Consider the following 48,689-nt stretch of genomic DNA (forward strand, 5'->3'; position numbering starts at 1 on the left):
GGTAGTTCAGTCGGTTAGAATACCGGCCTGTCACGCCGGGGGTCGCGGGTTCGAGTCCCGTCCGCTGCGCCATATTTGCTTCCAATAAGGTGCTACTAAGCACCTGGAAGTCACGGAAACAGCGGCCTTGAGCCGCTTTTTTCGTTTTCAGGGTTCCATGAAGAGCCTCTCTAAGATACTTTCCTGCGTGACCTCGCTAGTTCGATGCAGTACAGCTTTTCGCTGACGGCAAATATCTCTGTACTCATTGGCCTGCACGCGGCTTCTGGGACAATCTTCGTTTCACTCCACTAAGGCTGGGATAACCACTGCCTTACGTTCCCTGCGCGCTTGTTCTATGTGTTGATGGTATGAACCATAGACGTCTGCACAACAAACTTTTCTCCAGTTATTGGCTACCTCATGATCGATCTCACAAAAAAGGAGGGCCTCAAAGCTGTTAGAAGGTGATGATCTGCGAGCGTGCATCCTTATAGTTCAATGAAAAGGAACGTTATTTCGTAATAAAGCTATAGATCGATAAATAAAATAAAAATAATCGAGAGATCCTCCATGCGTACGGAAAACAATAATAGACGCCAAATCGGCATGGCCGCCCCTTTACTTTTTATCCTTCCCTTATATGCTCCATTCGTGGATGCTTTTCCATTTAAGTTAAAAGATTCCGACATAAATGGGTATTTTGACAATACGTTGAAGTACAGTAGTGCGTTCCGAGTGTCGGATAAAGACCGTAGTCTTATAGCCGAGCCAAATGCCGATGATGGCAACCGAAATTTCGATAAAGGTCTTATCTCCAATAGGGTCGACCTATTCTCTGAACTGGGTTTGAGTTACCAAAACCTGGGTTTTCGCGTGAGCGGCGCGACTTGGTATGACGAGGCCTATAACCAAAGTAATGACAACGACTCTCCGGTGACCGTAAACCATAACGGCCAGTATGATGAGTTCAGCAGCGACACTAGAAAAATAGCCGGCCGAAAAGGCGAACTGCTTGACGCATTTGTATACGGCTCCACGGACATCGACGGCCACCGGGCCTCATTCAGGCTCGGCAAACATACCCTTCTGTGGGGGCAGAGCCTATTCTTTCCCACAAATGGTATTGCTTACGGACAGGCGCCAATCGATGTGGTGAAAGCTCTGTCGGTACCTAACACTCGAGCGGCAGAGTTGTTCAGGCCGATCAACCAACTCTCAGCCCAGTTTCAGTTCTCGGACACGGTCAGCATGGCTGCGTTCTACCAACTGGATTGGGAAAAGATTCGGCTTCCCCCTGTGGGTAGTTACTTCAGTGTGTCGGATGTTATTGGGGAAGGGAACGAGAAGATCATTGTTGGGCAGTCGCCCTTCATCGGTGATGCACAGGGAAACATCGCGCTGTACCGGGGCAAGAGTCGAGAGGCCAGTAAGTCCGGGCAGTTTGGGCTCTCATTGACTATGCGTCCAGGAGACGGCAATACAGAATATGGTTTCTATGCCTTGCGTTTTAACAATCGGTTGCCGCAGATATATGCCTATCAAGGGAGGGGGTTTTTACAGCAACCCGGGCAAGTGGGCGAATTTACTGAGGTATATTCTGAGGGTGTCAAAATGTTCGGCGCGAGCTTCAGCTCCAGCGTAGGCGAAGCCAATTTCGCCGGCGAGCTTTCCACGCGCTATGACATGCCGTTGCGAAAAAACACCCCCGTATTCGTTGCGTTGGATGATAACGACCGTAGCCGTCATGCCGAAGGCCGCACGCTACATGCGCAATTGTCAACCATTTATCTCGTCCCTCGAACCCCCATTTGGGAGTCGGCGACTTTCGTCGGCGAGTTAGCCTGGCATCGACTGCTGTCTGTGACGCGTAACAAAGAGCAGTTTGATAGTGAGGACTTCACCAATAGCGCCATCGGGATGCGCTTCGTATTAGAGCCGAGTTATTACCAAGCAGCGCCCGGTCTGGATTTGTTTGTCCCGGTCGGCATGGGGTATACCCATGGCAAATCACCTATTGATCCCGCATTTAACAACTACAACGCGGATGGCGGTGGTGATCTGAGCATTGGACTGCGCGGGGTTTATGAGAATAAATGGAACGGGCTGATTAACTACTCGCATTTTTATGGCAGCGCCAGTACGAAAAATAATGCCTATCGCGACCGTGATTTTATCTCTATTTCCATTCAGCGTGCCTTTTAACGTACGGCTTGATTCGGAGTATTTATATGAAATTTTCTCGTTTCCTATTTATGGCTGGCGCGGCATTGGTTTTTGCAAACACAGCGATTGCCTCGAACACGGTAGATGAAGCAAATAGATTAAAGTCTGAACTGACACCCTTCGGTGCAGAGCGGGCGGGCAATACTGATGGCACTATTCCAAAATGGGAAGGTGGCTACACCACGGTTGACCGCAACTATAGGCCCAACGGTAAGCGCAGTGACCCGTTTGCGGCTGAAAAACCAATTTTAAGTATTACAGCTAATAATTATAAAGAACATGCGAACCGGCTGATCGAGGGGCAGCAGGCAATGTTTGCCAAGTACCCTGATTATCGTATTGATGTTTACCCTACTCATCGAACCGCAGCCGCTCCGCAATGGGTGTATGACAATACCTATCGAAACGCTCAAGAAGCCAAAGTCTTGAAAGAGGGGGCGGCGGTGCAGGGTGCCTACGGCGGCGTCCCGTTTCCGATTCCAGCCAATGGTAACGAAGCAATGTGGAACCACATGCTCCGCTGGCAAGGTGAGGCCTATACGTCGGAATTTAGTGCTTATAACGGAACGTCTACCGGACGCACCTCGCTCACTTCAACAAACACCGCGTATTACCAGTTTCCGTACTATATAAAAGACGGCCGTGACACGTTTAATGGCATCTATCGGAAGATCAAGCTATTGCCGACAGCGCCTCCACTTCAGGCAGGACAATCGATTCTGGGGTTTGATCCACTGGATCCCCTGGCCAACGGGCGCCCGACTTGGCAATACCTGACCGGTCAGCGGCGGACGAGGAAACTACCGAATGCGGCTTATGACACTCCGTCATTTGTCACATCCGGGCAGATGAATTATGACGAGGTTTATATATTTGAAGGGCCGATGAACCGATACTCCTGGAAACTTATCGGTAAACAAGAGTTGTACGTTCCCTATAACAATAATAAAAACCTGCAACCCACTAAAGATTCGGATGTTCTCGGTGCCAACTTTCTGAATCCCGACTACGTACGATGGGAGCTACATCGCGTGTGGGTCGTAGAAGCAGAGCTTATCCCCGGCAACCGGCATGTGATGCCAAAGCGCAAGTTCTATCTCGACGAAGACACTTGGCAAGCTGTGCTTGCTGATAACTGGGATGCCAAGGGAAAACTTTGGAAAACAGCTTATATGCTGAATATCGTAGCCCCTGAGCTTCCCGGGGTCGTGAACTCAAGCTTTGGCGTCTACGACCTGCAGACGGGGAACTGGTTTGCTAACAATGTTTTTAACAGCTATGAAGACCAAATCACGTTCCATAAACCTTGGCCCGACTCGTTCTTCTCGCCTGACTCGCTCGCCAGTGAGGGTGTTCGCTGAACTTCAGCTGCGCCGGATAATTTGGCACGGTAACTTTCATGGTCGGAGAAGAAATGAATAAGTTGTTATGTGCCGTTGGGCTGCTAGGCCTCCTGTCGCTTTCCCAAAATGTCTTTGCCGTCAGATTTGAGGATGTCTCCACTTATCTCACTTCTGTTAGTAAAGCCGGTAATCGATTGGTTGCAGTCGGCGAACACGGAAAAGTGCTGCTATCCGAAGATAATGGCAAACATTGGCAATCTGTTGAGGGAGGTGTTACCAACACCCTTACAGCCGTTAGATTCTTCGATGACAGAGAAGGCTTCGCGCTCGGTCATGGCGGTACCATCCTCAAGACAAGTGATGGGGGGCAGACCTGGAGAACTGTACTGCAGGGCGCACAGGTTGCAGAACTGACCAGAGAAGCTGCGGCAAGGATCAGCTCTGATTCGCAGCTAGGCCACAAAGCATCTGAGCTTGAGCTATACGCGCAACGTCTCGATAAAAGTGAGGCAAGCGATCCGCTGTTTGACATTCTGTTTTTTGGGACCAACAAAATTCTAGTGGTGGGCGCCTATGGGATGGTATTGCGCTCAGACGACGGAGGGGACACTTGGCAGGTTTGGATGGCCCACGTCGAGAACCCTCAAGAGTCTCATCTCTATGCCATTGCTCAAGCCGGTGATGCCATCTACCTTGCCGGAGAACAAGGCTATCTTGCACGTTCGCTTGATCAAGGCAGGACATTTCTCAAGTTGAAAACCGACGTTGGCAGTAGTTTTTTTACTCTGCAGGTGGACAACCAGGGCAAGATTCTAGCGGCCGGACTACAAGGGATCCTTGTACTAACTGTTAATCAAGGGGGATCTTGGACCAGGCTCGATACTGGGCAGATTGGCACTCTGATTGACAGTGAGAAAGATGATCGTGGAAGAATCTACTTTGCCGATTTAAATGGCCGTCTTACAAGGCTGGTAGGGAATACGCTTACGCCAGTACAAAATGCGGATTTACCTCTTTCGGCATTTGTTATCGACTCTGAAGGCGCATTTGTAATTGTCGGTGCCTCGGGTATAAAAAGAATAACGGTCGATAAAGAAATATCCACTGGAGGGGCAGGCCATGAAGCTCTCTGAATCGACTGATCCGCTTGATTTTTCTGATCCACAGTCGTTTGACAAAAGATCCGGTAGTCTGGTGGAAAGACTGTTGTTCAATCGGCGAGGCTTAGTGTTGCTCCTCTGTTTTTTTGTCACCGTCATTCTGTCAGGGCAATTACGGCATCTTGAAATAAACGCAAATTTTGAAAAAATGATTCCTTATGATCATCCGTATGTTCAAAACTACCTGAGCAATAGGGATGAGTTGGGGGGACAAGGAAACTCTTTGCGAATTGCCGTTGAAAATACGCGCGGCTTTATATACGAATCGACTTACCTGGAGACCCTCAAGCAAATCAACGATGAAGTATTCCTGATACCTGGAATTGATCGCCCTTTCATGCGCTCCTTATGGACACCATCGACTCGGTGGATGGCCGTTACTGAAGACGGGCTTGACGGGGGAGCAGTGATTCCTGATGACTATAGTGGTGATGCCCAATCCTTGAATGTCGTAAAAAGTAACGTCGAACGTTCAGGTGAAATAGGTAAGTTGGTTGCTTTAGATGGCCGCTCAAGCGTTATCTATGTTCCTTTACTTAATCTGGATACCGAGACAGGACTTACCATCGATTACCAAGCCTTATCGCAAAGGCTCGAAACGCTACGTGATAAGTATTCCCAGCGGGGCGTCGAGCTACACATCATTGGATTTGCCAAGGTGGTGGGCGACCTCATCTCTGGATTACAGAAAATCATCATATTTTTTGTTCTGGCCGTATTTATTATCGGGGCGGTACTTCTTTGGTACACACGCTGCGCTAGAAGTACATTTCTGGTTTTGTTCTGCTCACTCATCGCTATTGTGTGGCAATTGGGGCTTCTCCCTCTCTTTGGACTAGGGCTCGACCCTTATTCGATTCTTGTGCCGTTCCTTGTTTTTGCTATTGGCATAAGTCATGGTGCACAAAAAATGAATGGCATCATGCAGGATATTGGGCGGGGTGCGCACAAACTAATAGCTGCACGCCTTACATTCCGCCGTCTGTTCCTTACCGGGCTGACAGCGCTTCTCTGTGACGCCGTCGGCTTCGCTGTTCTGTCGATTATCAAGATTGAAGTTATCCAAGATCTTGCTTTGGTGGCCAGTATTGGCGTGGGAATGTTGATCTTCACGAATTTGGTTTTGCTGCCGATTTTGTTGTCGTATGTCGGTGTTAGTCCTGCAGCCGCGGCCAAAAGTATGCAGAGCGGCGCAGTGGGGCTCGTGAAAGAAGATCGACATAGAGTTTGGCTTTTCTTGGATCGTTTTACCCAGCGTGGATGGGCAACGGCTACCGTGTGCGGCGCACTCGGTTTGGCGGTTTTCGGTTTTTACGTAAGTTTGCATGTGAAGATTGGTGACCTTGAACCCGGGGCCCCAGAGCTTCGGGCCAACTCACGCTACAACCTTGATAACGCGTATATAACGGAAAATTATGCGGCCAGTAGCGACGTAATGATCGTTATGGTGAAAACGCCAGAAAATCAATGCGCCCTTTATAAAACCCAGGCAAAGGTAGATGACCTGGTATGGAGGCTTCGTGATCTCCCAGGCGTGGAGTCGACGAGATCACTCGCTCAGCTCAGTCGGGCCGGGCTGGTTGGAATGAATGAAGGTAACCCCAAGTGGTTTGATCTGTCGCAGAATCAAGCGATGCTGAATTCAATTGCTACGAATGCCTCGCGCGATTTATTTAACCAACGCTGCAGCCTCCTTTCCGTATTTATCTATTTGTCTGACCATAAAGCGAATACGCTTGAAGGCGTTACCAATTTAGTAACGGATTTTTCGAGAGATAACGCCACAACTGAAGTGCAGTTTTTGCTGGCTGCAGGCAGTGCAGGGTTTGAGGCAGCCACGAATCAAGTTGTAAGGGACGCTAATCGTGAAATGCTGATCTGGGTATATGCGGCTGTTGCGCTACTCTGCCTGATAACCTTCCGAAGTTGGCGTGCAACACTATGTGCTATTTTGCCTTTGATGCTGACATCCGTGTTATGCGAAGCATTGATGGTATGGCTGGGTATCGGGATCAAGGTGGCCACTCTTCCAGTTATCGCGTTAGGTGTCGGTATCGGCGTTGACTATGCGCTATACGTTATGAGTGTGTTATTAAAGAATCATCGCGCTGGTCTGGGGCTTTCTGAATCTTACTACGGTGCTCTACTTTTTACCGGCAAGGTGGTGATGTTGACTGGTATCACTCTTTCTGCCGCTGTCTTTTTCTGGGTATTTTCCCCGATAAAATTTCAGGCAGATATGGGGGTTCTTCTCGCCTTCATGTTTCTTTTAAATATGCTGGGTGCGCTGATACTGCTGCCGGCTTTGGCATACTTCCTGTTGTCCGCGCCTCAAGTGAAAAATGAAAAATAGCATGCTGCTATCAGAGCGAAAATATGGTTTCCTGTTGCGAGTTCATTGTGTGAACCCTGAACGTTTGCGGAAAGAACTTTTCTCTGGTTTTTTACTCTTCCATAATCCGATATACAAAAATCGTCCTAGTCGATCAAGGTGGAAGTAACTGGAGGTTTATTTATGTCGATCATTGGGATTGAAAGTCTTGTGTATGGTGTCGATGATATTGCTCTGTGTACCCAATACTTGAAAGATTTTGGTTTGGCACTGAAGCGCAGCGATGAAACCGAAGCTGTTTTTGAGCTGGCTGAGGGTTCAAGTGTATATGTTAGATCAATTAATGACTCTCGTATTCCTAACTCCAAACAAGTAGGTTTTGGTGTGCGCGAAGTGATCTGGGGTGTTGATACGCAGCAAGCATTAACTGCACTGGTTCAGAGCCTGAGTCAAGATCGTGAAGTGAGCGTCGACAGTGACGGCACCGCTCGGTTTTTCACGGATGGTGGCCTTGCTTTTGGTCTTCGTCAGTTTACAAAGAAACCGATTGTGAACGCTCCAGCACCGACCAACGCCCCCGGGATGGTCTGTCGCTTAAATACTCCACGGCCTTGGCGAACTCAAGCTATACCAAAAACTATTAATCATATCGTTTTTGCGGTGCCTGATTTTTTGCAAGAAACTGCCTTCTTCCAAGAGCGTCTGGGTTTCAAGTTATCTGATTATCAACATAATGTCGGTGTCTACTTGCGAGCGGACGGCACTAATAACCATCATTCATTGCTTGCCATGAATGCCTCCATGCCAACGCCTGGAATGGATGGACAATTGCGTTTCCATCACGCCAATTTTGGTGTTTGCGATCTGGATGAATTAATGATCGGCGTGAATAACATGGAGCGCGCCGGCTGGCCTAAGTCTCACTTTGGATTGGGTCGTCACCGAATCGACTCGGCGTTGTTCTGTTACCTGCCGTGTCCGGCCGGTGGCGAGATCGAGTACGGCACCGATGCCGACTATGTGGATGACACATGGGTGCCGAGAGAGTGGCCGATACCACTCTTTGCTTATTCCCACTGGGTTCAAGACATTCCCCCCTTTTTAGTGGAAGCCCCGGCCTGGGAGTTCCGTTATTTGACCGATGGAAAGATCCCGAAGATAAAGTAGACACGTTCAGAAAATAATAATTCTAACAATAACAGGTGACTAAATTGGCAATTCGCAAAGTCCTGATTGTTGGCGGTGGCATCGGTGGTCTGACCGCTGCTATTGCACTTCGTCGAAAAGGGATTGAGGCCGACGTAATAGAACGTGATCCAAATTGGTCTGTTTATGGTGTCGGGATCATCCAACCCTCAAACGTGCTACGTGCTCTACACGAGATTGGATTGGGCGACGCCTGTATTCAGAACGGTCGTGGCTTTCAGGGGTGGCGCTTCTGTGACGCTCAAGGAAACCTGCTCGGCGAAGCCGGTAGTCATAATGTTCTTGGGCCGAACTACCCGCCTGTCAATGGGATTCGTCGGCCCGCCCTTCATAAGATCCTTACGGAAACGACCCTGGGACAAGGCACTTTAGTTCGCCTGGGGGTTACGCTCAGCTCATGGGTAGAAGATCTCGAAGGTGTTGACGCCATTTTCAGCGATGGAACCGAAGGGCGATACGACCTGATTATTGGGGCGGATGGGGCCTATTCAAAACTGCGTCAACAGATATTCGGGGATATGTCTAAGCCAAGCTTCACCGGCCAGGGCGTTTGGCGTCATAACTTTGAGCGCCCTCGCGATCTCGACTGGGGAATGCTCTTTTTTGGCGGGAAAAGCAAGGCAGGCCTTGTACCGATCTCTGAAACGCTCATGTACCTCTTTGTTGCCACACCTGAGCCCGGTAATCCGAAACACCCTACCGATCAGCTTCACACCTTGCTTAAAGAACGCCTTGCAGAGTACGGCGGCATCGTGAAGCAGCTGTCCGAGCAGATTGTCGATGCGAATGACGTGGTCTATCGCCCGATGGAAGTTGTGATGCTCCCTGAACCTTGGCACAAGGGGCGAGTCGTGCTGATTGGTGATGCGGCGCACTCAAGCACTCCACACCTTGCCGAAGGTGCGGGAATGGCGATCGAAGATTCGGTTCTTCTTGCCGAAGTATTAGCCACTAATGGCCAAAACGTCGAATTGGCTTTGACGATGTTTGAACAACGCCGGGCGCCAAGGGCAAAACTTGTCTATGACGTGAGTGTTCGCCTTGGAGAGTGGGAGATGGCTCAGTGGAATGGGCAACCTCATGGTGATGTCGGTGCACTTATGAACAGTACTTATACAACACTAATGCAACCGATCTGACTTCGTGAGTCAGTTAAAGCCACTAACTAAAAGGTAATTTATTAGATGAGTAAAGTCATTATTACTTGTGCGATTACTGGGTCGGCTCATGTACCGACTATGTCTCGTTACTTACCCATTACGCCAGATGAAATTGTAGAACATGCGATTGAAGCGGCAGAGGCTGGTGCTGCGATATTGCACCTGCATGCTCGTGACCCTCAGGATGGACGGCCGACACCGGATCCGAAAGTATTCTCTCAGTTCGTCCCGCGCATTGCACAAGCAACCAATGCCGTGATTAATATAACGACGGGCGGCAGTATGGGAATGTCGCTTGAAGAACGTCTTGCCTATGCTTTGCAAATCAAGCCTGAACTGTGTTCGTTGAACATGGGGTCGATGAATTTTTCATTACACCCTCTCGCAAAAAAAATAACAGATTTCCGCTTTAGCTGGGAAAAACCGTATCTCGAAGCTTTTGAAGATAAAGTTTTCAAAAATACGTTCAAAGATATCAAGCACATCATGTTGAAGTTGGGTGAGGAGTGTGGCACTCGATTCGAGTTTGAGTGCTATGACATTAGTCATCTTTACAACCTGGCTTTTTTCTTGAATGAGGGGTTGATCAAACCACCGTTCTTTATTCAGTCGATTTATGGCGTCCTGGGTGGAATGGGGCCTGATCCAGAAAACCTTTCGTTGATGCGCACCACGGCTGATCGACTGTTCGGGCGCGAGAACTATCGTTTTTCTGTCCTGGGAGCTGGCCGCCACCAAATGCCTCTCGCTGCGATGTCCGCAGTCATGGGGGGGAACGTGCGCGTAGGTCTTGAAGACAGTGTGTTTCTTGGTAAAGGCGAACTCGCCGTGAGCAATGCCGACCAGGTGCGCAAGGTACGCCGCATTCTGAGTGAACTGTCGCTCGAAGTAGCAACACCCGATGAAGCACGCACGATGCTTGCCCTCAAGGGGCGCGATGCCGTCAATTTGTGAGGAACTGAAATGGTCGAGTATTTTCCAACTAATTACGTCTGGAACTTATCAGTCAATATCGCTTTAGGTACGGGCGGGAATACGGGTGAGATTGATGAGGTCTGCCGACCTTTGATTGAGCCGTCCCAACGTACAGATGATAGTGGCGCAGAAGAGTTCTTCATGGCATGGCGCGACCTTGGGGACCGCCTTTATTCGCTTGCCGAGGACGACCTGGCCGCCGGGAGAAAGCTGAGTGCGGGGACCAAACTCGCTCGTGCCGCCGTGTATTACATCACGGGCGAGCGGGTGACTCACCCAACCTTTGAGCCGCGAAAAGAAGCCTACAAAAAAGGTCTGGACTGCTTCGCCCGGCATATTCAACTCAGCGGGGCCAACTGTCAGCGCGTTGATATTCCGTACCGTGGTAAGACACTGGCCGGGTTGTTAGTCAAGGCCAGGAACAGTCAGGGCCCGGCCCCCTGTGTGGTGCTTGCGAACGGCCTGGATAGCTTCAAGGAAATGATCTACGGCAGCGGCATCCAGGATGCGCTCGCCAACCGTGGAATTTCGAGCATTGCGATTGATCAACCGGGTACCGGCGAAGCCTTGCGTTTGAATGGTCTGACAGCGCTGATTGAAGCGGAAGTATGGGCCGGCGCAGTGATTGACTACCTTGAGCAGCAAAACGATGTCGACAGCGGCAATATTGGTATGTGCGCCTGGTCGCTTGGGGGGTACTACTCACCTCGCGCTGTCGCGATGGAAAAGCGTTTCAAGCTTTGTGTGGCGTGGGGCGCGAACTTTAACTGGGGGGAATTGCAAAAGCGCCGTCTGGCACGTGAGGGCGACCGGCCGGTACCGCATTATTGGGATCATGTGCAGTGGGTTTGGGGCAAGCCGAACCTTGATGAGTTCATAGCCTTTTCTGAAGGCATTACCTTGGCACCCGTCATCGACAAAATCACTGTGCCGTTCCTTGTCGTTCATGGTGAGGCGGACCGTCAGATCCCCAGCGAGTATGCCCATCGACAATATGACGGCGCGGTTAATAGTCCTAAACGGGAGCTCAAATTCTTCACTCGTCGTGAAGGCGGCATTGAACATTGCAGCGCAGACAATATGACGAACGTACGCGACTATATCGTTGATTGGATCGCGGAAACCTTCACTGAGCTAGGGGCTAGCGGGGTGAGAACATGACGCGTGGGAAAAACCCTCTTGACGGCTGGGTGCTTAACCGCGCCGACATCAAGCACGTTGGACATGACCTGAGAAGGCCGGAATGTATCCTCGCTGAGCCCGACGGCACGCTTTGGAGTGCCGACGCTCGGGGAGGTGTCATGCGCATTGATCCCAGCGGCGATCAACACCTGCTTGTTCAGCGGCAGAGTTCTCACTTTGACCTCAAGGCAGATATCAAGTCGAGCCTGCTTTCTGGAACGTTGCCCAACGGACTTGCCTTCACAAGCCATGGCGACTTTCTGATCGCAAACTTTGGTACTGACACCCTGGAACTCATGACCAGAGACGGGCGTTCGCGTGTACTGCACGACACGATCGATGGAAAGCCACTCGGTAAGGTCAACTATGTGATGCGTGACTCAAAAGATCGGATCTGGTTGACCGTTTCTACTCGTACCAATCCGTGGAGCGATGCGGTCCGTAAAGATCTTGCTGATGGATATATCGCCTTAATAGATGGCAATGGGCTGCGGGTTGTTGCTGAGGGTTTTGCCTTCACCAACGAAATCTGCCTGGATGCGAACGAAGAGTACCTTTATGTCGCTGAAACCACTGCGAATCACGTTAGCCGCTTAAAAGTTGCGCCTGACGGAACACTTTCCGGGAGGGAAGTATTTGGTCCGAGCGATTTAGGGCGAGGCTTGATTGACGGTATTACCTTTGATGCCTATGGAAACCTTTGGGGGGCGATGTGTCTCTCTGACAGGCTTATCGCAATTACACCCGAAGGGGATTTGAAGACCCTATTTGATGACGGCGAAGACCCTGCTGTCGAGCAGTTCGAGCGCGAATTCCAGTCTGGCCAGGCGCTATCTTTTGAAACGCTTGCGGCATGTGGAGGAACGGTCTCGCCTTGGATGGCCAGTATTACGTTTGGTGGGCCGGATCTCAAAACGGTTTATGTCGGTAGCCTTAAGGGGACGACTATCCCTACTTTCATCTCTCCTGTTGCCGGTTTGCCAATGGTTCACTGGCGCTGACTTGGGTCTGGTTGTGCGGGGCGGTTGAGACCTGAATATGTATACGGGGTAGTGAGCGTTCCGAACAGCCTTGCTCGATTTGCGGAATAACCATTGTTGCGCTAGTGTGAAATTGCCTACGAGGCGTATCAATGATCGAGCCCAATAAAAAATGCGTCTTAATAAATTCGATCTTAATAATCTGGTCTGTCTTGATGCGTTGTTAGCAGAGAAGAGCATAACGCGCGCTGGCGACCGACTGTTCTTAAGCCGCCCTGCCATGAGCAATGCGCTGGCACGGCTGCGTGAGTATTTCAACGATGAAATTTTGACGCAGGTGGGCAAAACAATGGTGCCTACACCCTTTGCCCTGTCATTGCAGGCTCCCGTGCGCGACCTGTTGTTACGCATGCAGGCTGTTATCTCTGCGTCGCCGTCCGATATAAACCTAGCAACGGTTGCCCGTCGGCTTTCGGTTACATGTTCGGACTATGTCGCTTCGATCTTTATGCCAGTGGTTTTAGCGCATATTTATGAACAAGCGCCCAGTATTGCATTTGATATACGTCCATTTTCATCCCGGTATTTAGAAGAAATCGACAGCGCAGAGATAGATTTTCTCATCACGTCTGATAAGGCGATCAGCGACGAGCATCCTTCGGAAATGCTCTTCACTGATACATTTTCTTGTGTCGTTTGGGATGAAAACCGGAAGCTCGGTGCAACTCTAAGTCTTGAAGAGTATTTGAGCCTGGGGCATGTAGTCGCTCAGTGGGGAGTAGGCCGTATCAAAGCTTTGGACGAGTCTTTTCTCCAGGAGCATAACCTGTCCCGGCGTATCGAGACCTGGGTTTCTACGTTCACGCAGATACCTCAATACGTAGTGGGTACCGGGCGAATCGGCACACTACCGACCCGGTTAGCACAATGGGCTGCCCAGCGCTGGCCGCTTCGTATTTTTGAATGTCCAGTCCCTATCCCTCCTCTTAACGAGATGATGCAGTGGCACGCCTATCAACAGTCAGACCCTATTCAATCCTGGGTCAGAGAGCAGTTTCGGTATGTCGGGGGCTTGCTCACAACCCCACCAACCGGTAGCCCACCTGCAACTCGGTAATAAAGTACTGCGGCTGCGCCGGGTCCACCTCCAGTTTTTGCCGCAGATGCGCCATATGCACCCGTAGATAGTGGGCGCGGTCGACGTAATCCAGGCCCCACACTTCCAACAGCAGTTGTCGGTGGGTCAGTACGCGGCTCTGGCCGCGAATCATCGCGCAGAGCAAGCGGTACTCGATGGGGGTCAGGTGTACCGGCAGGCCCGAGCGCCACACCTCATGGGTTGCCAGGTCGACGGCAATCTCGCCAAACGCCACCTTGCTGGTCGCCATCACGGTGCCGGTGTGCCCATGCCGGCGCAGTTGGGCGCGGATGCGGGCGAGCAACTCGGGCACGCCGAATGGCTTGGTCAGGTAGTCATCGGCGCCTGCGTCCAGGGCCGCGACTTTTTCTTCTTCACGGTCACGGGCCGACAGCACCAGGATTGGCACCGCGAGCCAACCGCGCAGTTCGCGGATCAATTGTTTGCCATCACTGTCCGGCAAGCCGAGGTCGACGATCACCAGGTCGGGCTGGCGGCTGGCGGCATGGATCAGCGCCCGTTTCACGCTGTCGGCCTCGAACACATGAAAGCCTTCATCTTGCAGGGCAATGCGCACAAAGCGGCGGATGTTGGCCTCGTCTTCAACGATCAGAATGCGTGCAGTGTTCATAAGGGTTCCATGGCCGGTGGGGTGCCTGCCGGTAGCGTGATGGTGAAATGCATGCCGCCCGCGCAGCCGGGGTTGGCTGCGATACGCCCGCCGTGGGCCTCGACGATGCGTTTGGCCAGCGCCAGGCCCAGGCCGATGCCGGCCACCGACGATTCCTGCTGGCCGCGGGTGAAGGGCTCGAACAGATTGGCCGGCGCGCTACCGGGGCCGGTGTCGCTGACCTCAAGCACAATGTGCTCGCCGACCAGGCTGGCGGCCACGCTGATGGTGGTGCCCGGCGGGGTGTACTTGGCGGCGTTGTCCAGCAGGTTGACCAGCACCCGCTCGATCAGCAGCGCGTCGACCTCCACCAACGGCAAGTGCGCGTCGAGCGTGGTCTGCACGCGGTGTTGCGCCAAGGGTTCGCGCAATTGACGCAGGGCGCTGCCGACGATTTCTTCCAGCGAGTGCCATTGGCGGTTCAGGCGCACGCCGCGCTCTTGCAGGCGTGCCATGTCCAACAGGTTTTCGATCAGGCGCTGCATGGACGTGGCCTGTTCGTGAATGCCCTGCAGCAGCTCGTTCAGTGGCCCCGGCTGGGCGTGGGGCAGGGCGGTCTCGGCGGCGCCGATCAGGGTGGTCAGCGGTGTGCGCAGGTCGTGGGAAATCGCCGCGAGCAGGGTGTTGCGCATTTTTTCGCCCTCCATCTGCACCAGGGTGCTTTGCGCCACTTCGACGAAATGCACGCGCTCCAGGGCAATCGCCAGCTGGCTCATGCAGGCTTCCAGCAGGCGGCGTTCCTGCGGATCGTTCAGGCGATCGCGCTGAGCCAGTTCCAGCACCAGCACGCCGCGCACGCGCATCGGCGCCTTGAGCGGCCAGTAGCAGCCCTTGGCCGCGGACAGGGTGTCGGTGCCGTGCCCGGCGGGGTGGCCGTGGTCGTAGGTCCATTGCGCGATGCTGTCGTCGATCGGCAGCCCACCGGCGCTCACACTGTGGACGCCATCGGCGGCGTCCGGCAGGGCCAGGCCCACCCGGGCCTCGAAGACGCCGCTGAAGGTGCGCAGCGCGACCTCGCTGATCTGCTCCACGGTCAGCGCCGCCGACAGGTCGCGGGCCAGGCGCGCCAGGGAGGTGGCGCGGCGTTCCCGTGCGGCGGCGGTGCGCGCTTCGTGGCGCAGGCGCGCGGTGAGTTGGCCGGTGATCAGGGCGATGCCGAGCATCAAGGCAAAGGTGAAGAAGTACTGAGTGTCGTTGACCGTGAAGGAATAGCGCGGCTGGACGAAAAAGAAGTCGAGACACAGCACCGCCAGCATCGCCGCCCACACGCCGGGGCCGCGTCCAAAACGCAGCGCTACCAGCACCACCGTGAGCAAAAACAGCATGACCACGTTGGCCAGGTCGAACACCTGCAGCAGCAGGGCGGCGACGGCGCTGGTGGCGAAGCAGGCCAGGCTGGTCCACAGGTAGGCCAGGCGCGTGCCGGGCTGTGCTGCGCTTTTGTCGCGCACGGCGGGTTTGCCCGGCAATAGGCCGTGGGCGATCACGATCTGATCGATTTGCGGGTGATGGCGGCTGATCCGGTCGCTGACCGACTGATGCCAGAACCGCCAGCGGCGGCGCGGATGATGGCCGAGCACCAGGCGATTGGCATTGTGTTCACGGGCGCAGGCCACCAGGGCTTCGGCGACGTCCATGCCCGGCAGTGTGGCGGTGTCGGCGCCGAACTCCTCGGCCAGGGCCAGGGTTTTCATCGCGCCCAGGTAGCGCCTGGCGCCGCGCCCCTGGGCCGAGGCCACATGCACCACAATCCAGTCGGCTTCCAGCTTTTGCGCCAGGCGCGCCGCTTCACGCACCAGGCGTTCATCGCCGGCATCCCCGGCGATGCCGACCAACAACCGTTCGCGGGCCGGCCACAGGGTCTTGATCGACTGCTCGCGGCGGTACACGCGCATCTGCGTATCGACCCGGTCGGCCGTGCGCCGCAGGGCCAGCTCGCGCAGCGCCAGCAGGTTGCCCTTGCGGAAAAAATGCTGTGACGCGCGCGCCGCCGCCGGGCCCAGGTACACCTTGCCGTCCTTGAGGCGTTGCAACAGATCGTCGGGCGGCAGGTCGATCACCACCACTTCGTGGGCGTTGTCGAACACATGGTCCGGCACGGTTTCACGCACCCGTATGCCGATGATCCCGCTGACCAGGTCATTGAGGCTTTCCAGGTGCTGGACGTTGAGGGTGGTCCACACGTCGATGCCGGCGCTGAGCAGTTCTTCCACGTCTTGCCAGCGTTTGGGGTGACGCGAGCCGGGCACGTTGCTGTGGGCCAGTTCGTCCACCAGTAACACGGCAGGATGGCGCAAGAGGGCGGCGTCGAGGTCAAATTCGCTGAGGGCGAACTCACGGTGCAGGTGCTGGGCGCGGGGCAGTTGTTCGAGGCCGTGGAGCCGCTCGGCGGTGTCCTGGCGGCCATGGGTTTCCACCACGCCGGCCAGCACGTCGCGGCCCAGGCTGGCTTCGCGGCGCGCCGCTTCGAGCATCGCGCAGGTCTTGCCCACCCCGGCGTTGGAGCCAAAGTAGATACGCAATTTGCCGCGCAAGGCGGCCTGTTCTTCTTGTTGGACCCGGGCCAGCAGGGCGTCGGGGTCGGGGCGTTCGTTGTGTAAGGCGGGCATGTCATTCCTGGTCAATGGGGTTCAAGTGTGGGAGCGGGCGAGCCCGTTCCCACATTGGGGTTGAGTCGTTACACCAGGCCCACTGCGGTCAAGAGCATGTCGATCAGCTTGATCCCGGCAAACGGCACCAACACCCCGCCCAGGCCATAGATCAGCAGGTTGCGATTGAGCAGGGCCGCCGCGCCGATTGCGCGGTAAGTCACGCCGCGCAGGGCCAGGGGAATCAGCGCGACAATGATCAGCGCGTTAAAAATCACCGCGCTGAGAATCGCCGAGTTGGGGCTGCTCAGTTGCATCACGTTCAACGCGCCGAGCTGGGGGTAGGTCGCGACAAACGCCGCCGGGATGATTGCAAAGTACTTGGCCACGTCATTCGCCACGCTGAAGGTGGTGAGGGCGCCGCGGGTCATCAGCATCTGCTTGCCGACTTCAACCACTTCGATCAGCTTGGTCGGGTTGCTGTCGAGGTCGACCATATTGCCGGCCTCCTTGGCGGCCTGGGTGCCGCTGTTCATGGCCACCGCCACGTCGGCCTGGGCCAGCGCCGGCGCGTCGTTGGTGCCGTCGCCGGTCATGGCCACCAGCTTGCCCTGGGCCTGGTAGTCGCGGATCAATTGCAGCTTGTCTTCCGGGCGGGCTTCGGCGAGGAAGTCATCCACCCCGGCCTCCACCGCAATGGCCGCAGCGGTCAGGCGGTTGTCGCCGGTGATCATCACGGTCTTGATGCCCATGCGCCGCAGCTCGGCGAAGCGCTCCTTGATGCCGCCCTTGACCACGTCCTTGAGTTCCACCACGCCCAGCGCGGTGGCGCCGTCGCTGACCACCAGCGGCGTGCTGCCGCGCCGCGAGACTTCATCGACCTTGGCCTGCAAGGCCGCCGGAAAACTACCGCCCAAGGCCTCGATATGGCGGCGGATCGCGTCCGCCGCCCCCTTGCGAATCGCCCGGCCTGCGGGCAGGTCGACGCCGCTCATGCGGGTTTGCGCGGTGAAGTGCACAAAGCTGGCGCCCAGCTGGTTGATGTCCCGCGCGCGAATGTCGAATTTCTGCTTGGCCAGCACCACAATACTGCGGCCTTCCGGGGTTTCATCGGCCAGGGAGGCCAATTGCGCGGCATCCGCCACGTCGGCCTCTTTGATCCCCGGCGCTGGCCAAAAGCTGCTGGCCTGACGATTGCCCAGGGTGATGGTGCCGGTCTTGTCCAGCAGCAACACATCGACGTCACCTGCCGCCTCCACCGCCCGCCCGGAAGTGGCGATGACATTGGCCGACATCATCCGGCTCATGCCCGCCACGCCGATGGCCGAGAGCAGGCCGCCGATGGTGGTGGGGATCAGGCAGACCAGCAAGGCCACCAGCACCGTGGCGCTGACCACGCTGCCGCTGCCGCTCATGAGCACGGCGAAGATCGAGTACGGGCTCAGCGTGGCGATCACCAGCAGGAACAACAGGGTCAGGCCCACCAGCAGGATGGTCAGGGCCACTTCGTTCGGGGTTTTCTGGCGCTTGGCCGATTCGACCATCGAGATCATACGGTCCAGGAACGCCTCGCCGGGGTTGACGCTGATGCGCACCACCAGCCAGTCCGACAGCACACGCGTGCCGCCGGTGACCGAGGAAAAATCGCCCCCGGCCTCGCGAATCACCGGCGCCGATTCGCCGGTGATCGCGCTTTCATCCACCGACGCCACGCCCTCGATTACGATGCCATCGAGCGGCACCAGGTCGCCGGCCTCGACCAGCACCACCTGATCCTTGCGCAGCAGCGTCGCTTCGGTCGGCAGCCAGGCCGCGCCGTGCTTGGGTTGTTGCAGCAGCTTGGCCAGGGTCTGGCGTTTCATCCCGCGCAGGCTGGCGGCCTGGGCGCGGCTGCGGCCTTCGGCCAGGGCCTCGGCGAAGTTGGCGAACAGCACGGTGAACCACAGCCACAAGGTGATGCTGAGGATAAAACCGCTGGGCGCTTCACCCTGGCCGCCCAGGGACTGGAACCACAGCAGGGTGGTGAGGAGGCTGCCCAGGTAGACCACGAACATCACCGGGTTTTTCCATTGCGCCTGGGGTAGCAGTTTCTTCAGCGCATCCCCACACGCGGTGAGCACGATGGCGCGATCAAACAGAGGTAAACGAGCATTTTTCATAAGGGCAATCTCTTACTCACTGGCCGCAATAGGAGGTGATGGCAGGCGGGCGTCCAGCGCCAGGTTGAGTTGCAGCACATTGACCCGGGGCTCGCCGAGCAGGCCGAGGGTGCGCGCGCTGGTGTGCTGGCTGACCAGTTGCAGCAGCTCGGCTTCGGGGATCTGCCGCAGGCGCGCGACCCGTGGCAGTTGCAGCCGCGCATTGGCCACCGAGATATGCGGGTCGAGGCCCGAGGCGGAGGCGGTGACCGCGTCCACCGGCACCTGGGCGTCGGCGGCCAGGCCGTTGGCCAGGCGATAGGCCTGCACGCGGGCGGCTACCTGGTCCACCAGCTTCTGGCTGGTCGGCCCCAGGTTGCTGGCGCCGCTGGAACCGGCGTTGTACGGCTGCGACACGCTTTTGCCCGGGTCTTGCGGGTCGGCGCCCAGGGTCATGCTCGGGCGGCCCTGGAAGTATTGCGCCCGGGTGAAGTGCTGGCCGATCAGGGTCGAGCCCATGACCAGGCCATCGCGTTCAATCAGCGAGCCGCGGGCCTGGAACGGGAACATCAGCTGTGCGGCCACGGTGGTGAACGCCGGGTAGGCGAACCCCGTCAACAGCATGAAAAACACCGCCGACACCAGCACCGGGCGCAACAGCCCCTTGAAGATCGATTGGGTTGTCATCTACATGTCCTCAGTTGTACGTGTGGCCGGACAGCAACTGCAGTTGCTCCACCAGCGGGCCGAGCGCGAGCGCCGGCAAAAAGGTCAGGCCGCCGACTACCAGCACCACGAACACCACCAGCAACATGAACAGCGGGGTTGCGGTGGGGATGGTCCCGGCACCGGCCGGCACGGTTTTTTTCAGCGCCAGGGAGCCGGCCACGGCCAGCATCGGCAGCATGGTGAAGAAGCGCCCGATCAACATCGCCAGGCCGATGGTGGTGTTGAAAAACGGCGTGTTGGCGTTCAGGCCGGCAAAGGCCGAGCCGTTGTTGGCGGTGCCGGAGGTGTAGGCGTACAACACCTCGCTGAACCCGTGGGGGCCGAGGTTGTTGAGGCTGGCCATGGTGTCGGGCCACAGGGCGGCGAGGGCGGTGAAGCCGAGGATGCTGATGGGGTGCGCGAGCACCGAGAGCATCACCAGCTTGATCTCCCGCGCCTCGATTTTCTTGCCGAGGAACTCCGGGCTGCGGCCGATCATCATGCCCACCAGGAACACCGTCAGCAGGGCGTACTGGATCAGGTTGATAAAGCCCACGCCGTCGCCGCCGAACACGCAGTTGAGCATCATCTGCGCCAGGGGCACGAAACCGCCCATGGGGGTCAGCGAGTCATGCATGGTGTTGACTGAACCGGTGGTCGCCGCCGTGGTGGTGGCAATGAACAGGCTGCTGTCGGCGATACCGAAGCGCAGTTCCTTGCCCTCCATGTTGCCGCCGCTGTGTTCCAGCGACAGGGTCTGGTTGGCGCCGGCCTGGGTCAGCAGCGGGTTGCCGTTTTGCTCGGCGCCGTAGACCAGGGCGAGGAAGCCGATGAACATCACCAGGAAGGTGCCGAAAAACACCCAGCCCTGACGGCGTTGCAACAGCATGCTGCCGAAGGTGTAGGTCAGCGCCGAAGGGATCAGCAACATGCTCAGGATATGCAGGATGTTGGTCAGCGGCGTCGGGTTTTCAAACGGGTGCGCGGCATTCATGCTGAAGAAGCCGCCGCCGTTGGTGCCGATGTGCTTGATCGATTCAAAGCTGGCCACCGCGCCGACAATCAACTGTTGCTGCGCCCCTTCCAGGGTGGTGACCAGGGCCTGGGAGGCGAAGGTCTGTGGCATGCCCTGCCAGACATACACCAGCGCCATGCCCACGCACAGCGGCAGCATCACGCGGTACAGCGTGCGGGTGAAGTCGACCCAGAAGTTGCCGATATCGCCCGAACTGGAGCGGCTCAGGCCACGAATAAAACCGGCCGCCGCGACCACGCCGGAGGTGGCGCCGACGCACATCAGAAAGGTGATGACCGCCATCTGGCTGAAGTTCGACAGGCTGGTCTCGCCCGAGTACGCCTGCCAGTTGGTGTTGGTGATAAAGGACGCGGCGGTGTTGAACGCCAGGTCCGGGGTTTGCGCGGCGAGCCCCAGTGGGTTGATCGGCATGAAGGTCTGCAGGCGCAGGACCAGATAGCCCAGCAGCATCATCGCCGCGTTCGACAACAACAGCGCCGAACCGAAGCGGGCCCAGCCCATGGTTTCCTGTGGGTCGATGCCCAGCAGGCGATAGGTCAAGCGTTCCGGCAAGGCATGCCGGGTCCCGGTGAAGACCCGGGTCAGCCATTTGCCCATCAGTACGGCGAGCCCCGTCATTACCCCCAGGACCAGCGCAAATTCCAACAGCGTGCTTAACATGTCGTGGCTCCGTTCAAATCTTGCCCATGGCGACAATGGCCATGGCAGTCGCAACAAAAAACACCAGGGAAAGGCTGATAAACATCAGGTCGTACATGGCCAGCTCCTTAGAATTTCTCGGCGCGAATAAGGGCGTAGCCCAAGTAAGCGAACAGCCCCACGGCACATAAGCCGCTGGCGATATAAATGAACTTAAGTGTGAGCACGGTGTAACTCCCCTGAATAAATAAGCCGCAACTGCGGACGCGGGGAGGTTAATCCCCGGGGTATCAAGTTCGAGCACTGATTACAGTCAGCGGTATTAAGACGGTATATAGAAAAAGTTCAGCCGGGCGCACGAAAAGAAGGGATAACCCGCCGCCCGGGTATCCCTTTAAACACTGGGTGCTGCTGAGGTTGACGCCCCGCTTATTTGGTTTTGTTTTTCTTCTCGCTGCGGGTGGCGAGGTGCTCGAAGCAAAATGCGGCAGTGCCGAAGAGCGCAATCATTGACAGGATGATCATGCCTAAAGTTGAACTTTCCACGATGACTTCCTACGGGTGTTGGGGTAGACAGTGACGGTAGAGTGTTTGCACTTGGTTACTCAATAGCGGCGACGTAAACGTTATGCAGAATAGACAAACTATATGAACTCTTTACGCGGTGCTGGGCACCAGCGCCGCGACGATCCCGGTTCCCCCCGGAGTGGCCATGACCTGACGGAATACCCCCATACCCATTGGTCGATTGCACCGCGGCCGGCACCCACGCTTATCTATAGCCACGCGAAGACTTCAAGGCGGCACAGTGCCCGCTTCTAACAATGGCCTGCAACGGCAATAAAAATAGTCTGTCTGGGGAAGCGCACGAGATGAAATACCCATTGCGTCCTTTGGTCTTCTGGCCAACCTTTCTGATTCTGCTGGCGGCGGTGATCGCCAGCTACGTTGACCTCACCGCATTCCTCGCCGTGAGCAAACAGCTCAATACGCTGATCCTGCAAAACTTCTCCTGGCTGTTCAGTGCCGGCTCTTTCGCCATGTTGGTGCTCACGGCCATCGTGTATTTTTCGCCCCTGGGCCAGGTGCGTATCGGCGGGGAGGGCGCCACGCCGCTGTTGAGCAAATGGCGCTGGTTCATGGTCGCGCTGTGCACCACCCTGGCGGTGGGCGTGTTGTTCTGGACCACGGCCGAGCCGCTCTACCACCTGTACTCACCGCCCGGCAGCCTGCCGATCGAAGCGGGCAGCGCGGCGGCCAAAAGCTTTGCCCTGTCGACGATGTTTCTGCACTGGACCCTCACGCCCTACGCCATTTACCTGGTGCCCTCCCTGGTGTTTGCCCTGGTGTTCTACAACCTGCGCAGCCACTTCTCCATCGGCGCCATGTTGCAACCCTTGCTCGGCGCCGCGCGGGTCAAGCGCTATGCCGGGTTGATCGACACCCTGGCGATGTTCGCCCTGGTCGCAGGCATGGCCTCGTCCCTGGGCACCGGCGCGCTGACCTTGGCTGGCGGCCTGAGCCAGTACATTGGCGGCGAGACCACGCCGTTGCGCCTGGGTCTGATCATCGCAATCATCGTCTTCACCTTTGTCGCCTCGGCTGCCAGCGGCCTGCAGCGCGGCATCGTCATGCTGTCGTCGTTCAACACCTGGATCATGCTGGCCCTGGGCGGGTTTGTATTGCTGTGCGGGCCGACCCTGTACATCTTCAGCCTGGGCGTCGAGTCCCTGGGGGTCTACCTCGATACCTTCTTCAGCCGCAGCCTGGCCACCGGCGCCGCCAGTGGCGACAGCTGGCCGCAGAGCTGGACGGTGTTCTATTGGTCGGTGTGGTTTGCCTGGGCTCCGGTGAGTGCGCTGTTCCTCGGCAAGATCGGCCGCGGCTACCGGGTGCGCGAATTTATCCAGATCAACATGCTGTACCCGGCGCTGTTTACCGCGCTGTGGATCTGCATCTTCTCCGGCAGCAGCCTGTACTTCGATGCCCTCGGCGATGGCAGCTTGAACCGCGTGCTCAACGAACAAGGCGTGGAGCATGTGCTGTACCAGATGTTCCAGCAGTTGCCGGCCAGCGGCCTGATGATCGCGTTTTTGCTGTTTGTCGCGTTTATCTCGTTCGTCACCGCCGCCGACTCCAGCACCGACGTGATCGCCAACCTGTGTAGCCAAGGCGTCACCGCCGATTCGGACCTGGACGGCAACCCCCTGCTGAAGATTGTCTGGGGCGTGATCATCGGCACGGTGTCCTGGGTCATGGTGGCCTTTGTCGGTATCGACGGGGTGAAGATGCTCTCCAACCTCGGTGGCCTGCCGGGCATGCTCCTGGTGCTGCTGGCCAGCACGTCGTTGCTCTACTGGTTGCAGAACCCCGCGCTGCTGGACGTCAAGCCCCCTGTGGTGCACGTCGAACCTGGCCTGGGTGCCCGCCCGGTGGCGGATTTTGCCCGTTGACTTGTCTCTTGGTTGCTGGAGTTACCCATGGAAATCGTCACCGAATTTGCCTACAAGGTCCGGGAAATCGAGCATTGCCTGATCCCCATGAGCGATGGCACGCAACTGGCTGCCCGCATCTGGCTGCCTGAAACCGCTGGCGCGCAGGCCTTCCCGGCGATCCTCGAATACCTGCCCTATCGCAAGCGCGATGGCACGGCGGTGCGCGATGCCCTGACCCATGCCTGGATGGCGGGGCAGGGCTATGCCTGCGTGCGGGTCGATATGCGCGGCAATGGCGAGTCCCAGGGCTTGATGGCCGATGAGTACCTGTTGCAGGAGCAGGATGACGCCCTCGAAGTGATCGACTGGCTGTGCCAGCAGCCCTGGTGCGACGGCAACCTGGGAATGATGGGCATCTCCTGGGGTGGCTTCAACAGCCTGCAAGTCGCGGCGCGCCAGCCCGAAGCATTGAAGGCGATCATCACCCTGTGCTCCACCGATGACCGCTATGCCGATGACATCCATTACAAGGGCGGCAACCTGCTGCTGGAGAACTTCGGCTGGGCAGCGACCATGCTCAACTTCAGCGCGGCGGTGCCCGACCCGCTGCTGCTCGGCGAGGCCTGGAAAAGCCTGTGGCAACAACGCCTCGACGCCATGCCGCTGCTGGCCGAGATCTGGCTGCAACACCAGACCCGCGATGCCTACTGGCGTCACGGCTCGGTGTGCGAGGACTACTCGGCGATCAAGGCGGCGGTGTACGCCGTGGGCGGTTGGGGCGATGCCTACAAGAATGCGGTGCCGCGCCTGATGGCAAACCTGCCGGGGCCGAAAAAAGCCATGATCGGCCCGTGGATCCACAAGTACCCGCATTTCGCGGTGCCCAACCCGGCCATTGGCTTCCTGCAAGAGGCCAGGCGCTGGTGGGACCACTGGCTTAAAGGTATCGACAATCGGGTGATGGACGACGCGGCCTGCACCTTTTACCTACAGGATGTGCTGGCGCCCAAGGGCAGTTATGCCGAACGCCCAGGGATCTGGGTGCAGACCTCGGGCTGGCCCGACCCCCAGGTGCAATGGACCGACTACAGCCTGACCGACCAGGGCCTCAGCCCCGGCCAGCAGGTACTGGGCAGCCCGCGCAGTATCTGTTCGCCCCTGACCACCGGCCTGCACCAGGGCGAATACTGCGCCATCTGGTTCGGCCCCGACGGCCCCACCGATCAGCGCCGCGACGATGCGCAGTCGCTGTGCTTCGACACCCCGCCCCTGGCCGAACCCCTGGCGCTGCTGGGGGATGTGCGCTTGCACCTGCGCCTGGCCAGCGATACCTGCTGTGGGCAACTGGTGGCGCGCCTGAACGCGGTGGCGCCCGACGGCCAAGTCACGCAGATCACCTACGGCGTGCTCAACCTGGCCCTACGTGAAGATTTCTCCCGTCTGACGCCACCGGTGCCGGGCGAACCGCTGGATGTGCAGTTGAGCCTGGATCATATCGGCACACGGGTGCCGGCCGGCTACCGCCTGCGCCTGGCCCTGAGCACCGCGAGTTTCCCGTTGCTGTGGCCCAGCCGCGAGCTGACCACCCTGACCGTATTGCCTGCCCTGCAACGGGTGCAATTGCCGGTCTTCAGCGGCGCGGCCGTGCCATGCCCCTTCGACGCCCCGCAAGCGGCTACCCCGGCGGCGCTGGAGGTGCTGCGGGCGGCGGCGCCGAAACGCACCTTGATCGAGGACGTGGGCAGTGGCGAAGTCTGCGTAAAAATCGAGGACGACCTGGGCGCGGTGCGCTTCACCGAGCACGGCTTGGCGGTGGACCAGCGCTGCACCGAGCAATACCGCACCTTGCCCTGGGATCCGTTGTCGACCCGGGCCGATATCCACTGGCAGTACCGCGTCGAGCGCGCGCCGTGGTCGGTGGCGGTCGACAGCCACTTGCAGGTGCACGCCGACGCCCAGTGGTTCTACATCGAGGCGCAGCAGCAGGCGTGGGAAAACGGGGTGCAGGTGCATCACCGAACCTGGAACAGGCGGGTTGCGCGGGTCGCGTTGTGAGTGGGCAAGTGGCAGGATGGGGGCTTACCTGATCAGCCACGGACCCCTGCATGCCGCGCCGAAATGTCGACCTGCCACCGCTCAACTGTTTGCAGACGTTCGAGGCGGCCGCCCGGCATTTGAGTTTTACCCAGGCGGCCCACGAACTGAACCTGACCCAAAGCGCGGTGAGCCGGCAGATCAAGCGCCTGGAGGAGGACCTGGCGCGCCCGCTGTTTTACCGGCTGGCGCTGGGCCTGAGTCTGACCCCGGCCGGCGTGCGTTACTTTCGCACCATCCAGCGCCTGCTGCGCGAGCTGGACCGCGAGTCGGCGCAGCTGCGCCGACGCGGTGCCGATCGCCAACTGACCCTGGCCAGCACGCCGACCATCAGCTCCATCTGGCTTGCCGCGCTGTTGCCGGCCTTCCAGCGCGAGCACCCGGACCTGGATATCCGCATCTTGTGCAGTGAAAGCCCGAGCCACCTGGATGTCAGCGAATATGACCTGGGCCTGTTCTATCACCTCGACGAACTGCCGGCGCCCCTTGGCCTGGAACTGACCCCGGTATTTGCCCGCGAGCAGGTCATCGCCGTGTGCAGCCCCGGCTATATCGAGCGCCACGGCGCGATACGCGACGCCGAGCAACTGTTGCATAGCCATACCCTGTTGATCGTCGAGGACCATTCCCACGACTGGCTGACCTGGGCCGACTGGTTCGCCGATATCGGCGCGCAGTACCACATGCCCCGTCATGCCTTGCGCACCAACAGCTATCAGTTGCTGATGCAATCGGCGGTGATGGGGCATGGCGTGGCCCTGGGCTGGAAGTGCCTGCTCGAAGGCGAGCTGGCTGCTGGCCGCCTGCAACTGGCCTTGCCCCATCACATGCACAGCCGTGGCCGCCTGCAACTGATGCAACCACAGCATCGCAACCCGCCTTCGGCAGCGCGTAGTTTTCAGCAATGGTTGCTGACGGCGTCCGATACAACGCCGCAGGGGCTTTTCTGTGGGAGCGGGCTTGCCCGCGATGATCGTTAACGATGACGCGGTGAGGCGGTCTTGTTGACGTCAGCGCGAGCAAGCCCGCTCCTGCAGGCGTTGTTCAGGGTGCGTTGCGGCTATGCCGATAATCACTCACCGCCTCATACACCGCCTTGCGCAGCCGGTTGATCCCGCCAATCGGCCGGTGTTCTTCCACACCAAACCAGGGGTTGAACGACTGGTTGTCACAGGCCAGGTTCAGCTCCGGGGTATCAAAGTCCTGCGCCGGGATGCGGATTTTAGCCACGCTCTCGTAGGGCGCGTCGCTTTCCTTCCATTCGATGCTGGTGTCTTCGATGGGCATGTATTTTTGTGGGTTCTGGCGCTGGATCTGCAACACAAAACACGCATCGACACGGTCGGTGGACAGCTGCTGGCTTAAGGCGCTGCGCAAGAAGTTCGGCAAGTCCTGGTTCTGCTTGGGCAGGCTGTACTCCGGGCAGCTTTGCGGGTCTGGGGCGACGCGGAACTTGGCGTTGGCCGCGCCAAACTTGTAGGGCGATACCGAAAAGTATGTCGCCTCGGTCGGGCTGGCGGGGGCCGGTGCCAGCGTTGCCAGGGCGATAAACAGATGCCGCACCTGCCAACTGCGCGGGTCGAGACTGGGGAAAAACGCCATGGCCTTCTTGCCATCGGCCTGGGCCCCGACGTTTTGCGCGTATTCCGCTACATCGCTGACAAAAAAGTTGGGGTGGCTGAACATCACAAAGTCCTGCTCGCTGCGCGCCTGCTGATCGGCCAGCAGTTGCTTGCCTGGCACGTCCAGCAGCTTGATCGCCATGCCGCGGGCGTCGCGGATGCTGTCGAACTGTGGATAAGCATTGCCGTTGGACAGGCGCATCATCGCCTGCCAGGTCTTGCCCGGCTCGGCGAACACGCCCTGGCGCAGCGCCGGGTCGAGGTCCGGCAGCACGCGGACTTCGGCCTTCACGCAGCCGTGGGCCTTGGCGTGGGCATCGCGCAGGTAACGGGTGCCTTCGCGATGCTGATCGACGATGCGCACCGCCGTCTGAATGATGCCCTGGGTCATGGCGGCTTCGCCGGGCGGAATCTGCTCATCGACCGACACCGGGCCGCTGTGCTGCCAGGCAAACCACAGGGTCGCCGCCAACCAGCCGAGCAGGCCCAGGCCTACCAGCCATAACAGCGTCTTGCCGAGAAACGCGCCGAGGCGCAGCCACAGTCGAGCGAGCATGGAACGGTCCTTGTATCGAAATGGGGAAGTCATGGCAGTTGCTGCTCCAGCGGGCCGCCCAGTACTTTCAGGTATTCCAGCAGCGCCCAGCGTTCCTCGGGTGCAAGGCCCCGGCCAATCACCCCGTTGCCACGCTTGCCCGCACGGAATTCGTGGCCGCTGTTGTGGTTGCCGGTGATGCGGGTATCGAACAGAAACGCATTTTTAAAGGCTTCGGTGCGATAGCCCAGGTGACGAGGGTTGTAGTCGAAGGTGCCTTTATAGAAGGTGCGGCTGCGCTCGTACTGGGGCGAAAGCAGCTGGTAGATCGTCGGCACCGAACCGTTGTGCAGAAATGGCGGCGTGGCCCACACGCCGGCCAGTGGGCGGGCCTTGTAGGCGCGCAGTTCACGCACGCCGATGGGCAGGCCATAGCCGTCCAGGCGCGGTCGTTCGGCCGGGGTGACGCCGGCGGCGCGGTAGGCGTGCTCTTCGACAAACGCGGTGACATAGGCCAGGCCCTTGGCCACGGACAGGCTGCGCAGGTCCAGGGGTTCGGTTGGCGTGGGGTGCAGTTCGACATTCAACTGCGCCAGCTCGGCCGGGTCCCATTGCAGGGCGCTGAGGTCGTAGCGCTGGTCGGCAATGTTGCTGGCGGTGCCGGGGTCGGTGCCGATGTAGTCCACCGGCAGCATTTTCAGTTGCTGCACCGGGCGGCCGTTGACTTCGCTCACGCTAGGCATATGACAGGCCGCGCAGTTTTCCGCGAACAGCGCGCGGCCACGGGCGGCCAGGGGTTTGTCGATGGCACCGAACAACGCTTCAGGCCAGGTCGGCGGCTTGAGCCGTTGCAGGGTTTCTTCGATGCGGTTCAGGTCCCGCACGCGCACGCTGGAAGGGTAGCGCGCATCGCCCTTGAGGGGCTGGCCGGCGCTGTCGAAGAACGCCAGGGTCGCGCCCACGCCCAAGGCCTCGCCGATATTGCGCGCCATGGGTTGCTGGGCCGAGCCGTTCCATTGCACCCAGTCGAAGGTCCACATGTCCCACAGCTGCGGGTAGTCCACCGGCGCGTTGGCGATACGGTAGTTATCCGGCGAAATGGCATCGCCAAAGCTGGCGTTGGCGATGCGGCCGAAGGCGTCGGTGCGCCCCGGGCCTTCTTCGGTGGGGTAGAGGCCACGGTGGGTATCGTTCCAGGCCACCTTGAGGAAGTTGTCCAGGGACTGTTTGAAGTCCTGGCGCAACTGATCGTACTGGGCGTCGTATTGATCCCCCAGCACGCTATGGGCGAAGCGCCTGAACTTCAGCGGGTTGTAATAGGTGGAGGCGAGACTGGCCACCAGGGCCTGGCCAAAGCTGCCGCCGCGCAGGGTCGGCACGCTGGAGGGCAGCACATGCTGTGCAGCACCGCCGTCGATACGCAGGGCCTGGCCATTGAAATGCAATTCGCCGGTATGGCAGGCGGCGCAGGTGATATCGAGAAACTCGTCGTTGCTCCCGGCATTCTTGTGCCGGGCGAAACCTGCGGGCAGGTTGCCGGGGTTCTGGGCTGTGGCCTGTTGTCGCGGGTCCACCAGGAAACCGAAGCGCGCCAGGTAGGCCGGCTCGGCAAAGCGCTGCTGGGAAAACGGCAGCTCCAGCGCGGTGAACCAGTTATAACGCAGGCCCTTGACCTGGGTGCCCTGGGGCGTGAAGTAGTAGGCCTGGCGGTCGGCGGCGCTCCATTGGTCCTGGTAGTGCACCTGCTGCACCGGCACGTAATCCGGGAGCTTGGGGTTGATCACGTAATAGAGGACCACGGCCAGGGCCAGTCCCATTAATGACAGGATCAGGAGTAAAACACGGGAAAAAATGCGCAAGATAACTATCCTTGTCGAGTTGTTGCGTCCTTATGCCACTGAGCGCGGCAGGCGGCAAGTAGCCATGATCGGTCTGCACCGGCGGTTTTCGGCTTGCCTGCTGTCCTTCAGCGGGCTTTGGGGCGGATGAAAATGCTTTTAAACACGTGAACTTATCAGAAGTTTCCTGCTCACATGCCGGTAGCCATTGGTCGTGGCCGCCTGATAAGCTCGCGACTTTATCTGAATGCCCTTTTGGCGCATGAACAAGGAAATAGCATGAAACAGCATCGGTTGGCGGCGGCGGTGGCCCTGGTTAGCCTGGTACTTGCGGGTTGTGATTCGCAAACCAGCGTAGAGCTGAAAACCCCGGCGCAGAAAGCTTCCTACGGTATCGGCCTGAACATGGGCAAAAGCCTGGCTCAGGAAGGTATGGATGACCTGGACTCCAAGGCCGTGGCCCAAGGCATCGAAGATGCCGTCGGCAAGAAAGAACAGAAGCTGAAGGACGAAGAACTGGTCGAAGCGTTTTCCGCACTGCAAAAGCGTGCCGAAGAGCGCATGACCAAGATGAGCGAAGAGTCGGCAGCCGCCGGCAAGAAATACCTCGAAGACAACGCCAAGAAAGACGGCGTCGTCACCACCGCTTCCGGTCTGCAGTACAAGATCGTGAAGAAGGCCGAAGGCGCCCAGCCCAAGCCAACCGACGTAGTGACTGTGCACTACACCGGCAAGCTGACCAACGGCACCACCTTTGACAGCTCCGTGGATCGCGGCAGCCCGATTGACCTGCCGGTCAGCGGCGTGATTCCAGGCTGGGTCGAAGGCCTGCAACTGATGCACGTGGGTGAGAAGGTCGAGTTGTACATCCCGTCCGACCTGGCCTACGGTGCCCAGAGCCCGAGCCCGGCGATTCCAGCCAACTCCGTACTGGTCTTCGACCTGGAGCTGCTGGCAATCAAGGACCCGGCCAAGGCCGACGCGCCTGAGGCACCGGCTGCCAAGTAAGCCGCTGCAAAACACCCAACGCCCCGTTTTACGGGGCGTTGTTGTTTCTGGGCCAGGGCTTGGTCCAATCCGTGTGGGAGCTGTCGAGCCCTGGCGAGGCTGCGATAGCAGTAGATCAGGCAACACTCCTGCTGGCCATGCCGCCGCCATCGCCGCCTCGCCGGGGCTCGACAGCTCCCACAGTTGACCGTGGGGCAAATCAAAACGAACACCTGCGGCTTAGAGCAGTCTGATGCTATACCTCGGCACGGCTAGCCGCAGGCGCGCTTCAAGTCAATGAATTCTTGGGTTTTTTTTATGTGCGCAAAAAACGCCCGATCTGACTCTGGGCCTTGTATTACGCGGCTTTCAGCCGTGAAAATGGGCTCTGTTCACAAGGTTATCCACAAGTTGTGTGGATAACCTTTTCTCTCGCCTGGAACTGGAGTGACGATGAAAGCACCCTGGAATTTCACCCGCTTCCTGCCGTTGGCCGCCCGCCTGATTGGGCGTGGGCGCTTGCCGACCCTGTTGTTCGCGGTCGCTGCCAAAGGCTCAAGCCAAGGTAGCCGCCTGGGCAAGCTCAAGGACGACCTGAAGCTGCTCCAGGCGCTGTGCCTGGCCTACTGGCGCGGCGAGTACCGGGCGATCAGCCCCAAGGCGCTGATCTCGGTGGTGGCGGGGCTGATGTACTTCCTCAGCCCCATTGATGCGATCCCGGACTTTTTGCCGATGTTCGGCATGCTCGATGATATCGCGGTACTGGCCTGGGTCATGAAGAGCCTGGACGGTGAGTTGAGTGCGTTCCGCGCCTGGCGTGAACGCCAGCGCCCGGAGAAGTTGGTGGTGGTTGAACGCTTGCCCGCCACGCCGCAGCTTCTGGAGCAGGAAAACCCGAAAAAAAACTGAAGACGCGGATAATCCCCCTGCGCTCTTTAGGGCTGTTAGGATTACACTCCTAAGGAAAGTACTTACGTTGTAAGTGTTGTGATCCTACGGGGCAGTTATGGATATACAAATCATTTCACGGGATGGCGAACCCGAATACGCGGTTCTGCCATGGGCTCAGTACCAGGCGCTGTTAACCGCCGCCGGCCGGCAGCCACCGGCTACTCCTTCTGCACAACCCCCTCACACCGCTACCGAGCAGGATCTACGCCCCCTGGCGCACTTGCGCAGCCTGCGCGAAGCCAAGGGCCTGGCCATCGAGACATTGGCCCGCACCGTGGGCATCAGCCCGTCTTACCTGGGGCTGATTGAAAGTGGCGAACGCCAGCCGGATGCCGCGATCCGTCGCAGCCTGGCCTGGGAGTTGGGGATTGCGGGTTGGAGGGATGAAACGTGAGTGTGCGCATCAGCCGTCAACACTGGGATGGGTTGCTCAATGAACTCGATCAGGCCCGTCGCCAGCGACATCTTTTGACTTACCGTGCGTTGCTGGAGCGTCTGCAATTCCCCACGCCTGCGATGCAAACCCTGACCGCCGCCCTGGAGCACCTGGCGGCCCTGGATGCCAAGGCGGACCAGCCACTGCGCAGTTCCCTGGTGATCAGCCAGGGTGCGAGCCGCTTGCCGCGCACCGGTTTTTTTGAATGTGTCGAGCGCCTCGGGCGCTTTTGCGGACCGTCCGATGGCGTTGCTGCGGCATCGTGGCATGCCTCGGAAGTGGTCCGTGTGTTCGAGTACGAATATCCTGAGTCAGCGGAGGCCTGAGTGTTCTGGAAGCTTAAAGCGTATGCCAGCTATTGGTTGGCCCGCAGGTTGTTTCATTGGTCATGGTTTGTGCGCCAGCCCCGTGGCTGGCACTGGCTGGAGGGTCAGTTTGCACGCATGGCCAACCTGGGGAATGTCGAGGCCCAAAGTTTTTATGGGCATATCCTGACCTTTCGCGGCCAGGGGCTTGGCGCGCGTGAAGAAGGCGTGCGCTTGCTGCGCCTGGCGGGCCAGGCGGGGGATGGCAAGGCGGCCTATCAGGTGGGCGTGTTGAGCCTGGCAGGCAGCCTGGGCAAGGCGCCAGACCCGAGCGAAGCCGCACGCTGGTGGACCATCGCCGCCAAGGCCGGGCACCCGCTGGCGCAGATGCGTCTGGAGCAGTTGTAGGCGCGTACCTACAGCAGTTGGCGACTGTCGATGACATGGATGCTGTAGCCGGCCACGTTCTTGGCGTGATGCTTGGCCTGTGAGGCCAGCTCCGCCAACTGGCTGGCATCCAGGTGTCCACAGCTCAATGGATGCAGATGCACCACGCCGATGGACAGCGACAGCAAGGCAAACTCCTGGCGCACCCCCTGGCGATTCAGGGCGATAAAACAGCCCGCGTCCAAATGCTCGCTGCGGTAGAAACGCCGGCATTGGGTCTGGAAATCGTCCACCAACTGGTTAAGACGCTTGCGCCAGTCCTGGGCGCCCAGCACCAGTAAAAAATCATCGCCGCCAATATGCCCGACAAAATCGCGGCTGGGGTCCACCCGGTCGTTGAGGCACTGCGCCAGGCACAGCAGCACTTCATCGCCACGGCCATAGCCGTAGATATCGTTGAACGGCTTGAAACTGTCGATATCCACATAGCAAATCACCGATTCGCGCTGTTGCTGCAACAGCCGTGTCAGGCACTGCTGGATCGGCACGTTGCCCGGGAGCAGGGTCAGCGGGTTGGCGTAGCGCGCCTGTTGGATTTTCAGTTCGGTAATCAGCTTGAGCACGTCGATCACCCGGCCCAGGCCCAGGTAGTTGCCGTTCTGGGTGATGATGAAATCTTCCTCGATGCGCTGCCGTGCCCGGCTGGTCAGCAGGCGGCTGACCTGTTGCAACGACTGGCTCAGTTCCACGGCCAGGAAGTCGTCGCTCATCAGGCGGCTGATGGGTTTGCGCGCAAACAGGTCGGTGGCAAACGGCTTGAGCAGCACATCGGACAACGAGTGCCGATGCACGATGCCGATGGGCTGGCCGCGCCCATCCAGGACCGCCAGGGAGTTGAGGTTGGCCTGGCGGCGAAACGCTTCCAGCACTTTGGCCGTGGCCGTGTCCTGGGCCACGGCCGGTTGTTCGTTGAGCAGGGCGCTGAGGTCACTGGCGTCCTCGTTGAGCGAGACATTGGTGCTGTCGGGCTGGGCCAGCATCCACCGGGCTTCGGTCGGCGGATGCTCCTGGGGGCGGCACAGCAGGTAGCCCTGGACCAGGTCCACGCCCATTTCCGTGAGCACCGCCAACTCTTGTGGCAACTCGATGCCTTCGGCAATCACCTGCGCGCGGGAGGCCTTGGCGATCTGCAGGATCGAGCCGACAAACTCGCGCTTGAGCGCATCCTGATGGATGCCATCGATAAAATGCCGGTCGATCTTCACGTAGTCCGGGCGCAGCTCAGACCACAGGCGCAAGCTGGAATAACCGGCGCCCAGGTCATCCAGGGCAATCGAAAAACCCATGGCGCGGTAGTGGTGCAGGGCGGTTTGCAGCAGTTGGAAGTCGTCGGTCGGCGCTTGTTCCGTGAGTTCGATCACGATCTGGCTGGGGGCGATCCCGTACTCGCGCAGCATCTGCAAGGTGCGTCCCGGTTGATGGGTGGTTTCCAGCAGGGACTCGGGCGAGACGTTGATAAACAGCTTGCCCGGCAGCTTCTGTTCGCTGAAATGCTTGCAGGCACTTTGCCGGCAGGCCACCTCCAGCTCATTCAGGCGCCCGGCCTGGCGCGCCACGCCAAACAACGCGAGGGGCGCGTGCAACGGGCTGTTGGACGGGCCGCGGCTCAGGGCTTCATAACCAAGGATGCGGCGCTCGCAGAGGCTGATGATCGGTTGGAACAGACTGTGCAAACTGCCTTGGGCCAGGATGGAGCCCAGGGCATTCAGCTGTTCGGTCATGGTCATGGTGATCTCGGTCGAAAAAAAAGGACCGGGTGCCTGGGGCGCCCGGTCCTTCATTTCACGACAGAATGATGTCTGTTTGATGACGCTCAGTGGAGCGACAACATTAAATTGCCATCATTTACTGCTTGGCCACCGTCTTACTGATTTTCAGGTAGTCCAGCAGAATCCGCCCGGTTTCGCTCAGGTAGGCATCATCTTCCGGCTTGGTCTTTTCAGGTTCGGTCGGCAGCGCGTCTTCGTCTTCTTTCTTCAGCTCCTTGAGCGGGTCTTCACCCTTGGCCTTGCGGCGGGTGTTTTCCAGGGCCAGTTGCTGGTTCTCGATATCGGTGTGCTGCGCACGGCGGTCCACTTCATTGAGGCTGACGGTCTTCTCGGCCATCAGCTTCTTGGCCAGGGCCAGCTTGTCGCGGATAAACACGAACTCGGCATCCTTGGCCGAGCGCAGGTCATGTTGGGCCTTGAGCTGGGTCAGGTACGGCTTGAAGGGGTCCGATGCCGGCTTGATGGCTGGACGGATGGTGTCCCAAGGCATGGCTTCGGGCAGGGCGCTTTCGCCGATTTCCTTGGTGTCGATGATCGACGGGAAATCAATGTCCGGCAGGACGCCCTGGTGCTGGGTGCTCTGCCCGGAAACCCGGTAGAACTTGGCCAGGGTCAGCTTCAGCTCGCCATGGTTGAGCGGCTGGATCGTCTGCACCGTGCCTTTGCCGAAGGTCTGGCCACCGATGATCAGCGCACGGTGGTAGTCCTGCATGGCGCCGGCAAAAATCTCCGAGGCCGAGGCCGAGAGACGGTTGACCAGCAACGCCATCGGGCCTTTGTAGAAGGCGCCCGGGTTTTCGTCTTCCAGCACATCCACACGGCCGTCAGCGTTGCGCACCAACACGGTCGGGCCCTTGTCGATAAACAGGCTGGTCAGCTCGGTGGCTTCCTGCAACGAGCCGCCGCCGTTGTTGCGCAGGTCGATGACCACGCCGTCGACCTTCTCTTTGGTCAGCTCGGTGAGGATCTTCTTCACGTCGCGGGTGGTGCTCTTGTAGTCTGGGTCGCCGGCACGGAAGGCCTTGAAGTCCAGGTAGAACGCCGGGATTTCAATGACGCCCAGCTTGTAGTCCTTGCCATCCTGCTTGAGGTTGAGGACTTTCTTCTGCACGGCCTGGTCTTCGAGCTTCACTGCTTCGCGGGTGATCGACACGACCTTGCTGGTCTGGTCGTTCGGCGCGTTGGTGTGTGGAATCACTTCCAGGCGCACCACGCTGCCCTTGGGTCCGCGGATCAGCTTGACCACTTCGTCCAGGCGCCAGCCGACCACGTCGACCATCTCTTTGTCGGCCTGGGCCACGCCGATGATCTTGTCGGCCGGGGCGACCTGCTTGGTCTTGTCCGCCGGCCCTGCCGGCACCAGGCGCACGATCTTGACCTGATCGTTGTCGCTCTGCAGCACGGCACCGATGCCTTCGAGGGACAGACTCATGTTGATATCAAAATTTTCCGCGTTATCGGGCGACAGATAATTGGTGTGCGGATCGTAGGACATCGCGAAGGTGTTGATATAGGCCTGGAAGATATCTTCGGCGCGGGTCTGTTCCAGGCGGCTCAACTGATTCTTGTAGCGCTTGGTCAGCAGTTCCTGGATCGCCTTGGGCTCTTTGCCAGCGATCTTCAGGCGCAGGACTTCATCTTTGACGCGCTTGCGCCACAGGTCATCCAGGGCGGCGGTGCTGGTCAGCCACGGGGCCTCCTTGCGATCCACCAGCAGGGTTTCCTTCTGGGTGAAGTCGAGCTTGTCCACGCCTTTGTTCAACTCACCGAGGGCGAAGTCCAGACGCGCTTTGACGCGGTCCAGGTAACGCTTGTAAATGGTGAAGCCCGGCTGCAGGTCGCCGCTCTTGAGGAAGTCGTCGAACTGGGTCTTCCACTTGTCGAACTCGGCGATATCGCTGGCCAGGAAGTAGCTGCGCGAGGGATCCAGCAGCTTGAGGTAGCTGTCATAGATGATCACCGAGCGCGCATCGTCCAGCGGTGGCTTGCTGTAATGGTGGCGCTTGAGCAACTCGACGACGTTAAGGCTGGCAATCACCTCATCGCGATCAGGCTGAAGTTTGTCCCAGCTATTGGCTGCGAACGTATTGGTCGACAGCGGCAACAGGCCGAGACCAATGAAAAGAGCGAGGGCGGTGCTGGGGAACAAATGCTTCATGCTGATTCGACGCGGGGGCAATTGATAACGCATATTAGGCCGTCTTTGAAGTCGCCGGTTCCATGTGGGCCGGTCGCATAATGCAAAAAGCCCGGCGCTACAGCAACGGGCTCAGTCCAGACTCACTATGGAGGCACTGTGAAAGCATTGCAAGGCGTTGAAGGTCATGTAGCGTGGGTTGAGACCCCGAGTCCTACGTGCGATGTAGGGCAAGTTCGCATTCGGGTGGCGGCAGCCGGCCTCAATCGGGCGGATTTATTACAGCGTGCAGGGCTCTATCCGCCACCGCCCGGGGTCAGCGAAGTGCTGGGCCTGGAATGCTCCGGGGTGATCAGCGAGGTCGGCGCCGGCTCGTCCTGGCAGGTTGGGGATCGGGTCTGTGCGCTGCTGGCGGGCGGCGGCATGGCGCAGGAAGTGGTGGTGGACGCGCGCCACGTGCTGCCGGTGCCGCAAGGGTTGTCCCTGGCCGAAGCCGCTGCGTTGCCCGAGGTGTACAGCACCGCCTGGCTCAACCTATTCCAGCTGGCGGCGCTCAAACCCGGTGAAAAGGTGCTGTTGCACGCCGGCGCCAGTGGCGTCGGCTCGGCGGCAATCCAGCTGTGCAAGGCCTTTGGCAGCCCGTGCTGGGTCAGCGTCGGCTCGGCGGACCGCCTGGCCTACTGCGAGGAGCTTGGCGCCCAAGGTGGTGTGGTACGTACCGACGGCATCGAGAGCCTGGGGGATTTTGGCCCGTTCGACGTGATTCTCGACCCGGTGGGCGGCAACTATGCCGCCATTAACCTCAAGCTCCTGGCCCGCGACGGTCGTTGGGTGCTGATCGGCTTGATGGGCGGGCGCGAAGCCCAGTTGGACCTGGCACAGGTGCTGGCCAAGCGCGTGCAAGTGCTGGGCTCGACCTTGCGCAGCCGTGATGATCAGTTCAAGGCCGATTTGTTCAGTGATCTAAGCCAGCATGTATGGCCGTTGTTTGGCGAAGGGCGGTTGAGTCCGCAGTTGGCCAAGACCTTTGCGATCACGGATGCTGAGGCGGCGTTTGCGGCGTTGGCGACCAACCAGATTTCCGGGAAGCTGGTGCTGGTGATCGACGAGAGCCTGGCTTGAGGCCAATCCCGAATTGAAACCGGGTCAAAAGTGTGGGAGCGGGCTTGCTCGCGATAGCGGTATGTCAGTTAACAACTATATCGACTGATCCACCGCTATCGCGAGCAAGCCTGCTCCCACATTTCGATGGGGTTTCAAGTCAGGAAACGTACTGTCAGGCCCACTGGTGGATCGGCCAGCCGGCCTGTTCGGCATGGGCGCGCAACACCGGATCCGGGTTGACCACCTGCGGGTAATCGACCTTGCTCAACAACGGCAGGTCATTGCGCGAATCCGAGTAGAAGTACGCGCCCTCCAGGCTTTCACCTTCCTGCTCCAGCCACTGCATCAAGCGGGTGATCTTGCCTTCGCGGTAGGTCAGGACACCCACGGTCTTGCCGCTGTACACGCCGTGGGCCACCTCCAGTTCAATCCCCAGTACTTCATCGATGCCAATGCGTGCCGCAATCGGCGTGACCAAGTGCGTGCCCGAGGCCGAGATCACCAGGATCCGGTCACCGTTCTGGCGGTGGCGGGCAATGGTCTTGGTGGCGTCGCTGTAGATCAGCGGTTCGATACTGTCTTCCACCCACGGCTCCACCAGGTGCGCGACTTCTTCCGGGGTGCGGCCGATCATCGGCTCCAGGCTGAAGTCCATGAACTCTTCCATGGCCAACTCGCCGCGACTGTAGGCGGCCATCAACTCGTGGTTCTTGCGCATGAACGATTCGCGGTCCACCCAGCCCAGGCGGGCCATCTGTTCGCTCCAGAGGGTGGCGCAGTCGCCGTGGATCAGGGTGTCGTCCAGATCAAAAATTACCAAAGCCATCAGTCATGTTTCCTTAATGAACACTGCATCCTCAGGCTACCTCACACAGCGCACTGGGATCGATGGAAAGTGCCAGGCGTTGCCCGTCTGGGTGCAGATCCTGGGCCGAGCGGTTGAGCACGTCCACTACCAATTCGATGCCGCGGGCCTCGACGCGATAGCGGATCACGTTACCCAACAGGCTATGGCTGCGTACCAGGGCGTCCAGCTCGCCGCTGCGGTTCAGTTCGATGGACTCGGGGCGAATCGCAATACGGCTGCTGACCGGACGCTGCAACAGCTTACTGGCCTGCTCGGCGTCCAGCAGGTTGTAGTTGCCGATAAAGCCGGCGGCGAAAGCGTCCACTGGGGCGGTGTAGAGGGTTTCGGCGTCGCCGCTCTGCACGATCTTGCCCTGGTTCATCAGGAAGATGCGGTCGGACATGACCAGGGCTTCTTCCTGGTCATGGGTCACAAAAATCGTGGTCAGCCCCAGTTCCCGCTGGATCTGGCGGATTTGTTCGCGCAGGTGTTTGCGGATCCGCGCATCCAGCGCCGACAGCGGCTCATCGAGCAGCAGCAGGCGCGGCCGGGTGACCAGGGAGCGGGCGAGGGCGACGCGCTGGCACTGGCCGCCGGACATCTGGTGCGGATAGCGCCCGGCCAGGTCCTTGAGTTCCACCAGTTGCAGCACTTCCTGGACGCGCTTGTGGCTGTCGTCGGCGTTGACCTTCTGCATGCGCAGGCCGAAGGCGACGTTCTGTTCCACGGTCATATTGGGGAACAGCGCGTAGCTCTGGAACACCATGCCGATATGGCGCTTCTGCGGGCTCAGCGGCACGATATCCTGGCCGTCCAGCAGGATCTGCCCGCTGTCCACCGGCGTCAGGCCGGCGATGCAGCGCAGCAGCGTGGACTTGCCGCAACCGGACGGGCCGAGCAGGGTCACGAATTCGCCCTTGGCGATCTCGCAGTTGATATCACTGAACACCGGGGTGGCGGCGTAGCTTTTTTGCAGGTGCTGGACGCTGACGAAGCTCATTGGCTTTTGTCCTTGTTCAAGAGGTTGGCGGCCCAGGTGAGCAGCAGCACGAAAAGGAAATAGGAAATGACCACGGCGCTGGTGAAGTGGCCGCTGCTGTTGCGCATATTGTTGAGGTACACCTGCAAGGTCTCGTAGCGCGTGCCGACCAGGATATTGGCGAACACAAACTCGCCGAACAGGAACGAGAACGACAGCAGCAACGCCACCATCAGGCCCTTGCGCAGGTTGGGCAGCACCACCAGGATCGCCGCCTGCCAGGTGCTGGCGCCGAGCAGTTGGGCGGCGTCCATCAGGTCACGCAGGTTGATCGCCTGCAGGTTGTTGGTGATCGCGCGGTACATGAACGGCAACGCCACGGTGAAGTAGCAGCCGATCAGGATCCACGGCGTGCCGACCATGGCCAGCGGCCCCGAGCCATACAGCTGCAACAGCCCCACCGACGACACCACCGGCGGCACCGCGAAGGGCAGCAGGATCAGGATATTCATCAGCGCGTCGAGCCTGGGGAAGTGGTAGTGCACCACGAACAGCAGCGGCAGGATCAGCACCACCGACAGGATCAGCGCGCCGACGCACACCAGCAGCGATTGGCCAAAGGCATGCAAAAAGCGCGGGTCGCTCCACAGTTGCACATACCACTTGAAGGTAAAGCCGGCGGGCAGGATGGTGGCCGACCAACTGCTGGCGAGGGAGTACACCAGGGTGCCGATCAGCGGCAGCACCAGGATCGCGAACAGCAGGTACACCACCACGCGATGATAGAGGGCAACGGGGCTGGCTTCAGCGCGAGACATGGTAGCTCCTCTTGAGCAGCAGTTGATGGACCACGGTGACCACGGTCATCAGCGCCACCAGGATTACGGCCAGGGCGCTGGCCATGTTCGGGTCCAGGGAAATGTCGCCGGACACCATCGCTGCGATGCGGATCGGCAACACGTTGAAGTTGCCGGTGGTCAACGCATACACCGTGGCATAGGCGCCCAGGGCATTGGCCACCAGGATCACAAAGGTCCCCAGCAGCGCCGGCGTCAGTACCGGCAGGCCGATATGCCGCCAGTACTGCCAGCCACTGGCGCCCAGCAGCGCGGCGGACTCGCGCCAGTCTTCACGCAGGGCATCGAAGGCCGGGTACAGCAGCAACACGCCGAGGGGGATCTGGAAATAGGTGTAGAGGATGATCAGGCCGGTCTTGGAGTACAGGTTGAAGTCCTGAATGATCCCGGCCTGCTTGAGCATGATGGTGATGCTGCCGTTGAACCCCAGCAGGATGATGAAGGCAAAGGCCAGGGGCACGCCGGAGAAGTTGCTGGTCATGTTGGCGAAGGCGGTGACGAAGTTGCGCAGTGGCGAATCCACCTTGCGCAACGAGTAGCTGCCGAGCACGGCGATGATGATACCGAACACGCTGGAGTAGAAACTCAGCTCCAGGCTGTACTGGATTGCCTGCAGGTAGAACTTCGAGCTGAAGATCCTGCTGAAGTTGGCCAGGCCCCAGCCGAACTCTTCCGATTGCAGGCTGTTGACCATCACCCAGAACAGCGGCGCGATCTGGAACACGATAAAAAACAGGGCGAAAGGCACCAGGCACAAGGCGGCCAGCCATTTGCCACGGATCACTGAATTCACTTCAACAGCTCCTGGCAGACAGGTTTGTCGTGGGCAACGCCCAGCAGGGCGCAGACGGTGCCGCAGATCTCGGTTTGCGTGGGCAGGGCCTTGGGGTCGAGGCTGAACGCACTACCGAAGACAAACAGTGGTACTTCGCGCTCCTCCGGCAACAGGCCGTTGTGGGAGCGGTCGTTGTTCATGCCGTGGTCGGCGGTGACCAGCACCTGGTAGCCGGCGTCGAGCCAGCCTTGCAGGTAGTCGGCCAGGATAATGTCGGCCGAACGGGCGCTGTTGCGGTATTGCGCGGTGTCGAGGCCGAACTTGTGGCCGGCGTCGTCGATATTCATCGGGTGCACCAGCAAAAAGTTCGGTGTGTGCTTGAGGCGCAGGCTTTCGGCATCGGCCAACAGGTGGGCGTCGGGGTAATGATCGCTCCAGTAGAAGTGCCCATGCTGGATCGCCAGGGCCGGGTCGTCGATATGCCGGTCGCGGGCGGCGATAAACGGCGAGCGGTTATACAGCTCGCTGACCCAATGGTAGGCCGCCGCCGCCGTGGTCAGGCCGGCCGCGGTGGCGTAATGGAAAATGCTGCGCTGGTTGGACAGGCGCGAGACGTGGTTGTGCACGATACCGCTGTCGATCGGCGCCACGCCGGTGAGGATGCATTCGTACAGCGGGCGCGAGAGCGCGGGCAATTGGCATTCCAGCTTGTACAGCGCCGCGCGCCCGGCGCCGACATAGGCCTGCAGGTGCCCCATGGCATGCCGGGCGACCTCGTAGTTCAGGCCGTCGAGCACCACAAGGATGACGTTGTGCTTCATAGGGGCAGGGGCTCCTCGGTGGTTCTTCTGGAACCGGATCAACTGTGGGAGCTGGCTTGCCTGCGATAACGGTGCATCAGCCGATACACGTGTTGAATGTCATACCGCTATCGCAGGCAAGCCAGCTCTCACCCAGGGCTTATTGCATGTTGATAATGACTTCTTCCTGCCACTTCTGCGGCAAGCCCTTGGAGGTCTTCTCCCAGGCATCGGCGTCCTTGATCGGGGTCACGCCCTTGTACTGCTCGTTCGGCAGCAGCTTGGCCTGCACTTCAGCGGGCAGGGTCAGGTGCTCGGCCCGGATCGGCCGGGCATTGCCCTTGGCCAGGTTGATCTGCCCGGCATCGCTGAAGATGTACTCGCGGGTCAGCTTGGCGGCGTTGGGGTGCTTGGCGTATTTGTTGATGATGGTGGTGTAGCCGGAAATCACCGAGCCATCCGAGGGGATCAGCACCACGTAGTCATCCGGGTTGGCCATCTTGGCCTTGTAGCTCAGGCCGTTGAAGTCCCAGACCACGCCCACTTCGACTTCGCCTTTTTCCATGGTGGCGATGGTCGGGTTGGCCAGGGAGATACGCCCCTGCTTGGCGATCTCGGCGAACATCAGCAGCGCTGGCTGGATATTCTTCTCGTTGCCGCCAGTAGCCAGGGCAGCGGCCAGCACACCGTTGGCGGCCTGGGCGGCGGTGCTCACGTCACCAATCGAGACTTTGTACTTGCCGCTCTTCAGGTCAGACCACTTGGTCGGTACTTCGGAGCCGTGCAGCAGCTTTTTGTTGACGATAAACGCGATGGTGCCGGTGTAGGCCAGTGCCCAGTTGCCGTCCTTGTCCTTGGCCCAGTCCGGGATCTGCTCCCAGGTGCTGGGCTTGTAGGGTTGGGTCACGCCCTGCTTGACCGCGATCGGTCCGAAGGCTGCACCCACGTCACCGATGTCGGCGCTGGCATTGTCTTTTTCTGCGGCGAACTTGGCGATTTCCTGGGCCGAACTCATGTCGGTATCGATGTGCTTGAGGCCGTATTTCGATGCCAGGTCTTCCCAGGTACCGCGCCAGTTGGCCCAGTCATCGGGCATGCCGACGCTGTTCACGGCGCCTTCTGCCTTGGCGGCAGCTTCCAGGGTTTTCAAATCGGTGTCAGCGGCCATGGCGGCGGTGCACATGGCAATGGTCGAGCCTAACAGTGATGCCAGGAAAAGCTGTTTCATCCGAAGCTCCTTTGGGCGTTTTCAACGCTGCGTTTTTTTTGATGGCGCGGTGGGTTTGGTCTAGGTCAGCAATACACGAGCCAATTTAGGCGCGCTGGATGACAGTTTCATGTCGGTGTCGTTTTTAAAGCACCTGGCCAGGCGTCTGCCGGGTAAGCGTAGACCAGGGCCATGGCCCCGTAATCCCTGGACTTGGCCGATGTATTGCAGGGCGTGTGAGGTGGTGGCGCCAGGCGCTGTCATCTGTCGGTCATGTGTAATGCCTAGGCTTGCACGCAATAGCCGTCGCCCATACCCGGGGCATTTGGCGCACCCAAACAGTGCTGGCCTAGTCCAGATAGGTAACGTTGATGCGTGATGAGGCAACCAAAGCGGTGACAGCCATTGGCCTGGCGCTGCAAGAGCAGATCAGCCACGGTTTATTGAGCCCGGCGAGCAAATTGCCGGCCGAGCGCAAACTCAGTGAGTTGTTTGGTACCACCCGCATCACTGTGCGCGAAGCCTTGCTGCAACTGGAGGCCCAGGGCCAGATCTACCGCGAGGAACGCCGTGGCTGGTTTGTCTCGCCGCCCCGGCTGGCCTACAACCTGATGCAGCGCAGCCACTTCCACGCCATGGTCGGCGCCCAGGATCGTGTGCCTTCTACCGAAGTCATTTCGGCACGCCTGCAACCGGCGTCGGCCGCCGTATGCGCGTGGCTGCAATTGCCGGCGCTGTCCAGCGTGATCCAGATCTGCCGCAGGCGGCGTATTGATGGGCGGTTGGTGCTGTATGTGGAGCACTACCTCAACCCCCGGTATTTTCCGGGGATCCTGGCGTGTGACCTGAACGAGTCGATGACTGAGCTGTACGCTCGCAACTACGACCTGCACTACGGGCGCGTGCGCTTTGAAATTGTGCCGACCTCATTGCCGGTGGACGCGGCAGCAGCCCTGAAGGTCTCGGCGGGCAGCCCCGGGCTGCGGATCGCCCGGGTCAATTACGATCAGCATCAGCGCCTGATCGATTGCGACCTGGAGTTCTGGCGCCATGATGCGATTCACGTCGGGGTCGATGTGACCTGAACATCCTGCGGGCCGCTCGCCGCCGTCACCACCTGCACACTCAAGCGCGGCATCGCCAGGTCCATCCCGGCCTCATCCAGGTGGCGCTTGAGCGACAGGTTGAACGCCCGTGACACTTCCCACTGTTTGATCGGCGCGGTCTTGAAGCGCGCACGCAGGATGGCGTTGCCGGACTCGAAGCTCTCCACACCCTGGAACTCCAGGGGCGACCAGATATTGCGGCGTTGCAGCGGGTCTGCGCGCATTTTCTGGCCGACGTCGCGCATCAGCTTGATCGCCGTGTCGATGTCCATGCTGGCGGGCACCGCGACGCGGAAAATCGCATAGCCGAATTCCCGCGAGTAGTTCTTGATGCTCTTGATCTCGCTGAATGGGATGGTATGCACGATGCCGTCGATATCGCGCAGGCGCACGGTACGGATGGTCAGGCCTTCGACGGTGCCGAGGTGGCCGCCGACGTCCACGTAGTCATCGATGGCCAGGGAGTCTTCGATGATGATGAACAGGCCGGTGATCAAGTCCGCCACCAGTGACTGTGCGCCAAAGCCGATGGCCAGGCCGATCACACCGGCACCGGCCAGCAGGGGCGTGACGTTCATGCCCATGTTTGCCAGGGCGACGATGGCGGCGATGATAAAGATCGTTATGAACAGCACGTTGCGGATCAACGGCATCATGGTCTGCGCCCGCGCATTGGCCAGGCCTTTGCGCGAGCGGGTGAGGGCGTGGTGGATCGCGGTGTCGCTGAGGATCCAGATCAGCCAGGCGAACAGCAGGGTGCCTGCGAGGCCGAACAGCTTGACGCTGATCTCATGCCCGTCGCCCTCGGTAAAGCGGATCAGCGACCAGCCCCAGACCCGCAGGCCCAGTTCGATAAACACCAGCCATACCGCCAGGTGGGCCAGGGTGTAGACGAAGCTTTTCAGGCGCTCGGAATACAGCGCATGGCGCTTGTGCCCGCGCAGGGGCTTGAGGGCGTGGCGGCGCACCAGGCCGTTGATCACCATGCACAGCACCAGCAACACCGTGCACAGTAATGACTGGCGCAAGGCGGTGCTGGTATCGCCGGCGGACACGAAGGTGGCAAACAGCGAAATACCCACCAGCAGCAGCGCGGGCAGGTACCAGAAGGTGCCGATGATCTCGATCGTATCGCTCAGGGCGCGGCGGGTCAGGCGCCGGGACAGCGGCTGGTTGCGGATCAGGTGCGCGATGGGCCGGCGAAAGCGCAGGATAAACACGCCGGTGGACAGTGCAGCCAGCACATTGGCGAGCGTCGCGGCGCTGTGGGCCAGGTGGGTGCCCAGGGCTTCGGTCAGGCGCGGATCGCTCAAGGCCTCGCCGAAGGCGGCGAAGCTGCCGATCAGCCACAGCGGGCGAAATGCCTGGTGGCGCAGGATATACAGGGCGCGGTGACGGTGCGGGCCGTCGAGCACGGAAAAGGCGATGACACAGATCGCCGAAAAACACGTGCCGATCACCAGCGCGTACGCCAGCACCATCGCCAGGGACTTGCCCAGGGACGAGGGCAGGGCGTAACTGAGGTAGACGGTGATCACCAGGGCAATCAGCCAGGGGCCGAGCTTGCGCAAGGCAAAGCGCAGCATGTCCCAGGTCTTGGGGTGTTGCGGCAGCTCTTCGCTGAGGCCAAAGCGCAGGCGCACCCAATGGCCGAGCCAGATCAGCGCGGCGGCCAGCAGGCTCCAGAGCAGCAGCACCACGGCAAAGCCAAAGATGATCGGCAGCCATTCGCTGGCGGGCAGCATCAGCGCGGCCAGCTCGGTCTTGGCCTGGTCGAACTCGACGGACCAGCGGTTGAGCGGGCTGTCGGCGCCGGCAAACTGTTGTTCCAGGTTGGCCAGGGTGCCGCCGATCAAGCTCAGTACCCCTTGATCGGCCTCCGGCTGGGCCTTTTTCGTGGCTTCGCGCAGCTTTTTCAGGTCGGCCAGCAGCTTGGTGCGCTGCTGGTCGTTTTCCAGGGTCTTGATCACCTCGTCCAACGACTGGCCCAACGGCATGTCGGCCTGTGGCTGGGCTTTGGTGCCGCTGCCCAGGATGCCTGGCAGGCCGACTGCCTGGGCAGGGGCGATGGGCAACAGGATCAGCAGGCACAGAAGCAGGCAGTGGGGCAGGGCAAACAGACGGGCAAGCACGAGGCGGTCAACCTTGGAAACGACAGATCGCCCGAGTGTACGAGGGCGCTATGCCCAATGCGAGTGCATTTGTTATTCGGCCAGTTTCGCGAGGATCCGGTAGACGATGGTGGCGAGGATCAGCAGCATGCCGATCCACATGCCAAACACACCGAGGTTCTTGTCGCGGAAGTTGAAGCCCACGGCCAGCAGGATCATGCCCGCGAGGATGGGGATGAGCATGGCGTGGAAGGCGGACATAGAGATCATAGTGGGGACGACCTTGTCGTAGAGAGATGCCTGTCAGTTTAGGCGGGATTGGCGCGGGGTGCCTTGATGTGGGTCAGATAGCGCCGCAGTGCGCTCGAAATCGCCATCGCGGGCAAGCCCCCACACCCAATGTGGGAGCGGGCTTGCCCGCGATTGGCCGCAGCGCCACTGTCAGGGCAGGTCGCGACTCGCATAAAACGCACTCAGCACCTTCACCAGGTGCGCCAGGTCGTGGCTGCCGCACAGCTCGCGGATCGAGTGCATGGCGAAGGTCGGCAGGCCGATATCCACAGTGCGCACGCCCAGGTGGCTGGCGGTGATCGGGCCGATGGTCGAGCCACAGCCCATGTCGCTGCGCACCACGAAGCTCTGCACCGGCACTTCTTCGGCCATGCACAGGTGGCGGAAGAACCCGGCGGTTTCGCTGTTGGTGGCGTAGCGCTGGTTGCTGTTGACCTTGATCACCGGGCCGGCATTGAGTTTCGGGCCGTGGTTGGCGTCGTGCTTGTCGGCATAGTTGGGGTGGATGCCGTGGGCATTGTCGGCAGACACCAGCAGCGACTTCTGAATCGCACGTACGAACTCATCACCTTCAGGCAGCAGGCGACGCAGGGTCTGTTCCAGCATCGGGCCGTCGGCACCACAGGCCGAGCAGGAGCCGACTTCTTCGTGGTCGGTACACACCAGCACGCAGGTTTCGTCGGTCTCGCTGGTGAGCAGGGCTTGCAGGCCGGCGTAGCACGACAGCAGATTGTCCAGGCGGGCGCCGGCGATAAAGTCGCCATGCAGGCCAATCACCGCCGCACCTTGGGTGTCGTAGAAACTCAGCTCGTAGTCGAGCACCACATCAGCGTTCAACCCATGCTCGCGAGCCAGTTGGTCGGTGAGCACGGCGCGAAAGTCCACGCGCTCGTCACCGGCAAATTGCGCGAGGATCGGCGGCAGCTCGGTCTGGGCATTGATCGCCCAGCCCTGGTTGGCTTCACGGTTCAGGTGGATGGCCAGGTTGGGGATGATGGCAATCGGCAGCTTGAAGTCGATCAACTGGCTTTCGACCTTGCCGTCACGCCGGAACGTTACGCGCCCGGCCAGGGACAGGTCACGGTCGAACCACGGCGCCAGCAGCGCGCCGCCATAGACTTCTACCCCCAACTGCCAGAAGCCCTGGCGTTGCAGCTCGGGTTGCGGCTTGACCCGCAGGCACGGGCTGTCGGTATGGGCGCCGACCAGGCGGATGCCGTCGTGCAGGGGCGACTGGCGGCCCATCTTGAAGGCGATGATCGAGGAGTCGTTGCGGGTCACGTAGTAGCGACCGTTGGCCTCGGTGGTCCAGGTCTCGCGCTCGTCGAGGCGCTGGAAACCGGCAGCTTCCAGGCGCTGGGCCAGGGCCGCAGTGGCATGAAAGGGAGTGGGAGAGGCCTTGAGGAAGTCGATCAGGCCTTGATTCAACGCTTCGCGCATAAGTAGCTCCAGACAGCAATGGCGCGAGTTTACCGTATTGGCTCAGGATTTGGCTTGAAGCTACTTTCTTAAGTGCAACACAAGACCCTGTAGGAGCTGGCTTGCCTGCGATAGCGGTGTGTCAGGTCAGGATATTTCATTGACACACCGCTATCG

Annotated in this window: 39 protein-coding genes; 20 read left to right on the forward strand and 19 right to left on the reverse strand. The window is 59.4% G+C overall.

Annotated elements, in window-relative coordinates:
* Positions 1-552 precede the first annotated feature (552 nt).
* The 10 genes from AC07W7_RS23910 to AC07W7_RS23955 all read left to right on the forward strand — a co-directional run bounded on the left by AC07W7_RS23910 (position 553) and on the right by AC07W7_RS23955 (position 13,660).
* A complete protein-coding gene (locus AC07W7_RS23910) occupies positions 553-2,184 on the forward strand; it encodes a DUF1302 domain-containing protein (RefSeq protein WP_495040241.1) in 1,632 nt (543 codons plus the stop codon).
* A gap of 26 nt (positions 2,185-2,210) precedes the next feature.
* Positions 2,211-3,566 (forward strand): DUF1329 domain-containing protein, encoded by a 1,356-nt coding sequence (locus tag AC07W7_RS23915; RefSeq protein ID WP_099168765.1) that lies wholly within the window; start codon positions 2,211-2,213, stop codon positions 3,564-3,566.
* Between the two features lie 53 nt (positions 3,567-3,619).
* Positions 3,620-4,681, forward strand: coding sequence for a WD40/YVTN/BNR-like repeat-containing protein (locus AC07W7_RS23920; protein ID WP_169901123.1), 1,062 nt, complete (start codon positions 3,620-3,622; stop codon positions 4,679-4,681).
* Positions 4,668-7,061, forward strand: coding sequence for an efflux RND transporter permease subunit (locus AC07W7_RS23925; protein ID WP_099168763.1), 2,394 nt, complete (start codon positions 4,668-4,670; stop codon positions 7,059-7,061). The genes AC07W7_RS23920 and AC07W7_RS23925 overlap by 14 nt, the downstream gene beginning before the upstream one ends.
* Positions 7,062-7,223: 162 nt before the next feature.
* Positions 7,224-8,207, forward strand: coding sequence for a VOC family protein (locus AC07W7_RS23930; RefSeq protein ID WP_099168762.1), 984 nt, complete (start codon positions 7,224-7,226; stop codon positions 8,205-8,207).
* Between the two features lie 44 nt (positions 8,208-8,251).
* A complete protein-coding gene (locus tag AC07W7_RS23935; RefSeq protein ID WP_495040242.1) occupies positions 8,252-9,385 on the forward strand; it encodes an FAD-dependent oxidoreductase in 1,134 nt (377 codons plus the stop codon).
* 45 nt (positions 9,386-9,430) lie between these two features.
* Positions 9,431-10,360 carry a 3,5-dioxohexanoate:acetyl-CoA acetone transferase gene (kce, locus tag AC07W7_RS23940; protein WP_099168760.1) on the forward strand — a complete coding sequence of 310 codons (930 nt, stop codon included), beginning with the start codon at positions 9,431-9,433 and terminating at the stop codon, positions 10,358-10,360.
* A 9-nt stretch (positions 10,361-10,369) separates the two neighbouring features.
* Complete coding sequence (locus AC07W7_RS23945; RefSeq protein WP_495040243.1) at positions 10,370-11,542, forward strand: alpha/beta hydrolase family protein; 1,173 nt, start codon at positions 10,370-10,372, stop codon at positions 11,540-11,542.
* Positions 11,539-12,564 carry an SMP-30/gluconolactonase/LRE family protein gene (locus AC07W7_RS23950; RefSeq protein WP_099168758.1) on the forward strand — a complete coding sequence of 342 codons (1,026 nt, stop codon included), beginning with the start codon at positions 11,539-11,541 and terminating at the stop codon, positions 12,562-12,564. Before AC07W7_RS23945 ends, AC07W7_RS23950 begins: the two co-directional genes overlap by 4 nt.
* 151 nt (positions 12,565-12,715) lie before the next feature.
* A complete protein-coding gene (locus tag AC07W7_RS23955) occupies positions 12,716-13,660 on the forward strand; it encodes a LysR family transcriptional regulator (RefSeq protein ID WP_099168757.1) in 945 nt (314 codons plus the stop codon).
* Here AC07W7_RS23955 and AC07W7_RS23960 read toward each other — a convergent pair.
* The 6 genes from AC07W7_RS23960 to kdpF form a co-directional block, all read right to left on the reverse strand.
* Positions 13,620-14,312, reverse strand: a complete 693-nt coding sequence (locus AC07W7_RS23960; protein ID WP_099168756.1) for a response regulator — start codon at positions 14,310-14,312, stop codon at positions 13,620-13,622. The genes AC07W7_RS23955 and AC07W7_RS23960 overlap by 41 nt on opposite strands.
* Complete coding sequence (locus AC07W7_RS23965; RefSeq protein ID WP_495040244.1) at positions 14,309-16,960, reverse strand: DUF4118 domain-containing protein; 2,652 nt, start codon at positions 16,958-16,960, stop codon at positions 14,309-14,311. The genes AC07W7_RS23960 and AC07W7_RS23965 overlap by 4 nt, the downstream gene beginning before the upstream one ends.
* 68 nt (positions 16,961-17,028) lie before the next feature.
* Positions 17,029-19,098, reverse strand: a complete 2,070-nt coding sequence (gene kdpB, locus AC07W7_RS23970) for a potassium-transporting ATPase subunit KdpB (RefSeq protein ID WP_099168754.1) — start codon at positions 19,096-19,098, stop codon at positions 17,029-17,031.
* A gap of 12 nt (positions 19,099-19,110) precedes the next feature.
* The gene (gene kdpC / locus AC07W7_RS23975; protein WP_495040245.1) at positions 19,111-19,764 is read right to left on the reverse strand and encodes a K(+)-transporting ATPase subunit C; all 654 of its coding nucleotides are present in this window, start codon (positions 19,762-19,764) and stop codon (positions 19,111-19,113) included.
* Positions 19,765-19,774: 10 nt separating this feature from the next.
* The gene (gene kdpA, locus AC07W7_RS23980; protein ID WP_495040246.1) at positions 19,775-21,481 is read right to left on the reverse strand and encodes a potassium-transporting ATPase subunit KdpA; all 1,707 of its coding nucleotides are present in this window, start codon (positions 21,479-21,481) and stop codon (positions 19,775-19,777) included.
* 107 nt (positions 21,482-21,588) lie between these two features.
* A complete protein-coding gene (gene kdpF / locus AC07W7_RS23985) occupies positions 21,589-21,687 on the reverse strand; it encodes a K(+)-transporting ATPase subunit F (RefSeq protein ID WP_003219423.1) in 99 nt (32 codons plus the stop codon).
* A 645-nt stretch (positions 21,688-22,332) separates the two neighbouring features.
* Between kdpF and AC07W7_RS23990 the strand changes: the two genes are divergently transcribed.
* Genes AC07W7_RS23990 through AC07W7_RS24000 form a run of 3 tightly spaced genes read left to right on the forward strand, consistent with a single transcriptional unit; the run spans position 22,333 to position 26,969 of the window.
* Positions 22,333-23,913 carry a BCCT family transporter gene (locus AC07W7_RS23990; protein WP_495040247.1) on the forward strand — a complete coding sequence of 527 codons (1,581 nt, stop codon included), beginning with the start codon at positions 22,333-22,335 and terminating at the stop codon, positions 23,911-23,913.
* Between the two features lie 27 nt (positions 23,914-23,940).
* Positions 23,941-25,950 carry a CocE/NonD family hydrolase gene (locus AC07W7_RS23995; RefSeq protein ID WP_495040248.1) on the forward strand — a complete coding sequence of 670 codons (2,010 nt, stop codon included), beginning with the start codon at positions 23,941-23,943 and terminating at the stop codon, positions 25,948-25,950.
* Positions 25,951-26,000: 50 nt separating this feature from the next.
* A complete protein-coding gene (locus AC07W7_RS24000) occupies positions 26,001-26,969 on the forward strand; it encodes a LysR substrate-binding domain-containing protein (protein WP_099168749.1) in 969 nt (322 codons plus the stop codon).
* A gap of 64 nt (positions 26,970-27,033) precedes the next feature.
* On the opposite strand, the gene AC07W7_RS24005 is transcribed toward AC07W7_RS24000, so the two are convergent.
* On the reverse strand, positions 27,034-28,167 hold the full coding sequence (locus tag AC07W7_RS24005) for a catalase family protein (RefSeq protein ID WP_495040249.1): 1,134 nt from the start codon (positions 28,165-28,167) through the stop codon (positions 27,034-27,036).
* A gap of 29 nt (positions 28,168-28,196) precedes the next feature.
* On the reverse strand, positions 28,197-30,005 hold the full coding sequence (locus AC07W7_RS24010; protein WP_495040250.1) for a di-heme-cytochrome C peroxidase: 1,809 nt from the start codon (positions 30,003-30,005) through the stop codon (positions 28,197-28,199).
* Positions 30,006-30,263: 258 nt separating this feature from the next.
* On the opposite strand from AC07W7_RS24010, the gene bamJ reads away from it, so the two are divergent.
* The 5 genes from bamJ to AC07W7_RS24035 all read left to right on the forward strand — a co-directional run bounded on the left by bamJ (position 30,264) and on the right by AC07W7_RS24035 (position 33,071).
* A complete protein-coding gene (gene bamJ, locus AC07W7_RS24015; protein ID WP_029292800.1) occupies positions 30,264-30,992 on the forward strand; it encodes a BamJ family beta-barrel-assembly machinery protein in 729 nt (242 codons plus the stop codon).
* 432 nt (positions 30,993-31,424) lie between these two features.
* Positions 31,425-31,880 carry a YkvA family protein gene (locus tag AC07W7_RS24020; RefSeq protein ID WP_029292802.1) on the forward strand — a complete coding sequence of 152 codons (456 nt, stop codon included), beginning with the start codon at positions 31,425-31,427 and terminating at the stop codon, positions 31,878-31,880.
* Between the two features lie 97 nt (positions 31,881-31,977).
* A complete protein-coding gene (locus tag AC07W7_RS24025) occupies positions 31,978-32,316 on the forward strand; it encodes a helix-turn-helix domain-containing protein (RefSeq protein ID WP_099168746.1) in 339 nt (112 codons plus the stop codon).
* On the forward strand, positions 32,313-32,684 hold the full coding sequence (locus tag AC07W7_RS24030; protein ID WP_057440671.1) for a hypothetical protein: 372 nt from the start codon (positions 32,313-32,315) through the stop codon (positions 32,682-32,684). The genes AC07W7_RS24025 and AC07W7_RS24030 overlap by 4 nt, the downstream gene beginning before the upstream one ends.
* Positions 32,685-33,071 (forward strand): tetratricopeptide repeat protein, encoded by a 387-nt coding sequence (locus tag AC07W7_RS24035; protein ID WP_099168745.1) that lies wholly within the window; start codon positions 32,685-32,687, stop codon positions 33,069-33,071.
* Positions 33,072-33,079: 8 nt separating this feature from the next.
* On the opposite strand, the gene AC07W7_RS24040 is transcribed toward AC07W7_RS24035, so the two are convergent.
* Positions 33,080-34,837 carry a bifunctional diguanylate cyclase/phosphodiesterase gene (locus AC07W7_RS24040; protein ID WP_495040251.1) on the reverse strand — a complete coding sequence of 586 codons (1,758 nt, stop codon included), beginning with the start codon at positions 34,835-34,837 and terminating at the stop codon, positions 33,080-33,082.
* Positions 34,838-34,955: 118 nt separating this feature from the next.
* Complete coding sequence (locus tag AC07W7_RS24045; protein ID WP_169864631.1) at positions 34,956-37,037, reverse strand: carboxy terminal-processing peptidase; 2,082 nt, start codon at positions 37,035-37,037, stop codon at positions 34,956-34,958.
* Positions 37,038-37,175: 138 nt separating this feature from the next.
* Here AC07W7_RS24045 and AC07W7_RS24050 point away from each other — a divergent pair, with 138 nt between their 5' ends.
* Positions 37,176-38,138: a zinc-binding dehydrogenase gene (locus AC07W7_RS24050; protein ID WP_169898753.1), complete on the forward strand. Its 963-nt coding sequence runs from the start codon at positions 37,176-37,178 to the stop codon at positions 38,136-38,138.
* A 154-nt stretch (positions 38,139-38,292) separates the two neighbouring features.
* Here AC07W7_RS24050 and AC07W7_RS24055 read toward each other — a convergent pair whose 3' ends face one another.
* The 6 genes from AC07W7_RS24055 to AC07W7_RS24080 form a co-directional block, all read right to left on the reverse strand.
* The gene (locus AC07W7_RS24055) at positions 38,293-38,946 is read right to left on the reverse strand and encodes an HAD family hydrolase (protein ID WP_169864627.1); all 654 of its coding nucleotides are present in this window, start codon (positions 38,944-38,946) and stop codon (positions 38,293-38,295) included.
* A 31-nt stretch (positions 38,947-38,977) separates the two neighbouring features.
* Positions 38,978-39,967 carry an ABC transporter ATP-binding protein gene (locus AC07W7_RS24060; RefSeq protein ID WP_169901135.1) on the reverse strand — a complete coding sequence of 330 codons (990 nt, stop codon included), beginning with the start codon at positions 39,965-39,967 and terminating at the stop codon, positions 38,978-38,980.
* On the reverse strand, positions 39,964-40,764 hold the full coding sequence (locus tag AC07W7_RS24065) for an ABC transporter permease (protein ID WP_029292823.1): 801 nt from the start codon (positions 40,762-40,764) through the stop codon (positions 39,964-39,966). Before AC07W7_RS24065 ends, AC07W7_RS24060 begins: the two co-directional genes overlap by 4 nt.
* Positions 40,751-41,596 (reverse strand): ABC transporter permease, encoded by an 846-nt coding sequence (locus AC07W7_RS24070; RefSeq protein ID WP_099168739.1) that lies wholly within the window; start codon positions 41,594-41,596, stop codon positions 40,751-40,753. The genes AC07W7_RS24065 and AC07W7_RS24070 overlap by 14 nt, the downstream gene beginning before the upstream one ends.
* Positions 41,593-42,399: an alkaline phosphatase family protein gene (locus AC07W7_RS24075; RefSeq protein WP_495040252.1), complete on the reverse strand. Its 807-nt coding sequence runs from the start codon at positions 42,397-42,399 to the stop codon at positions 41,593-41,595. Before AC07W7_RS24075 ends, AC07W7_RS24070 begins: the two co-directional genes overlap by 4 nt.
* A gap of 139 nt (positions 42,400-42,538) precedes the next feature.
* Positions 42,539-43,606 carry an ABC transporter substrate-binding protein gene (locus AC07W7_RS24080; RefSeq protein WP_495040253.1) on the reverse strand — a complete coding sequence of 356 codons (1,068 nt, stop codon included), beginning with the start codon at positions 43,604-43,606 and terminating at the stop codon, positions 42,539-42,541.
* A 350-nt stretch (positions 43,607-43,956) separates the two neighbouring features.
* Here AC07W7_RS24080 and AC07W7_RS24085 point away from each other — a divergent pair, with 350 nt between their 5' ends.
* Positions 43,957-44,670 (forward strand): UTRA domain-containing protein, encoded by a 714-nt coding sequence (locus AC07W7_RS24085; RefSeq protein ID WP_169864620.1) that lies wholly within the window; start codon positions 43,957-43,959, stop codon positions 44,668-44,670.
* On the opposite strand, the gene AC07W7_RS24090 is transcribed toward AC07W7_RS24085, so the two are convergent.
* From AC07W7_RS24090 to AC07W7_RS24100, 3 genes are all read right to left on the reverse strand, one after another.
* The gene (locus tag AC07W7_RS24090) at positions 44,646-46,823 is read right to left on the reverse strand and encodes a mechanosensitive ion channel family protein (protein WP_495040254.1); all 2,178 of its coding nucleotides are present in this window, start codon (positions 46,821-46,823) and stop codon (positions 44,646-44,648) included. The two genes, AC07W7_RS24085 and AC07W7_RS24090, sit on opposite strands and share 25 nt — an antisense overlap.
* Before the next feature lie 72 nt (positions 46,824-46,895).
* A complete protein-coding gene (locus AC07W7_RS24095; protein ID WP_169864616.1) occupies positions 46,896-47,072 on the reverse strand; it encodes a hypothetical protein in 177 nt (58 codons plus the stop codon).
* A 171-nt stretch (positions 47,073-47,243) separates the two neighbouring features.
* Positions 47,244-48,533, reverse strand: coding sequence for a M18 family aminopeptidase (locus tag AC07W7_RS24100; RefSeq protein ID WP_029300406.1), 1,290 nt, complete (start codon positions 48,531-48,533; stop codon positions 47,244-47,246).
* Positions 48,534-48,689 lie beyond the last annotated feature (156 nt).

Source organism: Pseudomonas sp. GW821-FHT01D09 (assembly GCF_059422465.1).

Coding starts and splice junctions, on each gene's coding strand:
- AC07W7_RS23910 (WP_495040241.1), top strand. CDS start 553: ATGCGTACGGAAAACAATAATAGACGCCAAATCGGCATGGCCGCCCCT.
- AC07W7_RS23915 (WP_099168765.1), top strand. CDS start 2,211: ATGAAATTTTCTCGTTTCCTATTTATGGCTGGCGCGGCATTGGTTTTT.
- AC07W7_RS23920 (WP_169901123.1), top strand. CDS start 3,620: ATGAATAAGTTGTTATGTGCCGTTGGGCTGCTAGGCCTCCTGTCGCTT.
- AC07W7_RS23925 (WP_099168763.1), top strand. CDS start 4,668: ATGAAGCTCTCTGAATCGACTGATCCGCTTGATTTTTCTGATCCACAG.
- AC07W7_RS23930 (WP_099168762.1), top strand. CDS start 7,224: ATGTCGATCATTGGGATTGAAAGTCTTGTGTATGGTGTCGATGATATT.
- kce (WP_099168760.1), top strand. CDS start 9,431: ATGAGTAAAGTCATTATTACTTGTGCGATTACTGGGTCGGCTCATGTA.
- AC07W7_RS23945 (WP_495040243.1), top strand. CDS start 10,370: ATGGTCGAGTATTTTCCAACTAATTACGTCTGGAACTTATCAGTCAAT.
- AC07W7_RS23950 (WP_099168758.1), top strand. CDS start 11,539: ATGACGCGTGGGAAAAACCCTCTTGACGGCTGGGTGCTTAACCGCGCC.
- AC07W7_RS23955 (WP_099168757.1), top strand. CDS start 12,716: ATGCGTCTTAATAAATTCGATCTTAATAATCTGGTCTGTCTTGATGCG.
- AC07W7_RS23960 (WP_099168756.1), bottom strand. CDS start 14,312: ATGAACACTGCACGCATTCTGATCGTTGAAGACGAGGCCAACATCCGC.
- AC07W7_RS23965 (WP_495040244.1), bottom strand. CDS start 16,960: ATGCCCGCCTTACACAACGAACGCCCCGACCCCGACGCCCTGCTGGCC.
- kdpB (WP_099168754.1), bottom strand. CDS start 19,098: ATGAAAAATGCTCGTTTACCTCTGTTTGATCGCGCCATCGTGCTCACC.
- kdpC (WP_495040245.1), bottom strand. CDS start 19,764: ATGACAACCCAATCGATCTTCAAGGGGCTGTTGCGCCCGGTGCTGGTG.
- kdpA (WP_495040246.1), bottom strand. CDS start 21,481: ATGTTAAGCACGCTGTTGGAATTTGCGCTGGTCCTGGGGGTAATGACG.
- AC07W7_RS23990 (WP_495040247.1), top strand. CDS start 22,333: ATGAAATACCCATTGCGTCCTTTGGTCTTCTGGCCAACCTTTCTGATT.
- AC07W7_RS23995 (WP_495040248.1), top strand. CDS start 23,941: ATGGAAATCGTCACCGAATTTGCCTACAAGGTCCGGGAAATCGAGCAT.
- AC07W7_RS24000 (WP_099168749.1), top strand. CDS start 26,001: ATGCCGCGCCGAAATGTCGACCTGCCACCGCTCAACTGTTTGCAGACG.
- AC07W7_RS24005 (WP_495040249.1), bottom strand. CDS start 28,167: ATGCTCGCTCGACTGTGGCTGCGCCTCGGCGCGTTTCTCGGCAAGACG.
- bamJ (WP_029292800.1), top strand. CDS start 30,264: ATGAAACAGCATCGGTTGGCGGCGGCGGTGGCCCTGGTTAGCCTGGTA.
- AC07W7_RS24020 (WP_029292802.1), top strand. CDS start 31,425: ATGAAAGCACCCTGGAATTTCACCCGCTTCCTGCCGTTGGCCGCCCGC.
- AC07W7_RS24025 (WP_099168746.1), top strand. CDS start 31,978: ATGGATATACAAATCATTTCACGGGATGGCGAACCCGAATACGCGGTT.
- AC07W7_RS24040 (WP_495040251.1), bottom strand. CDS start 34,837: ATGACCATGACCGAACAGCTGAATGCCCTGGGCTCCATCCTGGCCCAA.
- AC07W7_RS24045 (WP_169864631.1), bottom strand. CDS start 37,037: ATGAAGCATTTGTTCCCCAGCACCGCCCTCGCTCTTTTCATTGGTCTC.
- AC07W7_RS24055 (WP_169864627.1), bottom strand. CDS start 38,946: ATGGCTTTGGTAATTTTTGATCTGGACGACACCCTGATCCACGGCGAC.
- AC07W7_RS24060 (WP_169901135.1), bottom strand. CDS start 39,967: ATGAGCTTCGTCAGCGTCCAGCACCTGCAAAAAAGCTACGCCGCCACC.
- AC07W7_RS24065 (WP_029292823.1), bottom strand. CDS start 40,764: ATGTCTCGCGCTGAAGCCAGCCCCGTTGCCCTCTATCATCGCGTGGTG.
- AC07W7_RS24075 (WP_495040252.1), bottom strand. CDS start 42,399: ATGAAGCACAACGTCATCCTTGTGGTGCTCGACGGCCTGAACTACGAG.
- AC07W7_RS24080 (WP_495040253.1), bottom strand. CDS start 43,606: ATGAAACAGCTTTTCCTGGCATCACTGTTAGGCTCGACCATTGCCATG.
- AC07W7_RS24085 (WP_169864620.1), top strand. CDS start 43,957: ATGCGTGATGAGGCAACCAAAGCGGTGACAGCCATTGGCCTGGCGCTG.
- AC07W7_RS24095 (WP_169864616.1), bottom strand. CDS start 47,072: ATGATCTCTATGTCCGCCTTCCACGCCATGCTCATCCCCATCCTCGCG.
- AC07W7_RS24100 (WP_029300406.1), bottom strand. CDS start 48,533: ATGCGCGAAGCGTTGAATCAAGGCCTGATCGACTTCCTCAAGGCCTCT.